General features: G+C 43.8%; 46 protein-coding genes and 1 pseudogene (1 of these 47 running past the window's edge). 25 read left to right on the forward strand and 22 right to left on the reverse strand.

Features of this window, described 5'->3' with window-relative positions:
• Positions 1–1,179: 1,179 nt before the first annotated feature.
• Complete coding sequence (locus BN161_RS07755; RefSeq protein ID WP_044264637.1) at positions 1,180–1,749, reverse strand: YdeI/OmpD-associated family protein; 570 nt, start codon at positions 1,747–1,749, stop codon at positions 1,180–1,182.
• 383 nt (positions 1,750–2,132) lie between these two features.
• Here BN161_RS07755 and BN161_RS07760 point away from each other — a divergent pair, with 383 nt between their 5' ends.
• The 9 genes from BN161_RS07760 (at position 2,133) to BN161_RS07790 (ending at position 9,456) form a co-directional block, all read left to right on the forward strand.
• Complete coding sequence (locus BN161_RS07760) at positions 2,133–2,318, forward strand: hypothetical protein (protein WP_044264640.1); 186 nt, start codon at positions 2,133–2,135, stop codon at positions 2,316–2,318.
• Positions 2,319–2,442: 124 nt separating this feature from the next.
• Entirely contained in the window at positions 2,443–2,649 is a 207-nt protein-coding gene (locus BN161_RS07765) for a hypothetical protein (protein WP_044264641.1), read from the forward strand.
• A gap of 135 nt (positions 2,650–2,784) precedes the next feature.
• Positions 2,785–4,161 carry a radical SAM/SPASM domain-containing protein gene (locus BN161_RS07770; RefSeq protein WP_044264643.1) on the forward strand — a complete coding sequence of 459 codons (1,377 nt, stop codon included), beginning with the start codon at positions 2,785–2,787 and terminating at the stop codon, positions 4,159–4,161.
• Positions 4,162–4,187: 26 nt separating this feature from the next.
• The gene (locus tag BN161_RS07775; protein WP_081743659.1) at positions 4,188–6,500 is read left to right on the forward strand and encodes an outer membrane beta-barrel family protein; all 2,313 of its coding nucleotides are present in this window, start codon (positions 4,188–4,190) and stop codon (positions 6,498–6,500) included.
• A gap of 9 nt (positions 6,501–6,509) precedes the next feature.
• Positions 6,510–6,965 (forward strand): hypothetical protein, encoded by a 456-nt coding sequence (locus tag BN161_RS28000; protein WP_052356208.1) that lies wholly within the window; start codon positions 6,510–6,512, stop codon positions 6,963–6,965.
• Positions 6,952–7,350 (forward strand): hypothetical protein, encoded by a 399-nt coding sequence (locus tag BN161_RS28005; RefSeq protein ID WP_052356209.1) that lies wholly within the window; start codon positions 6,952–6,954, stop codon positions 7,348–7,350. The genes BN161_RS28000 and BN161_RS28005 overlap by 14 nt, the downstream gene beginning before the upstream one ends.
• Positions 7,347–8,063, forward strand: a complete 717-nt coding sequence (locus BN161_RS28010) for a hypothetical protein (RefSeq protein WP_052356210.1) — start codon at positions 7,347–7,349, stop codon at positions 8,061–8,063. The genes BN161_RS28005 and BN161_RS28010 overlap by 4 nt, the downstream gene beginning before the upstream one ends.
• A 125-nt stretch (positions 8,064–8,188) precedes the next feature.
• Positions 8,189–8,722, forward strand: coding sequence for a DUF5034 domain-containing protein (locus BN161_RS07785; protein WP_044264647.1), 534 nt, complete (start codon positions 8,189–8,191; stop codon positions 8,720–8,722).
• A gap of 11 nt (positions 8,723–8,733) precedes the next feature.
• Positions 8,734–9,456, forward strand: coding sequence for a hypothetical protein (locus BN161_RS07790; protein WP_044264650.1), 723 nt, complete (start codon positions 8,734–8,736; stop codon positions 9,454–9,456).
• A 3-nt stretch (positions 9,457–9,459) separates the two neighbouring features.
• On the opposite strand, the gene BN161_RS07795 is transcribed toward BN161_RS07790, so the two are convergent.
• From BN161_RS07795 to BN161_RS07850, 12 genes and pseudogenes are all read right to left on the reverse strand, one after another.
• Positions 9,460–11,055 carry an MFS transporter gene (locus BN161_RS07795; RefSeq protein ID WP_022394340.1) on the reverse strand — a complete coding sequence of 532 codons (1,596 nt, stop codon included), beginning with the start codon at positions 11,053–11,055 and terminating at the stop codon, positions 9,460–9,462.
• A 12-nt stretch (positions 11,056–11,067) separates the two neighbouring features.
• Positions 11,068–12,135 carry an HlyD family secretion protein gene (locus tag BN161_RS07800; RefSeq protein WP_044264656.1) on the reverse strand — a complete coding sequence of 356 codons (1,068 nt, stop codon included), beginning with the start codon at positions 12,133–12,135 and terminating at the stop codon, positions 11,068–11,070.
• A gap of 37 nt (positions 12,136–12,172) precedes the next feature.
• Positions 12,173–13,498, reverse strand: a pseudogene (locus BN161_RS07805) (TolC family protein).
• Positions 13,476–13,916: a MarR family winged helix-turn-helix transcriptional regulator gene (locus BN161_RS07810; RefSeq protein ID WP_044264658.1), complete on the reverse strand. Its 441-nt coding sequence runs from the start codon at positions 13,914–13,916 to the stop codon at positions 13,476–13,478. The pseudogene BN161_RS07805 and the gene BN161_RS07810 overlap by 23 nt, the downstream one beginning before the upstream one ends.
• 185 nt (positions 13,917–14,101) lie before the next feature.
• The gene (locus tag BN161_RS07815) at positions 14,102–15,952 is read right to left on the reverse strand and encodes a glycoside hydrolase family 13 protein (RefSeq protein WP_044264660.1); all 1,851 of its coding nucleotides are present in this window, start codon (positions 15,950–15,952) and stop codon (positions 14,102–14,104) included.
• A gap of 137 nt (positions 15,953–16,089) precedes the next feature.
• Positions 16,090–17,406 (reverse strand): tetratricopeptide repeat protein, encoded by a 1,317-nt coding sequence (locus BN161_RS07820; RefSeq protein WP_044264662.1) that lies wholly within the window; start codon positions 17,404–17,406, stop codon positions 16,090–16,092.
• Positions 17,407–17,590: 184 nt separating this feature from the next.
• Complete coding sequence (locus tag BN161_RS07825) at positions 17,591–18,751, reverse strand: sodium ion-translocating decarboxylase subunit beta (RefSeq protein WP_044264663.1); 1,161 nt, start codon at positions 18,749–18,751, stop codon at positions 17,591–17,593.
• 1 nt (position 18,752) lies between these two features.
• Positions 18,753–19,181: a biotin/lipoyl-containing protein gene (locus tag BN161_RS07830; protein ID WP_044264665.1), complete on the reverse strand. Its 429-nt coding sequence runs from the start codon at positions 19,179–19,181 to the stop codon at positions 18,753–18,755.
• Positions 19,182–19,203: 22 nt separating this feature from the next.
• A complete protein-coding gene (locus BN161_RS07835) occupies positions 19,204–20,136 on the reverse strand; it encodes an OadG family transporter subunit (protein WP_044264667.1) in 933 nt (310 codons plus the stop codon).
• Positions 20,137–20,229: 93 nt separating this feature from the next.
• Complete coding sequence (locus BN161_RS07840; RefSeq protein ID WP_009128927.1) at positions 20,230–21,783, reverse strand: acyl-CoA carboxylase subunit beta; 1,554 nt, start codon at positions 21,781–21,783, stop codon at positions 20,230–20,232.
• A gap of 114 nt (positions 21,784–21,897) precedes the next feature.
• The gene (mce, locus tag BN161_RS07845) at positions 21,898–22,308 is read right to left on the reverse strand and encodes a methylmalonyl-CoA epimerase (RefSeq protein ID WP_044264671.1); all 411 of its coding nucleotides are present in this window, start codon (positions 22,306–22,308) and stop codon (positions 21,898–21,900) included.
• Between the two features lie 144 nt (positions 22,309–22,452).
• Entirely contained in the window at positions 22,453–24,864 is a 2,412-nt protein-coding gene (locus BN161_RS07850; RefSeq protein WP_044264673.1) for a TonB-dependent receptor, read from the reverse strand.
• Between the two features lie 150 nt (positions 24,865–25,014).
• Here BN161_RS07850 and BN161_RS07855 point away from each other — a divergent pair, with 150 nt between their 5' ends.
• From BN161_RS07855 to BN161_RS07905, 11 genes are all read left to right on the forward strand, one after another.
• The gene (locus BN161_RS07855) at positions 25,015–25,248 is read left to right on the forward strand and encodes a YecH family metal-binding protein (protein ID WP_044264675.1); all 234 of its coding nucleotides are present in this window, start codon (positions 25,015–25,017) and stop codon (positions 25,246–25,248) included.
• Between the two features lie 378 nt (positions 25,249–25,626).
• Positions 25,627–26,454 carry a type II pantothenate kinase gene (gene coaW, locus BN161_RS07860; protein WP_044264678.1) on the forward strand — a complete coding sequence of 276 codons (828 nt, stop codon included), beginning with the start codon at positions 25,627–25,629 and terminating at the stop codon, positions 26,452–26,454.
• Positions 26,455–27,062: 608 nt separating this feature from the next.
• Positions 27,063–28,412, forward strand: coding sequence for a PEGA domain-containing protein (locus BN161_RS07865; protein WP_044264680.1), 1,350 nt, complete (start codon positions 27,063–27,065; stop codon positions 28,410–28,412).
• A 30-nt stretch (positions 28,413–28,442) separates the two neighbouring features.
• A complete protein-coding gene (locus BN161_RS28015) occupies positions 28,443–30,065 on the forward strand; it encodes a fibronectin type III domain-containing protein (RefSeq protein ID WP_125910775.1) in 1,623 nt (540 codons plus the stop codon).
• A gap of 35 nt (positions 30,066–30,100) precedes the next feature.
• Positions 30,101–34,000: a leucine-rich repeat protein gene (locus tag BN161_RS07875; protein ID WP_044264682.1), complete on the forward strand. Its 3,900-nt coding sequence runs from the start codon at positions 30,101–30,103 to the stop codon at positions 33,998–34,000.
• An 872-nt stretch (positions 34,001–34,872) separates the two neighbouring features.
• Complete coding sequence (gene rpsA, locus BN161_RS07880) at positions 34,873–36,669, forward strand: 30S ribosomal protein S1 (protein WP_044264685.1); 1,797 nt, start codon at positions 34,873–34,875, stop codon at positions 36,667–36,669.
• Between the two features lie 159 nt (positions 36,670–36,828).
• Positions 36,829–37,743, forward strand: a complete 915-nt coding sequence (locus BN161_RS07885; RefSeq protein WP_044264688.1) for a ribonuclease Z — start codon at positions 36,829–36,831, stop codon at positions 37,741–37,743.
• Positions 37,744–38,016: 273 nt separating this feature from the next.
• Positions 38,017–38,337 carry a T9SS type A sorting domain-containing protein gene (locus BN161_RS07890; protein WP_007212918.1) on the forward strand — a complete coding sequence of 107 codons (321 nt, stop codon included), beginning with the start codon at positions 38,017–38,019 and terminating at the stop codon, positions 38,335–38,337.
• Positions 38,338–38,357: 20 nt separating this feature from the next.
• Positions 38,358–38,912: an RNA polymerase sigma factor gene (locus BN161_RS07895; protein ID WP_007212919.1), complete on the forward strand. Its 555-nt coding sequence runs from the start codon at positions 38,358–38,360 to the stop codon at positions 38,910–38,912.
• A 48-nt stretch (positions 38,913–38,960) separates the two neighbouring features.
• Positions 38,961–39,335: a hypothetical protein gene (locus BN161_RS07900; RefSeq protein WP_044264690.1), complete on the forward strand. Its 375-nt coding sequence runs from the start codon at positions 38,961–38,963 to the stop codon at positions 39,333–39,335.
• A gap of 32 nt (positions 39,336–39,367) precedes the next feature.
• Positions 39,368–39,841 carry a hypothetical protein gene (locus BN161_RS07905; RefSeq protein WP_044264692.1) on the forward strand — a complete coding sequence of 158 codons (474 nt, stop codon included), beginning with the start codon at positions 39,368–39,370 and terminating at the stop codon, positions 39,839–39,841.
• A gap of 324 nt (positions 39,842–40,165) precedes the next feature.
• Here BN161_RS07905 and mazG read toward each other — a convergent pair whose 3' ends face one another.
• Positions 40,166–40,954: a nucleoside triphosphate pyrophosphohydrolase gene (mazG, locus tag BN161_RS07910; protein ID WP_044264695.1), complete on the reverse strand. Its 789-nt coding sequence runs from the start codon at positions 40,952–40,954 to the stop codon at positions 40,166–40,168.
• A 12-nt stretch (positions 40,955–40,966) separates the two neighbouring features.
• Positions 40,967–42,016 (reverse strand): DUF3810 domain-containing protein, encoded by a 1,050-nt coding sequence (locus BN161_RS07915; protein WP_044264698.1) that lies wholly within the window; start codon positions 42,014–42,016, stop codon positions 40,967–40,969.
• Positions 42,017–42,192: 176 nt separating this feature from the next.
• On the opposite strand from BN161_RS07915, the gene BN161_RS07920 reads away from it, so the two are divergent.
• The gene (locus tag BN161_RS07920) at positions 42,193–44,823 is read left to right on the forward strand and encodes a valine--tRNA ligase (RefSeq protein WP_044264701.1); all 2,631 of its coding nucleotides are present in this window, start codon (positions 42,193–42,195) and stop codon (positions 44,821–44,823) included.
• Between the two features lie 106 nt (positions 44,824–44,929).
• Here the strand turns inward: BN161_RS07920 and BN161_RS07925 are convergent, their stop codons facing one another.
• The 7 genes from BN161_RS07925 to BN161_RS07955 all read right to left on the reverse strand — a co-directional run bounded on the left by BN161_RS07925 (position 44,930) and on the right by BN161_RS07955 (position 53,572).
• Positions 44,930–45,376 (reverse strand): hypothetical protein, encoded by a 447-nt coding sequence (locus BN161_RS07925; RefSeq protein ID WP_044264703.1) that lies wholly within the window; start codon positions 45,374–45,376, stop codon positions 44,930–44,932.
• A 66-nt stretch (positions 45,377–45,442) separates the two neighbouring features.
• Positions 45,443–46,552, reverse strand: coding sequence for a DUF6340 family protein (locus tag BN161_RS07930; protein WP_044264706.1), 1,110 nt, complete (start codon positions 46,550–46,552; stop codon positions 45,443–45,445).
• Between the two features lie 104 nt (positions 46,553–46,656).
• Entirely contained in the window at positions 46,657–49,953 is a 3,297-nt protein-coding gene (gene secA / locus BN161_RS07935; RefSeq protein WP_044264709.1) for a preprotein translocase subunit SecA, read from the reverse strand.
• Between the two features lie 224 nt (positions 49,954–50,177).
• Positions 50,178–51,746: an alkaline phosphatase family protein gene (locus BN161_RS07940; protein WP_044264712.1), complete on the reverse strand. Its 1,569-nt coding sequence runs from the start codon at positions 51,744–51,746 to the stop codon at positions 50,178–50,180.
• The gene (lnb, locus tag BN161_RS07945) at positions 51,747–52,964 is read right to left on the reverse strand and encodes a lipoprotein N-acyltransferase Lnb (RefSeq protein WP_044264713.1); all 1,218 of its coding nucleotides are present in this window, start codon (positions 52,962–52,964) and stop codon (positions 51,747–51,749) included.
• A gap of 9 nt (positions 52,965–52,973) precedes the next feature.
• Positions 52,974–53,372 carry a putative toxin-antitoxin system toxin component, PIN family gene (locus tag BN161_RS07950; RefSeq protein ID WP_044264714.1) on the reverse strand — a complete coding sequence of 133 codons (399 nt, stop codon included), beginning with the start codon at positions 53,370–53,372 and terminating at the stop codon, positions 52,974–52,976.
• Complete coding sequence (locus BN161_RS07955) at positions 53,369–53,572, reverse strand: hypothetical protein (RefSeq protein WP_044264723.1); 204 nt, start codon at positions 53,570–53,572, stop codon at positions 53,369–53,371. Before BN161_RS07955 ends, BN161_RS07950 begins: the two co-directional genes overlap by 4 nt.
• 339 nt (positions 53,573–53,911) lie before the next feature.
• On the opposite strand from BN161_RS07955, the gene BN161_RS07960 reads away from it, so the two are divergent.
• The 4 genes from BN161_RS07960 to BN161_RS07975 all read left to right on the forward strand — a co-directional run.
• Positions 53,912–55,483: a hypothetical protein gene (locus BN161_RS07960; RefSeq protein WP_044264715.1), complete on the forward strand. Its 1,572-nt coding sequence runs from the start codon at positions 53,912–53,914 to the stop codon at positions 55,481–55,483.
• Between the two features lie 674 nt (positions 55,484–56,157).
• A complete protein-coding gene (locus BN161_RS28020) occupies positions 56,158–56,505 on the forward strand; it encodes a helix-turn-helix domain-containing protein (protein WP_052356212.1) in 348 nt (115 codons plus the stop codon).
• Entirely contained in the window at positions 56,502–57,065 is a 564-nt protein-coding gene (locus BN161_RS07970) for a BT4734/BF3469 family protein (RefSeq protein ID WP_052356213.1), read from the forward strand. Before BN161_RS28020 ends, BN161_RS07970 begins: the two co-directional genes overlap by 4 nt.
• Before the next feature lie 51 nt (positions 57,066–57,116).
• Positions 57,117–57,671, forward strand: partial view of a DUF3987 domain-containing protein gene (locus BN161_RS07975; protein WP_044264716.1) — the start only. Its footprint extends 1,224 nt past the window's final position; 555 of the gene's 1,779 nt are visible here — the first part of the coding sequence; the start codon lies at positions 57,117–57,119; its stop codon lies beyond the right edge, outside the window.

Below are 57,671 nucleotides of genomic sequence, written 5' to 3' on the forward strand. Positions count from 1 at the left end.
TAGGTCGTTTTTATTTGTATCAGCCAATATAATGCTAATATACAGATAGTTGACTTTTTTAGACTTTTGCAAAAAACGTATTTCAGTAGATTTGGAATATTACAATCCGAACAAACCTTAAACAGGTAAATATTTAATACAAAAAATAAAACAATAAAGCGGAAGTGATAAAGAGTGAATAATAAATTCTTTATTCCTTAGTAGTTTAGCACTATTATAGTATGTTTTATTTACATCTATTTTAAATATCTTATTCATTTAAGCAGGATTTGGGGGTATAAGTGACCCTGAACCTATTTTGACCCTTAAATAGTACACTTTTTGTCTTTTTTTGAGGCATAACAGATTGATATACAATTATTAATCATCAGAGAATCATTTTATCCATGAGTTCACTTCATACACGCTGTTTTAGAAGAAAGTAAGAACCGACTTTCTGATTGTCAAAAGAAAAAGCGCAACATGCGTTCGCAGCTAATTTATCACTTCAGCAAAAGTTAAGAAGTTAAGTTTCGTAAGTACTGTTTTTTAGGAGTTAAAGAAGTTAGAGGTGTTAAAGAAGTTAAGCCAATAGTTCGTATTACCGTTTCAGCTGTTATAAACAGGAGTATCGGCTTAACTCCTGAATATCATAACTTGCGAAACTTTAGTTAATAACTGTAATCAGTGTTTTTAAAGAATAATAGCTACGTTTTTTAAGAATGTTCTCCGCGTTTATTAACAGCGCAAAAAACGGTAATTAAACCTGATTTGGATATATTTCAACAAAAAAGGCAGTAATCCTTGTGAGGAAATACTGCCTTTACTTCTTTTATACTCGTTGCTATTTAGGGTGGAATTCACCTGAATTAGCTATAGCCAACCTGAATAGCTTGGGAGTAAGCTATCAGTAATTATATATTTGATATCTGTTTTTTTGAAAATATTGTCAGAATTATTACTTTTATGATGCTTTGCTGTAAGGATATTGCGGTATTCTTTGGAATAGAACGTTTTGGAAAATACATTCCGGTAAGTTCCGAGAAAAGAAAAGGTAAGTTTTTCCATTTGCTAAAGTTTTAGGTTTATATTAGAGTTTTGTTTTTTAACTTTTACAAAGATACTACATCAGAAAGGTGAAGTCAAGTGTTTCAGTCCTCATTTTAAATCGTTTTTCTATTTATGATGCTAATCTTTTGATTAATAGTATTTTTCAATTCCGCCAAATCCTGCTATTGTTTTATTGTCTTTTGTTTTGCTAATGAAGTTGTTTAACCGCTTCTCAAATTCTTCAGGACGTTTTCTCGCAGCTTCGATGTACGCTATTCGGATTCGCTTATATGCTTCGGAAAAAGGCTGATAGTTTTTCCATACCGCTTTATCTTCTTTCAATTTATCAATTATATCATTGGGAAAAATGAAAGGCTCAGATAAAATACTTCGCGTTTTCTCTTTAAATTTTGGGTGTATCATTTTATTTTCCAATAGCCATTTAAGTCTTTCTTTGTTGGCTTGCGAGTAAGTGCTTTTAGGGTTTCTGGGTGTGAAACGCTGAATTTTATGATCTTTGTCAAGTGGTTTGGTTATACTGTCAATCCAATCGAAGCAAAGGGCTTCTTCAACGGCATCATTGTATAAAATGCTTTTTTTGCCGGACGACTTATGGGGAAATACGAACCATATTTCACAGGAGGTTTCAAAGTTGTCCATTAACCACTTTCTCCAATCTTCTCGATTTTCAAAATACTTTATTTTATTTTCTGTAGTCATAGCAAGTTATTCAAACTAATCATTTTACTGCTTTACTTTCGTGGTAATGAAGCATTTCGCAATTTACATTTTACCTTAACAATTTCTGTATGTAGCGCAGCTATCATTTTATACGATGCTAAAAACATGCAGGTTCCGATAGCTTAATGGCTTATTATAGCTGCCAAAAATACTAAATCTTGGAGAAACAGCCTCAATTATCTTTTAAAACCTTTGCCATGATTTGTTTGAGTATACCTTAATATATAAGAAACCGCACGGGCTTGATGCGGAAATATATTTATTTTCTCAATATTTTATCCAGTCCTGTTAAAGTGGACTAACACTACTTATATTTGCGATGTAAGGTTTATCAATATTGTTTTATTTAAAATTGTCGAATTATGAAAAATGATGAGAAGAAGATTCAGTTACCTGAAGAATTGGTTCTTGAAAATGTAGAAGAAGTCATCAGTAATGATGATGCGGAAAAACTGGAAGGCGGAATTGGTTTCACTAATAATAGTGAAGATGAAATAGCCAGACCTACTGAAGATATACATGGAATAGCTGTTTGCTGCGGGGTTTAGTATGTAAGCAAGATGAAGCAAAAGTAAATCCTCAATTTAGATTCAATTCTTTTGGAACAGATTGACTTTACTTGTGCTTTTAATGCAATAATAATCAAATTGTTTTATTTTAATTTTTAGTGTTATGAAAAATGAAGAGAAAAAGGCTAAAGCCTTGGAAGATGAAAAAAAGGTTCAATCTTCTCAAAATGTGACTCCTGAAAAGGAGGAAGACATTATCAGTAATGATGATGCGGAAAAGCTGGAAGGTGGAGTTGGTTTCTCCAATGGTGAAGATGAACTTTCAAAACCTTGTGATAGTGTATTCGGAGTAGTAGTTTGTTGTGGGTAAGGTGGGTTTAATAACTTAATCTTAGATAAAAGGTACTCGAAAGGAGTACCTTTTTAAATTAGTTATTCATACTTATTGGATATTGTGATAAAAAATATCATAAGTTTTTTTCATTCTTATATAAAATGATGTATTATGATTATAGATGATTTAAGTACCAAATATACATTAGCTAATAATTGGATATTAAGAACAGATCCATATTATAAATCAAGAGAGTATTCCGTTTATGATATTAATTCTCGGTTGACCTTGTATGTGACAAGATCATGTTACATACTTTTAAAGATATTCAGTCAACGGGCTTTGTCTTTCTCTGATTTATATAGTGCTATCGAGAAAAAGAATATTGAAGTTGATTGGGATGGTTTCGAATACCTTTGTAATAAGATAGCTCCTTTAAAATTCTTAGTACAATCGGAGGTTCCCTTATATAAAAATGACAACTTTGTATGTGGAGATGGGGGCAGTGGGTATGATGTTCCGGTTGCCTCGACTCCGTTTAGTGCGGAATTGCATTTTACGCATAGATGCAATTTGAGATGCAAACATTGTTTCCAAAATTCTTCTCCTGATAGTAGTTTGTATACTGAGCTTGGAGTATCAGAGTGGCTTGGCATCTTTGAACAATTAGAATCGTGCAAAATGCATCATATCACTCTTTCGGGTGGTGAAATTATGTTTCATCCGCATTTCTCTGATGTGTTTAATGAGATTGTTAACCGGAAAATTAGTTATAGTGTTTTGACTAATGGAACTTTGGTGAATAATCATAACGTTGAGGCTTTGTCAAGGAAGAATGTATCATCAACCATATCTTTAGATGGTCATTCAGAAGAAATACATGATAAAATACGAGGAAAAGGGGCATATAATAAGGTTATAAAGAATATAAAACTTCTGGTTGAGCATGGAGCAAAAGTTTCATTGGCATATACTATTAATTCTTATAATTATCCGTATTTAAAAGAGGCTATTGAATTGGCGCATTCTTTAGGGGTGAAAGGGTTACTTTTTTCGTTTACTGATGGGATTGGAAGAGCAAAAGAAAATTTAAGTTTGGTTTTGTCAATTTCGCAACGTGAAGCCGCAAAACAAAATTTCTCTCAACTGGAGGAAGTATATCGTGATGCATTGGAATTGTCGATGGTTGAATTTGCAGTTCCAAAACGTGTTTTGAAATTTGATGATAAAGTTTTCTGTACAGCAGGAACGACTCATATCGGAATCAGTTCAGATGGGAAGTTATACCCATGTGTATATGCTTTTGGTTATGAGGAATTGGTCGTAGGAGATCTTACGAAAGAAAATTTGAAAGATATCTGGGAAAATAGAGAAAAGTGGAAAATGTTTCGAGGTGGATTTAGCCTGGAGAAAATTGATACTTGCTCTACTTGTGCCCTGAATCGCAAATGTGCATTGCGGAATTGTAGGTTGAGGAGCTATGCAGAAGGGAGAAGTTTTTATAATAAACCTATTGAATGTGCTATCGATTATTCTGTTGCTTTATAATATTTTCAAACTAAAAACTACTGAAAATGAGAATGAAACTATCTTTATGTTTATGCCTTCTAATGGGGGCGGCATTGCAATTGTATGCACAAACAACGATGACAGGCAGAGTGGTTGATGAGCAACAACAACCTGTTCCTTATGCAAATGTAGTATTGCTCTCTTTGCCCGACTCCATGTTTGTACAGGGTATGGTAACTGATAACGATGGCCAATTCAGGCTTGAAAATGTGAAGTCGATAAAGGATAAAATAGTGCAAATATCCTATATCGGATACGAAACTGTAAGCTGTAGATGCGTAGGGGCTGACATTGGTACTATTGCTTTAGTTGCCGACGCCATTATGTTGGATGAGGCTGTGGTGACAGCAAGCCGCGTAGTTCATCAGTTAAAGAATGGAAATCTGGTGACGGATGTGGCCAACTCTCCTTTATCCAAGGAACATAATACAATGGATATTCTGAAGAAAGTTCCCGGCATGACAATGAATAGAGGAAACTTGGAAGTATTTGGTACCGGAGCACCGATAATATACGTAAATGGCAGGAAGGTGAACAGTAGTGATGAATTGTCAATACTTGATCCTAAAAATATAAAAGATGTGGAACTTATCACGAATCCAGGGTCAAAATATGATGCAGAAGGGAAGGCTGTACTGAATATCAGAACATTGGTGCGAGATGACGGGTGGAGTGCTAAAGTGGATCTTACGGCAAAACAAGGTCGTAGATTCAGCAATAATGAAGCGGCTAATTTTGTGTTTAAGAATAAAGGACTGACACTGACGGGTATTTATAGCTTTACTGATATGCGTGTGAAGTCTGAGCAGTTGTTTAAGAATGAATTACAGGATGATGAAAAGGCTACTTGGAGTTATGATGATTTATTAAATTCACGTTCTAATATCAAGCAGCACAATTACCAATTAAGTGTGGATTATTCATTGAATAAAAACCATGCACTCGGTGTACGGTATGACGGTAATGCGAATACCTGGAAAAGTAATTCGGACGACAAGAATGTAGCACTGAAGAATAGTGAGTATTATACAGAAGTGAATTCCGCCAGTCGGTATAAAACTACAGGGCATATTCATCATGGAAATGCATTCTATTACGGACAATTATCAAAGCAATTGAGACTTGAAGTGAATATGGATTATGTAGATAAAAAGAACGATCAGAACCAGCATGTTGAAGAAGTGAGTGACATGGATAGTAGAATTGTTAATATAAATACGATAACGGATAGTAAGTTGTATGGAAGCAGACTGGACTTGATTTATGATTTTAACCGTGGTGGAAAGCTTTCCATCGGAGGTGAGTTCAGCAAAGTTGATGTAGACGGTCTTTTGGATAATCGTGATGAAATAGTGCAGAATTCGAAATTCAATAACAGGGAAAAGAAGTGGGCAGGGTATGCGATGTATGATGTTGTACTGGGAAAGATATTTTTGAATGCGGGTGTACGTTATGAGAATGTGCATTCCGATATGAATAACCTGTTGGATGCTTCGGAAAATATATCGAAAACATATAAAGACTGGTTTCCCAGTCTTGCTTTAACTACGTCATTGGGAAAGGTAAGGACGAGTTTGTCGTATGCTGTCCGTACTACCCGTCCTGCCTTTGATGTTTTGAACAGTAAGGCATATTATTCAAACCGTTTTTTTCAACAATATGGTAATCCGCAGATAAAGCCTCAACAGTCTCACAATATTCAAGCTTCTTTCAATTATCGTTTTCTCAATGTCCGTTTAGGATATAGCTATATCAAAGATTTTATAGGTTCTGTGCTCAGTTCTCAGGATAATATCTTAATTTCCAGTTGGAAAAACTATAATAAAGCACAACAACTCAGTGCCAATGTCAGTGCTTCGAAAACATATAGTTTTTGGAATGTTACATTGGCTACGGGAATTGTAGCACCATTTATTACATTGGATTATAAAAGGGAAGACTATAAGAATAATACTCCGAAAATATATGTACAGTTGAATAATTATTTAACCTTACCAGCTAATTTCGGAATTACTCTGGACTTTATGTATACGAATGGTGGTAGTAAAAATATATGGAAGTTTAAACCTACTTATACGTTAGATATTGGAGTGCGTAAGTCGCTTTGGAAAAAACGCATCGATATCGGTTTACAGGCAAATGATTTGTTTCAGGGCCTAATTTACAAATATGATTCGCGTATCAATAATGTAACTTTCTATCAGCGTGAAGATCAGGATAGACGTAATATTTCTGTAAGCGTTGTCTATCGCTTTAATAATCTGAAGAGTAAATATCGTGGTAAGGGATCGGCAAATGATGAATTACGACGTTTATAGTGATAGAGATTGAGTTATTACGTCAGCTATCGTGATTATGATGACCGCTATGTAAATGAAGAACAGATTTTTGAGATACCCGGCAACAAAAAGAGAAATCGTATATTGGATGGTATTTCCACTCCCTTCAATTATGTGGATCATAGCATGGAGGCCACCTATAACCTGACAAAGCCGGATAAGTATGTATTCAACGCCATGTTTGTTACCAGTCTATTTGATTCGCCACACGCTGACTTTGGACAACGGATACACGAAAGCGGCAAAGAGGATTTGTACAGCTACACGCGTGCTATAAACAAATCATCTTCACTCTCTCTGGACTTGTATTATAAGCAGTCTTTATCGGGAAAGCAGGAACTGATGTTCAATGTGGTAGGAACGTATATCAGTTCGGACTATGAACGTGGTTACAAGGAGTATGTCGATACTCCTGAAAATCCGTTGTCTGTTGTACGATTATAGTACGGATGGTGCCCGCCACTCACTGATAGGTGAGGGCGCTTACAAAAAATCTTTTGAGAAAGTGCGTTTGTCTGCCGGCTTGAAGTATCAGCAGGCATATACGCGCAACCGCTATACAGGGTCGGTAGATGAAACTGCGGATATGCATAACTCAAATCTTTATGCTTATACACAGGTGCAGGGGCAATGGGCGAAATTGAATTATGGAGTGGGTGTGTCACGACAGACATTTGACGAGTCGGGCGAAGGTTTTACGTTTTATACCTTTCGTCCCGTAGTGCAACTTTCTTATCCGGTGTTTAAGGGAGCCTCATTGCGCTACACCTTCAATAGTTATCCGTCGTTGCCTTTGCTTTCGTCACTGAGCGATATACAGCAGCAGTGACGGATATAGAAGTGAATCGCGGCAATCGTGAGCTTGATCCTTATCGCTCTTATAATAATCGTATGCAATTCTCGTGGGGGAATAAGATAATAAGTACGCAACTTACCGGGAGTTATCTGTATAGCAAAAATCCTATTATGCAGCAGATAGAAAGGGTGCATTTTGAGGATGGAAATTATGAGTTCCAATATGGTATTGCCAATCAGAAAAGCTACTTGAAACTAAACGGGCAGTTGTATGTAGAGATAAATATAATTCCGGATATTCTTTCAGTAAGTGGTTATGGAGGTATGAATAGATTTGAAAGTAAAGGGCGTCTGTATTCGCATACTTACACTGCTTGGTATGCAGGTGGTGATATTTCACTGAATTATAAGAACTTCTCTTTCTATGGCGACATCAGCAACCGTTATGAATCTCTTTGGGGGAAGGCTGTGAATTACGGAGAGAAAAGCTGTTCGTTACAGTGTTCGTATAAATGGAAGACACTGAATTTTGGCGTTGGTATGCTCTATCCGTTTATGTCCGAGGGTTGGAGCGCAGGTTCAAAGCTGATGAATAATCTTGTAATAAAAAAAGAATGGATTTACATTAAAGACAATGGCAATATGTTTGTGTTTACCTGTTCATGGGATTTCAATAGCGGACGTCAGCATAAAGCAGGGAAAAAGACGATGAATAATGTGGATAAGGAGATGGGAATTGTACAGTAACTGTTGGATAGCAGGTGCATATGAATATTCCGATTCCAGAAAACTATTAGTATCCTTATGCAGTATTTCACAATTTCTTGCATTTCTTAAAAGGTGAGACTGCTTACATACTAAAAAACTAAAATATGAAAAACAAGTTATCCGTTTTACTGGCACTACTTTTTTTGCTTTGTACGGCAATGTGCTGCGAGGAATTTGAGGAATACATTCCCTGTCAGGTGACCTTAACCGGAATAGGTAAGGTGGAACACTTGGATAATGCCGGAAGCGTGCCTGTTGCTCCGGTGGGCGGAGTGGTGTCTCGCCAGGCATATATGTTGCGGATACCCTTGGACTTTGAATATGAGAAAGAGATTGTAGAGGGAACATATTATGAGTATATCCTGACTGATACCATCGCCAATATACAGATTATCTCACTTACCGCTTATGATGAATCCCATCTTGCCGGTACGGATGTGAACGAACTTTTCATGGACTATCCTTTGCGTCAGGAGGATCAATTGACAGATTATAAATACGGTTATATGTATGGGACTGTTTTTTATAAGATACCCCGTACACTCCCTCAAGCCGGAGTGCATCGGTTTAAAGTCGTAGTGACGACCCGCAAAGGGGAAGAGTTTATCAAAGAAACGGATGAGATCACCATGCAATAAATGAAGAAGCAATGAGAAAGCTATTTATCACTTTGCTGGCAGTGGGGCTGCTGAGCATTATGGGCGGACAGGCACAAAATAGAAATTCACGTCATCAGCTTGACTTAACCACCGGAGTATCCTGTCATTTTCAGAGTGGGGAATCCTGGATTTCTTCTTCTCCTGTTCCCGTCATGAGCTTTGCTTATACTTTCTATGTACTTCCACACTGGGGAATCTTCTCTTCCATGAGTTCAGCCCCCCTCATCAGAGAAGGAAATGGGAATAAGTTGAGAAAACCTTATGAAAATGACCATTTCGTAAAAGATGCGTATGACTTTGATGATGGAATCGGTTTATCTATGGCTTTCGGCATTGCCTACCGGCTGAATAAACCGGTATGGGATTTACAGTTGCGCTTGGGATATTACATGGTTGATGCAGAGGAACATTCTTCTCATTTTTATGTGAAAGAAAAGAATTCCAATGTAGTACGTTGGATTAATTATGATCAGTCATTCTCTACAGAAGCCGGTGGTTTGATGAGTGCTATTCAGACTTCAGCTATGTTGTCGAGGCGTATCTGGCGCAAACTCCATTTTTTGGTGGAGGCCAAATATATCTTCCTCCCTGAACGGGCTACGCAGACTTTTGAAAAGAGAAACCTGCTGACAGGAGAGATTGAGGATAGCTACTCGAAACGTGTACGTGTGCACTATCTGGAGATGGCATGCGGAATTAGCTGGCATTTATAATCTTTATACCATATCGTCTCCCGTCTTCACCACAGCCACTTTCAGAGTCTTATGGAAAGGGATGAAAGCGGAAACCACTGCGATAACCAATGCGGCAATCAGCAGATAGCCGATTACAGTCTTGATGCCCAGTAGCAGGCTCTGTTGCTGAAGCGTGGAATAAAAGTTATTGGCAGCTAACTGGCTGGCTTCATCGTATCCGTGTCCCTGCGCCAAGGCACTGTTCATGGCTTGCGCATAGCGGGAGGAAGCCAGTGGATTAGTGAGCGTCATGTGTTCAGAAAGGGTATTCATCCCCTTAATTTGTAAGTAATAGAGCAGGTTACTGAAAAAAGAAGCGGATATTGCCGGAGCCAGCACAGAGCGGAGGGATATCAGAAAGAAAGCGTTAGACAGCATGAGCTTAGGGTCCAAATCTTCTACTACATATACACCGAAGGCTATGAAAAGAGTCATCATCCCCAGTCCGCGGAGGAAAACCGGAAAGTAAAGCATCTCGTAAGTGGAGTAGGGCGTGATGCCGAAGTAGAGGATGACCAGATAGATGACGTAGCAGAACATTCCTCCGGAAATGAGATAGCGGAACCGCCATCGCTGCCATCTGAACCACCAGAAACAGATGATGGCTCCCACAATGAATCCCGGTATAAGCATCAGACTGAGCGAATTGGCATGTACGCTGTCTACGCGGATAATGCTGTTCAGGTAATTGGTAATCAGGGAACTGCTAGCACTGAAAAACATGACCAATACCATGAAAGTGTATCCGATGATGGATTTATGGTGATGGAGTGGTTTCAGGCTGACGTATGGCTTCTCCTGTGTCCGTTGCCGGTGGACGAAAAGGTAAATCAGTATGGGGATGGCAATCGTATAAATCCGTATTTTGGGAGAGGAAAACCAATCTAATGTCTTTCCATAGGTAAATATGTAAATGCTGAAAAGCAATGCAGCGGCTATGATAAACATGCTTCTTCCGTCGATTTCTTTGTAAGGGATGCGCATGGGGCGCTTGGCATACCGGAAAAACAACAGGATAAAGATAATGGCAATCAGCATCAGCAGGATTGTAAAGTAATACATGTACTGCCACTGATAGTAATAGGCCAATTGTGCCGTCAGCGCCATGGATATTTGTCCGCCGGAGAATACGATGGGGTAGAAGTAGGCGTAGAATTCACTACGCACATTCTTCGGACTGAAGAACGGGCGTACCTGAATAATAAACTCCAACATAATGAAAGCTTTCAGGAAGCCGATGAAGAAGCTGCATATAATGGTGATGTCCATATTGCCAACCTGGGCGCAGATGTAGCTGAGAAAGATTTGCAGGATCAGGTCGGTAAGCAGCATCGTCTTTGGAGTGGCGATCGCACGAATTTTAGGAATGATGGGATAAGCTACCGCCATACCTGCCGCTGCCGCATAATACCCCATTGTGATGTCTTCGCTGAGTATCCCGAGGGTACTGCTGACTTCCAGCATGCTTCCCGTATAGGTTCCGTTGAGCATAATGATAGGGAACATCACCACGAACATAGTGACGATACCCAGCCATTGCGGTACCCAGGGGCGGAGTGGAAGGTTCAGTTTTACCATCAGTGGACTTCCTTATTTTCTCAGTGCTTCGGTTTCTACCATCATGCCTGCGCGGAGGCTTTTCATCTCTTCGGGAGTGGCGTCGTCCAGCTCGATGCGAACGGGAATGCGTTGCTGCACTTTGACGAAGTTGCCGGCGGAGTTATCAGTCGGAACCAGGGCGTACTTGGAACCGGTTGCTTCGGATATGGCGGTAACTGTTCCGTGAAAGATCTGCCCGCGGAAAGCATCGACCTTGATGCGTACTTTCTGCCCGATGTAGATGTGGGAAATCTGCGTTTCTTTGTAATTGGCGGTGATCCATTTGTCGTTGCCCCGTACAAGATAGGAGATGGTTTGCCCGGCTTGTACGAATTGTCCCGGTTCGAGGGTGCGGCGCCCCATATATCCGTCGTAAGGAGCGGTGACTATCGTATAAGAGAGGTTCAATTTTGCCATATCCAGGTCTGCTTCTTTGCGGAGGATATTCGCTTCGATGCCTGTGGATTTCTTGCTCGTTTCGGAGTATTGGGATTTTGCCGCTTCCCTTTGTTGCAGCAGGGCTTGATAGCGTGCTTGGGTTGCTTCGTAGGCGGTTTTTACCTGTTCATATTGTTGCTGGCTGACGGATTCTTCAGCAAGCAGGTTGGCATAGCGGCGATAGTCTTGTTCCTGCTGCCAGAGCTTGGCCTTGGTTTCCGCAATGTTGGCTTCCTGAATGGCTACATTTACTTGCGAGGTCTGAATGCCGGAACTTAATACGTCTTTTGCACCTTTTGCATCCATCAGGGCAGCTTCCGCATCCTTTACTTTGATGAGGTATTCCCGGTTGTCAAGAATGAGAAGGGTGTCTCCGGCATTCACAGGCTGGTGTTCTGTGAAGCGGACTTCCTTGATATAACCCGAGGCGCGGATGTTGAGCGGAGCTATATACTGGTCTACTACGGCATCATTGGTGATTTCGTAATGGACGTATTTCCAGAAGTAATTGATTGTCCATGAAATTCCAGCCAATGCAAGGAGGATACATACCGTATTGAGGGTGATATTCCTTATTCTTAATCTCTTCAGTTGCTTATGTTTCTTTTGTAATTCGGACATAGATTACGATTGTAAATTAAAAATTAATAATTAAAAATTAAAGCATGCCGCAGGTTCGCTGTAATTCATAGTAAGTGTAAATGGCCTGTGTACGGGCAACGGTCAGTTGCAGCTCGGCATCCAGCCGCACGCTGCTTGCATCCAGCAGGTCGGTGAGGATGGAAAGCTGGTTCAGGTAGCGGTTTTGCACAATCCGGTAGTTTTCTTCTGCCTAGCTGACAGAGAGCTTCAGGGCTTCTATTCGGTTCAGAGCCTCTTTATGGCGGGTGTAGGCAGTCCGGATTTGAATACGGATGTTCTGCATCAGGAGTTCTTCGGCATACTTTTGAAGTTGTACCGTCTGCCGAGCTTCGTGCATCTTGTGCTTATTCTGATAAAGAGACGACAGGTTGTATGAGAGGCTGAGGCCGATGTTCCAGTTGTTGTTGTACATGTCAGCCAGCGTAGTGCTGAGTGGGCGTGCAAGGGTGTTGCCCGCGTGCAGTGATAGGCTGGGAAGGTAGTTTGCTTTAGTCAGCCGGATATCGTTTTCTGCCAGCAAGGTTTGTTGGCGGACAATCTGCATGCCCGGATAGTTGTTGTAGGCTAATTGTACATACGTATCATAATCAGACACACTGATGGCGGTATACAGTAAAGTGGTGTCCGGTGCTATCAGCTGTGATTCGTCCAGTCCCAGCAGAATATCGAGTTGCTGCGAAGCTATGGCGATGCTGTTGTCGGCTTCCTGATAGGCCAGGCGGTCGTTGGTCAGTTGCAGTTCACTGCGGATTTCATCATTGCGGGTGACTATGCCTTCTTTTTTCATCCGGCGGATATCTTTCAGTCGGTGTTCGGACTCTTCGATGTTGCGTGCCAGCACTTCCCGCTGCTTGTAGTAACTGAAAAGCGTCATGTACTGTTGCAGCAGTACCAGCTTGATTTCGGCTTCGTTGTCGGCACTGGTCAGGGCGGCTATTTGCTTTTTAAGTTCGGCCTGATGTATTTTGGCTTGTATCCTTCCTCCCTGGTAGAGGGGTTGCGTCAAGTTGATGTTATAGTTTTGTGACCAGTCCGGCGTTTCGGGGCGCACAGGATGTGAAAGTCCCCGCTGAAAGATGACAGGCTGGCCTATGATTCCGGCGCTGGCACCTACTTGGATATCAGGTAATCGGTCTGTGTATGCAGACTTCTTTTGATCATTATAGATGCCCTCTTGTAGTTTGCTCTTTTTAAGTTGAAGACTGTTTTCTGTGCCCAGACGGAAAAGATCGTCTACGGATAATAGATGAGTATTCTCCTGAGCGGTTACCCACAACGGAGCTGCAGAAAGTATGTGAATGAGTAAGAGGCGAAGAAAATTAGAATTGGTTGAATATCTCATAGAGTGTCTGTAGTTGATTGGAACATGCGTTTAGATTCTCTATTCCCATCAGTTGGCCCGTCTGGGTATAAAAATCCTTGATGAGCGGGCGTACACGGTCGGATATCTCTTCTCCTGCAGGAGTGAGGTATACAAGTCGGTTACGGCGGTCGTCAGGGTCTTCCTGGCGCATGATCCAGCCTTTCTTTTCGAGGTTTGCCATCAGATTAGTCATGCAAGCTTTGTCTTTGGCTGTCTTTTCGGCTAATGCCTGCTGGCTGATTCCTTGTTCCTGCCACAGGGAACTCAGTACTTGTAGCATTTCAAAGGTGATATCTATATTATTGCGTTTCAAAACGCGTTGCAAAGCTTGGCGGAATGCCATGCGGGTTCTTAGCATTTGCTGGATAAGCCCGCGGGATGAATTGTAATTCTCCATTGCTGTGTGTGCTTTAATGTCTCTTTCGGACGCAAAGGTAGAGCTTTTTATTGAAATTAGTAAAATGTTTGACTAATATTTGTGAGGGGAGATTTGGAAGAAAGATTAGAGAATATGCTTTTATGAATAAAGAAAGGGCATAGAAAGCTAATTTCTATGCCCTTCTGTTATAATTGAAATGAGATTTATAATTCGATAACCAATGATTCTCTCGGCCCCATCGTCAGCGATTCACCGAATGCAACTGTCTTTCCACTGAGAATATCTTTTCCCTGTTTGGAATCTTTCAGCACTTCTTTGTAGAATTTCAAAGGAACAGTAGTTTCGGCATCTGTACCATTCAACATTACGAATACGGTTTTACCTTCGTGCTGGCGGGCATATGCATAAACACCATTCTGCACCATGAATTGTACCATGCTGCCTTTGGCAATCACTTCGTTGCCTTTACGCCAGTTCAGGATGGTCTTATAGAAGTTATAGCAGTCGTTTTGCAGTTTGCTGCGGCCTTCTGCTGTGAGAGCTGTTCCTTTGTCGTCTGCCCATCCACCGGGGAAGTCTTCACGCACATAACCATCGCTCTTGCTCTTCACACCGTTCATCATAACTTCCGTACCATAATAAAGTTGAGGAATACGACGGGTGGTGAGCAGCAGGGTGGTAGCTTGTTTCAGCATCGGCAGGTTCTCGCCTTCACCCAGGAATCGGTCAGTATCGTGGTTTTCAAAGAATGCCAGTACGGAAGCTGGATTGGGATAAAGGAAATCATATACGAAGTTATTGTATACACGGTCTAAGCCCTTGAACCAAGTTTCAGTCTGCTCTGTTTTGGCAGTGTTGAGCTTATCGAAGAAGCTGAAGTCCATAACGGTTTTCAGATTGCTGTTCTTCGGGGCAGAGAGCTTGGAATCCATTTGCCACCAGGCTGTATAAGCCGGTTCGGTAACCCAGGTTTCACCTACAGTGTTGTAGTTGGGGTATTCTTCGTTCAGCTCTTTCATCCAGTTGCTCATGGCGTCATAGTCGGCATACGGATAAGTGTCCATGCGGATACCGTCGATATTGGCGTACTCAATCCACCAGAAGCTGTTCTGTACCAGGTAGCGATATACGTGCGGGTTCTTTTGGTTAAGGTCCGGCATAGCGGTAACAAACCAACCGTCGTTCATCTGGTCGAAATCGTATTGTGAAGTATAAGGATCAACGTGCGGAGTCAGTTTGAAAGAAGTCTGCACGAAGTTCTTTTCATGATCGGGATTGTTGAACCAGTCTTTAGACGGCATATCTTTAATCCATACGTGCTCTACGCCGCAGTGGTTGAAGATCATATCCATTACAATCTTGATGCCGCGGTCGTGGCATTTGGATATCAGTTGCTGATACTCTTCGTTGGTACCGAAACGCGGATCAACTTTATAGTAATCGGTAGTAGCATAGCCGTGGTACGAACCACCAGTCATGTTGTTTTCCAGTACCGGAGTGAACCAAAGGGCAGTTACACCCAGGTCGGAGAAGTAATCCAGATTTTGCTCAATACCTGCGAGGTCGCCACCATGACGGGCGTTCGGATCGTTGCGGTCTACTTTGTATTCGGCCATGCCGGGGATTTGATCATTGTCCGGATTGCCGTTTGCGAAACGGTCGGGCATCAACAGGTAGAGGGCGTCGGAAGCATCAAAACCTTTGTGCTCACAGCTTTTTTTGCTGCGTGCTTTCAGTTCATACTCTTTGACGATTTTCTTTTTGCCTTGTGTAAAAGTGAGAGCTACTTTACCGGGTTTCACATCTTTCTCCAGTCTCAGGTAGACAATCAGGTAGTTCGGGCTTTCCAGCTTGACAGTGCTGCTCAAAGAAACGCCGGGATAGTTGACAGTAACGGAAGAGTTACCGATGTCTTCACCGTAGACCATAAGTTGGAGTTCGGGATTTTGCATTCCGGTGTACCAAAACGGAGGGTCGATTTTGTTTACGTTCATAGCTGCATACGTACTAAGGGAAAGTAAAAACGTTCCCAGGATAAGGAATAATTTTTTCATGATATTAGCTTTTCGTTATTATATCCGTATTTTGGTGCTAATATAAGCAAATAGCGGAGAAAGCCACCGCTACTCCGCTATTATATACTTTATAATGTTATGCAAACGTTTTCAATGAATTAGCTACGAGCTACAAGTTACTTATTCGCTTTCCCCTGAAAGAAGTCATCCACTTTCTTTTTCTCGCGAAGATCTTTCAGCCAAGTTTCGGCTGCACCATAATAAGTACTTAATCCTAATATTACATTTCCTTTATCATCTGTTTCGGGTTGTTCACTGCTGTTTTTGGGACGCGTTTTAAGGAAAGCCTCCAGACAACGTTCTGTATTCTTTTTATCTTTCAACTGATATTGGTAAACATATGCCATGTCATACAAGAGCTTATGATTTTCTATATCATATTTATCATATCTGTCTTGCATCGTTTTGATTTGCTCTTTAGGCATTAGTGCCATTTTATAGCAGTCTGTGAGGCCGACATAGAGGCGTACCATAGCACTATCGGGTGGGGTAGCATATGCCACAGCTTCTTCCAGATATGCAACGCCTTGATCCTTCCATGACGTTTTGGAACAGGAGCGTCCTAAATAATATAGCAGATTCACATTACGCTTATCATATTGGCGAGCTACTTCCAGTATATCATGTGCTTCATAAAACTTTTCTACTGCGTAATAACTGACTCCTAAATAATAACAGGTGGTAAATGTACTGTCCCCTAGGCTTAGTAACTGTTCGTATCTCTGTATTGCGGTCTGATAATCTTTCATCAGGCAGTATGCCAATGCATTTTGTTGGTTTACAACAACGTTTGTACTGTCTATTTGGCGGTATTTTTCAGTAGCTTCTATAGCATAATTATAAAATGCTCCTTCGATGTGTAGTCTTGCTGCTTTGGCAGCAGCCAGAAAATCGTTGGGATATTTTTCCTGTATGTTTTCATAGCATCCCAATGCTGCTAAAATGTCATCTACCCCTTCAAAACTTTGAGCTTGTAGATGTAATGCGACAGCCGAGCTATCTGTTTCTGTAAGTAGACTGCTCTCTCCTAATGCTTCATCGAATTTCCGCTGGTTCAGTAATAGAGTAATGTATTGAATACGAGCATACTTATTATCCGGATTCAGGTCCACTGCCTTTTGATAATATTTTAATGCCTGTTTGTTTTTTAATAATGACTTGCAGCACTCAGCTGCTTCAATATAAGCTCGTGGATTCAGAGAATCTTGCATCACGACTTCTTCATATACCTGAAGCGCTTCCCTGTTGTTGCCAAGACTTTTCAGAGCTTTCCCTTTTTGATAGAGTAGGGGAACAGTCGGCGTCTCCTTATCAATAAGCGTCAATGCCGTCTCATAATCATAGTTTGCCATTGCTTCCTGAATAGGGTTGGTATTTTGTGCCATCAGCAATGAAGAGGCACTGAAAAAGAGTAGAATAAAGAGTTTCCGCATAGTCTTTTTATCTTTAAAGTATTGCTTAATTGGCTGCAAGTTACTAAAAAGATTTACTTTACGAAATATTCGTAGCTTCTTTTAGATAGATTAACGAATAAAAATAGCGCCCCTTCAGACGAAGAAGCGCTAAAATATACCGGATGTTTTGAATGGTAAAGATACCACTCAACGCACATGTCTTTTACATCAAGAATCCCAGCAAGATACCGGCAGCTACTGCTGAACCGATTACACCTGCAACGTTCGGACCCATGGCGTGCATCAACAGGTAGTTTGTAGAATCATATTCCAGACCTACTACCTGAGAGATACGTGCCGAATCAGGTACGGCAGATACACCTGCATTACCGATCAACGGGTTGATCTTATTCTCTTTCTTCAGGAAGAGGTTGAATATCTTCACGAAGATCACACCTGAAGCGGTAGCAATTACGAATGACAATGCACCCAGACCGAAGATCTTGATAGAGTCGAGCGTCAGGAACTCAGAAGCCTGAGTAGAGGCACCTACTGTCAAACCTAATAAGATAGTAATTGTATCAATTAGCGGACCGCGTGCTGTTTCAGCCAAACGACGGGTTACACCACTTTCTTTCAACAGGTTACCGAAGAACAGCATACCCAACAAAGGCAGACCGGACGGAACAAGGAAACAAGTCAGCAACAAACCGATAATCGGGAAGATAACTTTCTCCGTGTGAGAAACTACGCGCGGTGGTTTCATACGGATCAGACGTTCGTGCTTGTTAGTCAACAGGCGCATGATAGGCGGCTGGATTACCGGTACCAATGCCATGTAAGAATAGGCTGATACCGCAATTGCCCCCATCAGATTAGGGGCCAACTTGGATGAAAGGAAGATAGCCGTCGGACCGTCGGCACCACCAATGATACCGATTGCACCGGCTTGCATAGGATCGAAACCTATTTCCAAAGCAATCATATAAGCACCGAAGATACCAAACTGAGCAGCAGCACCGATTAGTAACAACTTAGGATTGGATATCAGAGACGAGAAGTCCGTCATAGCACCAATGCCCAAGAAGATGAGCGGTGGATACCAACCGGAGGTTACTCCCTGATATAAGATGTTGAGTACAGAACCTTCCTCATAGATACCAACTTTCAGTCCGGCTTCCATGTTGAAAGGAATATTACCGATCAGCATACCGAATCCGATAGGAATCAGCAGCATCGGTTCAAATTCCTTGGCTACCGCCAAGTATATGAAGAACAAACCTACCAGGATCATAACGACGTGGCCTACCGTTGCATTGGCAAAACCCGTGTACGTCCAGAAGTCGGCAAGGTTGTTTCCTATAAATGTGATAAATTCTCCCATATTATTCAATAATTACAAGGTCATTACCTTCGAGAACGGAATCTCCTTTACTTACGTTGATCGCAGTGATTTTACCGTCTTTGTCGGCATTGATATTGTTCTCCATCTTCATAGCCTCAAGGATAATAATGGTTTGTCCTCTCTTCACTGTATCACCCACATTGACTTTGATGTCGAGGATAACACCAGGAAGCGGTGATTTAACACCTGACTTGCCAGTAGAAGCAGTAGCCGGTTTCACTACCGGAGTTGCAGGAGCGGGGGCCGGAGTTGTAGGACGTACTACCGGTTTAACAACCACTTTCGGTGCCTTTTCCATTTCTACCTTGTAGGGGGTACCGTTCACTTCAACATGAGCGATATTTTCATCGATATCTCCAATGGTAACTTTATATGTATTACCGTTGATTTTATATTTATATTCTTTCATCGTTTTATCAATTTATAGGTGATTACTTTTTCAGAGGAGTTTCACGCAATGTGTAAATCTTCGAGCTCCATGGTGAGTAGCTGCGTTTCACACGGTTGATGGTAAGAACGGTATCTTCCACATCGTGCACGTCGCTTTGCATTTCGTGCATAGCCATGGCAATGGCGGCAAATACTTCTCCCGGAGCTTCGCCCAGTTTCTTTTCCTTGGCTTCCTGCTTGTCGGTAATACCTTTTGCCTTCATCGCATTGCGCTTGCTGAGGCTTACGGATGCTTTGCCGACAATTTTGAAAGATATGAAAAGCAAAAGCAAACCGCAGAATACTACGCTCATGGCGGAGATGGACATACCGATGCCATTGCTGTCATGCTGTTCGAACTTCTCCATTTTGGCATTACTGTCGATAGTCTTGTTGTTAGTGCTCGGAGTTACATATTTTTCTGCACTACCGTCTTTAACTTCCCATTGAGGGACAGCATCACTAACACGCCCATAAGACTGATTGGCTTTCAATGCTCCGGCAGGAATAGTCACTTCATCAATCAACTTACGACCGGAATCGAATAAGCCTATCCAGTTCTCCTTTTCCGGATCCAGCGTAAAGTTGGTATGGAACGTACCGCGTCTCGGCTCTCCATCCGCCCAGAACAATGCGTGTTGACGAGGTTTTACCAAAGTCAATATATCACCTTTGGGGATGAAGTATGGGATGGTGTCGCTACCTGGCTGAGCAACCATTAACAGGCATGCGGCGAGGTCGGCGCTACCATACGATCTGTTGAATATTTCAATCCATGCGCTGTGCAAGCCGTAGTCGTCCTGATAATTACCTTCGTTGGTAATCAGTACTTCATTCAGCACCAGCTTATTGTTCGATTTCTTCTCTCCGCAAGAAGAGCATACACCTAACACCAGCAGCAAGGTAAAGAATATTCCGATTTTTGTTTTATTCATATAACTTGATTTTTTTGAGTTGACAAGGGAACAAGGTTACGAGTTGACAAGGAGGCCTTGTATCTTGTGTCTTGTGACTTTGTCTACTGGGTTTTACAAAGGAATATTACCATGCTTCTTAGCCGGGTTAGTCAGTTTCTTAGTCTGCAACTGTTGCAAGGCGCGGATAATGCGGAAACGTGTGTTACGCGGTTCAATCACATCATCGATGTAACCATACTTGGCTGCATTGTAAGGATTAGCAAACAGCTTGGTGTATTCAGCTTCTTTTTCTGCCAGGAATTGAGCAGGATTTTCCTGTTCCTTAGCTTCGCGGGCATACAATACCTCAACGGCACCGGCACCACCCATAACGGCAATTTCAGCAGTAGGCCATGCGTAGTTCATGTCACCGCGGAGTTGCTTACAACTCATTACGATGTGTGAACCACCGTAAGATTTACGCAATGTTACTGTTACCTTAGGTACAGTAGCCTCACCGTAAGCGTACAACAACTTAGCACCGTGCAGAATTACCCCATTGTATTCCTGGCCTGTTCCCGGAAGGAATCCCGGAACGTCTACCAATGAAACGATAGGAATATTGAAAGCATCGCAGAAACGAACGAAGCGGCCACCCTTACGAGATGCGTTGCTATCGAGCACACCTGCCAGATACTTCGGCTGGTTGGCAACGATACCTACGGACTGTCCGTTGAAACGTGCGAAACCGATAATGATATTCTTTGAGTAATCTTTCTGAACTTCAAGGAACTCACCGTTGTCAACGATAGCAGCAATTACTTCGTACATGTCGTACGGCTTGTTCGGGCTATCGGGGATGATTTCATTCAGAGAATCTTCCAGACGGTCGATAGGATCGGTGCAATCTACGTAAGGAGCTTCTTCCAGGTTGTTCTGAGGAATGTAGCTCAACAGTTTACGCAACAAAGCCAAACCTTCTTCTTCAGTCTTGGCAGTGAAGTGAGTTACACCTGATTTGGTAGAGTGAACACTTGCGCCACCCAGGTTTTCCTGAGTTACATCTTCACCCGTTACAGTCTTAACCACCTTCGGACCGGTAAGGAACATATAAGAAGTACCTTCCATCATCAACGTGAAGTCAGTCAGTGCAGGAGAATAAACAGCACCACCGGCACAAGGACCGAAGATACCCGAAATCTGCGGGATAACACCTGATGCCAGGATATTGCGCTGGAAGATTTCAGCATAACCTGCCAAGGCGTTGATACCTTCCTGGATACGTGCACCACCCGAGTCGTTGATACCGATACAAGGAGCACCCATTTTCATAGCCTGATCCATAATCTTACAGATCTTCAGAGACATCGTTTCAGACAAAGAACCGGCAGAAACTGTAAAGTCCTGTGCGAACAGATAAACCAAACGACCGTCGATAGTACCACAACCGGTCACAACACCATCGCCGGGATAGTGTTTCTTTTCCATACCGAAGTTAGTACATCTGTGCTCTACAAACATATCCATTTCTTCGAAACTACCTTCGTCGAGAAGCATGGCTATGCGCTCACGAGCTGTATATTTACCTTTCTCATGCTGTTTGGCAATCGCTTTTTCACCACCACCCAGACGTGCTGCCGTGCGGCGATCTATAAGCTCTTTGATCTTTTCAAGTTGATTACTCATTTTATTAAATATAATGGGTTAATACTATTTTTTTATTGTGAATTATGAATTACAAATGACGAACTGCCTGTAAAATAAGTAATCCGTCATTCCTAATTTCGTAATTAATGCATATTATTCCGGCTTTTCGCAAAGCTCTGTCAATACGCCCAGTGTTGATTTCGGGTGTAAGAAAGCAATGTTCAGACCTTCAGCACCTTTGCGCGGAGCCTTGTCGATCAGGCGAACGCCTGCAGCTTCTATTTCAGCCAATGCGTTAGCTACACCGTCTTCAATAGCGAATGCCACGTGATGAACACCTGCGCCTTTGTTTTCGATGAACTTAGCGATAGTACTTTCGGGAGAGGTCGGTTCGAGAAGTTCGATTTTAGTGTCACCAACTTTCAGAAAAGCGGTTTTTACTTTCTGGTCTTCTACAGTTTCGATGTTGTAGCACTTCAGACCCAATACGTTCTCGTAATACGGCAGGGCTTCTTCAATGCTTTTTACGGCAATGCCCAGATGCTCAATGTGTGAAATCTTCATAACTATATTTATTAATGTTGGTATAATGTCTTAATCAAAGGCATAAAACAGCACAAAGAAAGAGATTTCTTCCTTAATAAAGAAATTTTTCGTCAATTAATTATTGGATATTTGAAGTTTGGAAAGGTTTTTTTAGACTTCGGTTCAGAAGTCGAGCAACAGTCGGACGTTAATCTGACGGGATGTCAGGTAATTGGGTACTGCAAACTGGTTATTTCGGGTATCTGTTACCCAATAATAGGAGTTGACATTGCTGATATTTAGCAAATTGAAAATATCAACCCCCAACCAAAGGCTGCGGATGCCGCGCTGATTTTCGCGTTCACTACGGTCGATGATACAGCGGGACATACCTATATCCACACGTCGGTAAGGGGATGTACGGAATACGGCAGCCTCGCGTCCGCTATGCGGGGGACCGAAGGGAAGACCTCCGGCAAGTGTACCTTTCAGGTTCATTTTCCACTTGCGGCTACCGGGAAAATAGTCCGTAAAATAGAGCGAAAGACGGTAGCGCTGGTCGGTGGGGCGGGGGAGCCATTGTCCGTTTATTTTCTCTTCGGTCTTCATCAGCGAGAAGCTCAGCCAGGAGTCTGTTCCGGGAACAAATTCACCGAACAGTTTCATGTCGATACCGGTGGCGTAACCTTTGGAAAGGTTGCGTCCGTAATAACTGATCCGTACATTATCTATATTGTAAGGGATGAGATTGCTCAACGCTTTGTAATACACTTCCATAGAGAAGCGGAACGGGCGGTCCATGGCACGGAAATTATAGTCGCCGCCTGCCACGAAGTGTAGGGAGCGCTGCGAACGGATGTCACGGTTCAGGGATACGGTAGCTATCCCGTCCACCTGGGTGGTATCCCGGAATTCTTTATAGAACGGTGCCTGGTAATAGACTCCGGCGGCTACTCTCAGGGTAAATTTCTCATTGAATGCCGGAATCAGTGCCAGGGAAGCACGTGGGCTGAAGATGAATTCTTTGTTCCAGTCCCAGTAACTGCCTCGTATGCCGGCGGTCAGGGTGAATAGTCCGGCGGTGGAGCGGAAGCGGTATGTATCTTGCAGGTAAAATCCGTATCGTTTGCTGTCCGTTTCGTTGCGTGAGCGGAGGGTGTAGAATAGTTCCGGCCCTTCGGAGGTCTGTGGCATGGAGTATCCGGCAGAGTCGCGCATTTCCCATTCGCGCATCCGGTCTTTGATGCGCTCCCGTTTGAACTCCGCACCCCATTGCAAGGAGTGGCTTTTCAGTAGGTGGCGGCCTGTGATGGAATAACTTTGTACTTCTGCGGTAAGGTAATTGCGGGCATGTTCCATGTAAGTTCCCACACCGATGGTTTCGGAAGTTTCCTCTTCGTTGGTAGTGCCGTCTACTTGTGTTCCGCTGTCCAGGGAGTTCAGCCAGTATTGTCCGGTGATGTCGTATGTCTCCTGTTCTTTCGTGTGGAAGGCGGAGGCTTGCAGGGTCAGGCTGTTCTGTTCGTTCAGCCGGTAGGTGGCATAAGCGGTTCCAAACAGGGTGCGGAATAAATCTTTCTCCTGTCCTTCAAAATAGACTTTAAACTCGCGTACATTGCTGAGAGTGCCGAAGCGGGTGTAGCGGTCTTCCGGCTGGAAGTTATAGCGGTTTTCTGAAATATTGCCGATGACGCCTACTTCCCAACGCTTCGAAGGTGTCCAGTTCAGATAGCTCTGATAGTCGATATAGCGCGGGTCGTACTCTCCTTTTGTATCCAGCGTACCCAGCAGATATTGATTGGTTTTATAACGGATGCCGTTTGTCCAGGTTAGCTTTTTGGTGGCGATTCCTACGTATGCCGAGGCTCCCAACAGGCTGACGGAGGCACTTCCTTCTAACCGTTCGGGTTTCTTGTAGGTGATGTCCAGCACGGATGACATCTTGTCCCCGTACTTGGCCTCATAGCCTCCCGTGGAGAAGCCGACGGATTGCACCATATCGGGATTGATGAAACTCAGCCCTTCCTGTTGCCCGGAACGGATCAGCAAGGGGCGGTATATTTCAATGCCGTTGACGTACACCATGTTCTCGTCGAAACTACCGCCGCGCACGTTGTATTGCGAACTGAGTTCGTTGTTGCTACTCACTCCGGCCTGTGTGGCTATCACGGCTTCTATGCTTCCGCCCGAAGCGTCAGGGGCCAGGCGGTTTTGTTTGGTTTCTATCTGTTGGATGGTTCCGGTTTGCCGGCGACGCTCTGTTACGCTCACTTCGCCCAATTCAAAATTCATCGGGGGCAAGGTTATGTTCAGACTGATATTCCCCTGTGGCCGTACTAACTTCCGTTTGCGGGTTTGGTATCCCAGCATGGAGAAGATAACTGTTACACTGTCCCGGCTTTCGAATTTCAGTGAATACCGTCCTTTCAGGTTGCTGACTGTGCCTATAGCCGTCCCTTCCAATCGTATTGTTGCCAATTCAATCGGATTGCCATTTTCATCCGTAACCGTTCCGCCTATCTTGACCGTTTTCTGGGCAAGGGCGGGAATGGAGAATAGGATTATAAGAGATGTCAGTAACCAAAAATGTCTCATACCTTTTCTATAACGGAGAAACTTCCCGAAACGTATATCAGGAGGTAAAAAAGAGCTTTTAACTTTGCTTCTTTATTTTTTATAGGTTAGTGTCACAAATGTTACAACTCCAATCCGTGCTTCGTTCTATCTTTGCAGAAAAAATAGATTATGGAACAATTACATGCTCATGAAGTCCTTCACATGATGGAAGGCAACAGTTACTCGGAATCATCATTGAAAGAAGCAATCATCCGGAAATTCGGCGAGCATCAACATTTCTATACTTGCTCGGCAGAAGATATGGATGCGGATGCGCTGATAGAGTTTCTGAAAGCGAAAAGCAAGTTTATGCCTGTTGCTGATGGATTTACGGTGGATATAACGAAGGTTTGCAACCATTGATGCTGATAACTTTAGTCCTATAGCGGTTTCTCGCTGTACCTTTCACAGTTCTGCATCCCTTTATTCATCAGTGTTAGCGGGTGGAAGCGTGCTTTTTAAGCTTCTTGGTTTATGGTAAGCCTATTTGGGGCAATGGATGGAGTTGTTGTATGTTGATGATTAGCAAAATATTACGTTGATTTGTATAGCAAAACAAATGTATGTCATATCCACATATTGCCTCTACGCTATCCCCGTTTTATACTCTTCCACCTGTTAAGGCCGATGAATAAAGGGGTATGAGTGTGTGGAAGGGTTATGTATACAACAAAAAATATTTGAATACACATCTACAATAAAACAATTCGTACCTTTGTAACCGAATGCAATATTGAAACTATGGGAATTGTAATAGGAATAGACGTTGGCGGAAGTACTACAAAAATTGTAGGAATCAACGGAGAACAGATACAGTCACCGATGTTTATCACTGCGACTGATCCGGTTACTTCTTTGTTCGGGGCTTTCGGGAAGTATATTTATGATAATGGTATTCAGCTTTCGGATATAGAGCAAGTGATGCTGACAGGTGTGGGTAGTGCATTTGTAGATAGTCCATTGTATGGTTTACCCACGGACAAAGTCGATGAGTTTATAGCCAATGGATTGGGGGCACGTCATGCCACGGATATTGATCAGCTGATTGTGGTAAGCATGGGAACGGGCACTTCTTTCGTAAGAATCAACGGAGAAAAGATAGAGCATATTGGTGGTATGGCAATTGGTGGAGGTACTTTGCAGGGACTTTCCCGCTTGTTGCTGAAGACGCATGATTTCAGGCAGATTGCAGCAATTGCCGAGAAAGGCGACGTTACTCGTGTAAACTTACAGATCGGAGATATTTGCAATCGTCCTTTGCCGGATCTTCCGGTGCATGCCACTGCTTCGCTGTTCGGAAAAGCGGATAGCAACGCTTCGCAGGAAGATATTGCAAAAGGGATTATTTATATGGTGCTGCAAACGATAGGTGGTGCAGCGGTGTTGTCTGCGCTGAATGGTCCTATCAAAGATTTTGTCTTGATTGGTAATCTTACTAAATTTCCGCAGTGCCATGAGGTTTTTCCGAATATGGAAAAGATATATGGGGTGCGCTTCCATATTCCACCCTATGCGGAATATAGAACGGCGATAGGGGCGGCGCTGGCGTATATCAGGAAGAACGCTTGATTATCCGGGTTCGTGCGTCTCCGTAGGGCCTTCATGTCATTTCCGTGCTATTTCCGTAATTCGTCCGTATCTGCTCCGTATCAACTCCGTGTCGGCTCCGTATCAGACCTCTTCTATAGGACACGGAGTAGGTACGGAGCAGATACGGTTCCGGTATAGTTTTGAAACATCGCATCTGATTACGTAAATAATAACCTTGTCACTGATTTCCGTGATAAATATTCTTCACTTGAGAAGAAATAAAACTTGAAGTGCTTTTTATTTTTAGAAAGTTCTTCCTAATAAAGAAAATTATTCTACATTTGCAGATGAAGTCAGGCCTGTTATAGCGATAAACGGCAAATATGACTTTATGTTTTAAGAAAAAACGCAAGAAGCGAAAAGTTATTGTCCCCTTCTCTCGAATCTGGAAAATTCAAATGCCGTGGGATGATAGCAACAGTTTCTTCACGTCTATGTTATATATATAGGCGTGAGGGCTGTTGTCTATTACGGCATTAGGCATTTTCCAGAGCCTGAGAGAAGAATAGACAATAACAGTCCTCACGCTTTCTTTATATAATAACCCCGTTGATAGAGGACAGACGGAAAAATAAAGAAAAACACGTATGACAAACAGTACTATTGCACGTTTGTTGCCGGTGGGATTACTATTGCTATTCCTGCTTGTTGTTCCGCACTCCGCTACGGCGCAAAACAAAATCCAAGTGACTTCTTTTCAGCGTATGGAGACAGACATTACAGCACGTATCACTGCTCCGCAGAGGGATCAGAACGGTGAAATCTGCGCTCTTATCCGTATTGTTACTACTGAAAAAGACTTTATGTTTGAACCGGATGCCCTTGGTATTGTGGCGCGAGAGAATAAGCCGGGAGAAATCTGGCTCTATGTTCCCCGCGGGGCACGGCGCATTTCTATCATGCACGAGAAGTATGGCGTACTCCGTAATTATTTCTATCCTGACCTGATTGAAAAGGCGACAGTCTATGAAATGGAACTTAGTGCGGGGGATGAGGCTAAAGAGATGGCTGTTGATACAAATATGCAACTTGTCGTTATGCGTCCCGAACCTGCCATTGCGGATATTTATATTGATGATGAAAAGATGCCGACGGAGAAAGGATTGTTTACTGCTACGATGAAGAAAGGGACGCATACTTATCGGGTGGAAGCCCCCATGTATGCTCCTGAAGCTGGAATTATTGATTTGGGTAGTGAACAAAAGATTATGAGTGTTGCTCTGAAACCTCGTTTTGGCTATCTGGAAGTTTTTTCTTTGCCGGAGCAGGATGCGAAAGTCTATATTGACAACGAACTTGCCGGAGAAACGCCTTATAAGAGTGACCGTATGCCATTGAAAGATTATCAGGTTCGTGTGGAGAAAGAGTTCTTTTTCCCTATGGATAGCACCATCGTTATCACTGCCGGAGAAACAAGTAGCCTTACCTTTAAGATGAAATCCACCATTAAACCCAAAGAACCTCGCCGTACATTAGTTATGCTTGAAGCCGGTTGGCATCCTTCGCAGACCTCTTTCGGGGCTATGGTGGGTTTTGTGGTTAAAAATGGTGCCTACGTTCGCTTCCGCAGTGACTTTGGTTCGGTTTCCGCCGATTTGGAGTGCGACGATACGGGAGCCCTGACCGGTGGAGGAAATGGTACCCCTTATTATAAAGAAGGCGTGACACAGAAAGCGCGTATGTCTGTTACCGCAGGATACATGCGCAGGATAGCCAAACCGCTTTATGCTTATATCGGTGCAGGTTATGGAAGCCGTACTCTGGCTTGGGAAACAGTTGAGGATGAATTGGTAAAGAATACCGATCATTCAGCCACCGGTGTAGCCGCAGAAATCGGTGCTATCGGGCGTTTCGGCAAATTTGCCGTTTCAGTGGGTTGTCAGACTGTGAACTTTAAATATATGGAATTAAGTGCCGGTATTGGTTTCTTCTTCTAAATTGATTATTTACCATTCATTGTTAAAGGTATGAAAAAACTACAATATTTATTATTATGCACTCTGTTGCTGTTGATGACAGCGTGCGAGAAAGATACGGAACCTTCAAATTTCGCCCCCGGCTTGAGTACGGGTGCGGTGTCGGATATTTATCGGGTAGGTGCTACACTTTCAGGTGGCGTGCAGAAGTCCGAAGGAACGTTGATAAAAGATTGCGGCATTCTTTATTCTGAATTACAAAGTATGGCAGAGTATACAGAGGTAAAGGTTGATATCGGAGAAGCGTCTTCTTTTAGTGTTCCTTTGCAAGGGTTGAGCCCGGGAAAGACGTATTACTACTGCGCGTATGCCAGTAGTGGTTACAGCATAGCGAAAGGTGAGGTGAAGAGTTTCGCTACTACTGAGAGTAATGCGCCGGTATTCGGTGATTTACAGGTTGGCGCTAAGAATGAAAAGAGTTTCACAGTGTCGGCCACGATTATTGACGAGGGTGGCAGTGACTTGATTCTTCGTGGATTCTGCTGGAAACCGGCGGATGGCAACAGTCCCACAGTGGAGGATAATGTGAGCAATGTGGCTCTGGATGCCGCAGCCTTTACTTCTAAAATCAATGACCTGACGCCGGGTAAAGAATATGTTGTATGTGCTTATGCTATCAACGCCAAGGGAGTAGGTTACGGAAAAAGTGTAACTGTTACAACTAACACTTCTACTGTGCCGGTGGTATCCAGCATCACACCGACAGATTCTACAGGTACCAGTGTACAGGTAGAGGCGCGTATATTGAGCCGGGGAGAGACAGCATTGACAGAAAAGGGGTTCTGTTGGAGTTCGGAAAGTGAGGTGCCCACTACTGCAAACTTGAAAAAGGTTGTTGAAGGAGAAAGTGATACATATAATGCGAACATTGATGAACTGAAACCTGCAACTGCTTATTATATCCGTGCTTATGCAGTGAACGGACAAGGAACGGGCTATGGGGATGTTTTCGTTTTTAGAACTCCTGCAAGTGTTATTCCAGAGCTGACCGGGACGGTAATGACAGAGGTTACGGCAACCACGGCCAAGGCTGCTTCTTCCGTAATTGTAAATAATGGTTATGAGGTAACAGAACGTGGCTTTTGTCTGAGTAAAGAGAAGATGCAGCCAGATGTAAATGATATTAAAATAAAGGTGAATGGCGTGGAAAATGCATTTGCTATCGTGTTTACACAGTTAGAACCTGAGACTACTTATTATGTCCGTTCATATGCGGCAAATATAAAAGGAATAGGATATGGTGAAGCTAATTTGTTTACTACTTTGAAGGAAATAAATGCACCGACAGTGGGCGTTACGACTGTTAGTAGTATTGGTGAAACATCCGCTTCCGCTTCCGCAGAGATTACTTCTACCGGTAATTTGGCGATTACTGAAAAGGGCTTTTATTACAGTAGTACCAATGCTGTTCCCACATCGGATGATACGAAAGTTGTTTCTGTTGCGTCCGGCACTACGATAACCTCCTCACTCAGCGGTCTGACGGCTAATACGAAATACTATATTCGTGCTTATGCGATAAACAGCAAGGGTGAGACTCTTGGAAGTGTTGCAACTTTTGCAACGAAAAGTGATGGAATTCCGAAAAAAGACGATATTGAATCTCCTGAATAAATAATGAATAGTTGAAATGATATATAAATGTGCTTATGAAAACATTCGTTAAATTGTGTATTTGCCTGGGTGGCTTTTTGATATTTGCTACTACGTTGAACGCTGAAAATGTTGTAATAAATGTAGTTGATGCTGGTAGTTTGTCCGAATTGATTGGAACAAGAAAAGATACTGTTACTCATCTGACACTTCAGGGAAAATTGAATGGGACAGATATTAAATGTATCCGCCAAATGAATAAACTCATTTGTTTGGATATGAGAGATGTTGATATTGTAGCCGGCGGAAAATCGTATGGATACGATACTCAAATGTGGTGTTATCGGGATATTTATGCTAATAATCATATTGACTACCTGATGTTTGATCAGAGCGGTATCCTTGTGACTGATGAATATAATCCTCAAGATACATGGACGGCGCCTATTCAGAAGATAATATTGCCTGAGAGTGCTACTTGTATAGATGATTATGCATTCCAGTCATGTATAACTCTAAAGGAACTGACTATATCAGATAAGGTAGAAGTTATTGGCTTTAATGCACTTGCTGGTTGCATCGCCTTAGAAACAATAAATCTTCCTGTTTCATTAAAAAAGCTGGAAGACGCAGTTTTCTATAACTGCCCATCACTTGGCGAGATAACAATTGCAAAAGATAATGATTATTATAGCTGTGTAGATGGTGTGCTTTTTACGAAAGAACTGAATAGACTTATCAAATACCCTTCTGCGAAGAAGAGTACTCATTATGCTATACCGGAGAATGTTACAGTCATAGCTAACTGTGCTTTTGATAAAGTCGCGGATTTAGTATCTGTTTCTTTTCCTGGCAAACTACATAAGATTGAAGCACGAGGTTTTTGTTATTCCGAAATTAGTTCTATTGATATTCCTGCTTCTGTTGATAGTTTATCCAATGCTTTCTACTATTGTAATAAATTATCTACGATAACAGTAGATCCTGCCTCTCCTTATTATAAAGCTGTTGATAACGTCTTGTTTACCCGAAATGGAAAAATTCTAGAGTTATATCCAAAAGAGAAGACAGGTGAAAGCTATTCAATACCAGTTGAAGTAGAACGTATAGTATCTTGGGGGCAGAATCCGTATATTGAAAAGGTGTTTTTGCCATCAAGTGTAAAAGAAATACAGAGTTGGGCTTTCTACAATTGTACTTCTCTGAAAATTGTGAATATTCCCAATGGAATGGGGACTATTGGAGAATATGCGTTTTGCAATTGTGTGAGTCTGATGGAGGTACATAATCAGAATATTATTCCTCAAGAAAGCTCTATTTATGCATTTGATAATACAGACTTGTCCCAGTGTACTCTATATGTTCCTAAAGGTACCATAGAAGATTATAAAAATGAATTTTTATGGGGGGAATTTGGTAATTATTTGGAAGAAAGTGTGCTGACAGTAAATAATAGAGGTCAAGCTTCCATATATCCATTAGAACCAGGAAGTATGTCTGAATGTATGAAACCTTATGTTACGGCAATAAAAGAATTAACTGTTAATGGAGCATTGAATCTTTCAGATATCCAATATTTGAAAGAAGTATGCCGAAGCTATTCATTGACATCGCTCTTTTTGGAACATGCCATTATCATCGGTGGTGATGATGGAGTTATAAGTGAAGGTCTGTTCTCTGGATTTGAGAAGCTGACTTATTTGTCGCTACCGCTCCATACGCATTTGATTGAACCAAATGCTTTTGCTAACTGTACTAATTTAGAAACATTGAGATGTTTGATTAATGTCCCTCCTATAGCATCAGCGAATGCATTTTCAGATGTTAATGCTTTATGTAAGTTGATAGTGCCTCAAAATGTAATGGGGAAATATGAAACAAGCATGGCGTGGGATTTCTTTGCTACACGTATTAAGGGTGGAGATTATATAGGTGATGAAGAGGGATATATATATTTAGAAGAGCCTGGTACTTTAAGGAATAAAGTTTTGGGAAAGGACGGCGCTTGGACAAAATTAACGATTAACGGTCCGCTTAACTCTACGGATATTGCTTATTTACGTAATATGTCTGCGCTAGTCTATCTAGATTTGAGCGATGCTGATATTGTGACTGGTGGGGAAGGGTATATGTGTGGTTTTGGACCACCTATTGAATATACTGTGACTACTACTGAAAACTCATTTCCGGAATGGGCGTGCTTATATTTGAATAATCTTAAAGAACTTAAGTTGCCTAAATCACTTCGTAAAATAGAAGCGTATTCCTTCTTGAATTATTCCAATGCTTTTCAAGTAGTCATTTATGAAAATGTACAGGAAATAGGCTCTGCTTGGGGAGATAATATAGGCAATATCTATTGTTATGCACAAACTCCACCAAAATTTGATTTGGACGGATATCTTGGCGAAAGAAAGATAGTATATGTACCTTATGGGTGTAAAGAAGCATATTCGACTGCACCTGGTTGGATCAATTTTGAAATAGTGGAAATGGGGTGTAGTTATGTAAATGTTCCCGGAACTTTGAAAGATGTTATTCAAACGTTGCCAACTCCCATTGAGAATCTATGCATATCCGGCAGTATTAATGGAACGGATATAAAAACGATACGTGAGATTAGTACATTACGGACTTTAAATCTAACTCATGCAACAATAGTACGAGGTGGTGAAGCTTATTATAAAGGACTTACTGTGAATGAGGATTATGCTATTCCGCATAGTATGTTATCCGAACTCTCTCAACTAAAAGAAGTCTTTTTGCCGGATAACAGTTGGGCGATCAGGGATTCTGCGTTCTATAATTGCAATCAGCTTGTTGTAATTCAGATGCCAAAAGAGCTTGCAGCTATTGGTAAATCTGCCGTAGCCAGTACGGCGATTGAAGAACTTGTTATTCCTCGATCTTTGACCCAAATAGGTGACAAGGCATTTGAAACGAACAAATCATTGTTGTCTATTATATGGATGAGCTTGACGGATATCCCGGCTGATGTTTTTTGTAATGGCGCAGGAGATAGTCAACCGAACTGTCTGTTGTATCTTTATGGGAATGTAGATGGTGATCAAGTGCATTGTACAAATATAATTCGGGATGGAATTATTGAACATTTGATATTGAAAGAAGGCGCTTATTACGCAGGGCTTGCTTTTAAAGCGAAGAAAGTGAGTTATAATCGCAATTTTTCCTTATCGACTGAGGTTGGAACTGCAGCTGGATGGACAACCATAGCTCTACCTTTTAATGTCCAGTATTACCAACATGAGGAAAAAGGCGGACTAGCACCATTTGGAAGTGAGGTAGAAGATACTAAACCTTTCTGGTTGAGGCAACTTACTAAAGATGGGTTTCAAGACGCATTATCTGTAAATGCTAATACTCCCTATATAATTGCTATGCCTAATAATGAAGATTATCATGGAGAATATAATATTGTGGGTTCGGTAACATTTGGGGCTGAAAATCCGGATGGGATAGATATTCCTCAAACTCCCTCCCTTCTAACGGAAACACATGGTAGGCTATATAAGTTGGTGCCTACGTTTAGAGAGGTATTGGCTAATGATTCTGTTTATGCATTGAATATCGCTGACTATAACAATAACCCGGCAGGAAGTGTTTTTGTTAAAAACTCAAGAATGATAACGCCTTTCGAGGCTTATGCTATCAGTAAAGAACCTGTTGCTCGTGCACCTTTGATGTATAGCATCGGCGGCGAAGGTGGTGAAATAACCGGTTTGGAAGAAATTATGAAGAAAGAAGACGAATCTCTGAAAGTCTACACGGTCGGCAATGTACTCTACATAGACAGTGCTCGTGACCGAAGTATCTCTATTTATGACGTAACAGGACGTACCGTTCGAGTGGTGGAGGTACTTGAAGGGAGCAATACGATTACTGACCTGTCAAGCGGATTCTATTTTCTGGAAGGAAAGAAGGTGGTTATAAAGTGACATCCGCTTTCCCTATTGTTTAGCTTGTTGGATAATAAGAGCGGTCTTAATTTATCCAATTCTTTGGATGAAATGAATCGCTTTTTATCCAATCGTTTGGACAAACGATACCTGAATTCTCCGTAAAAAAGCAATAAAGGGGGCTAAAACTTCATGTCCTCTTTCAAAAAAAGCACCTGAATACTTGACTTCTGCTTTTCAATGTCGTATATTTGTATTCGTAATCTTAACTCAGATTCAACTTTAAATTAGCATAAGAGGAGGGGCATTGCCTCTCCTCTATTTGTATCCTCCCTTTTCATATCATTTGAAATACCACACCTTAGCTTCCCGAATGCCACAGCTCAATAAGTGAAATGCCATAGCTCAGCAGGTGAAACATGTGGCATTTGGGGGATTGACATGTGGCATTTACTTCATTGACGTGTGGGATTTAGACCGTCTGTTTGTGGTAAACGCATCATCTGTTTGGGTGAAACGCACCATCTGTTTAGAGTAAACAGACCATCTATTTCAGAAGCATGCCAGTGATGCTATCGACTATTGCAAATAGCCAGAAGGAGTTAATAATATGTAAATCTGCTCTTGACAAGAATCCGTTTTGTTATTCACAAAGTTCTCTCTTCTCAATTATTGCTTTCAGATAAAATCCTTTGTTTTGTACACAGAACGTTTTTGCCTTGTTTTCGTTCTCTGTACAAAACAACTCAGTCGAAGTCCCCACTACTTTTATACGAGCCGGATGTAAAAATACCGAGAAATAACAGATGGAACTTTTTGCTCTTCAAGAAAATACTACTATCTTTGCGCCCGAATTTATGAGCTAATATAATGTCTCACTCAATTAATTATTAAACAACTTATTTTATTTAATGGAAAACTTAAAAAATGTAGCGCCTGTTGAAGACTTCAACTGGGATGCTTATGAAAATGGCGAAACCTTCGGTGGTGCCAGCCACGAAGAGTTGGAAAAAGCTTATGACAGTACGCTTAACAAAGTTAACGACCGTGAGGTAGTTGACGGAACTGTAATCGCGATGAACAAACGTGAAGTTGTTGTGAACATCGGTTACAAATCAGACGGTATCATTCCTTTGAATGAATTCCGCTACAATCCTGACTTGAAGATTGGTGATACTGTAGAAGTATACATCGAAAATCAGGAAGACAAAAAAGGACAGTTGGTTCTGTCTCACCGTAAAGCTCGCGCTACTCGCTCTTGGGATCGTGTGAACGCTGCTTTGGAAAACGAAGAAATTATCAAGGGTTACATCAAGTGCCGCACAAAGGGTGGTATGATCGTAGACGTATTCGGTATCGAAGCTTTCTTGCCGGGTTCTCAGATTGACGTGAAACCTATCCGCGACTACGATGTATTCGTTGGCAAAACTATGGAATTCAAGGTTGTTAAGATCAACCAGGAATTCAAGAACGTGGTTGTTTCTCACAAGGCTCTTATCGAAGCTGAACTGGAACAACAGAAGAAAGAAATTATCGGTAAGCTCGAAAAAGGACAAGTTCTTGAGGGTACCGTTAAGAATATCACATCTTATGGTGTATTCATCGACCTGGGTGGCGTAGACGGTTTGATTCACATCACCGACCTGTCTTGGGGCCGCGTTAGCGATCCGAAGGAAGTGGTTGAACTCGATCAGAAACTCAACGTTGTTATCCTTGATTTCGACGATGAGAAGAAGCGTATCGCTCTTGGTCTGAAGCAACTCACTCCGCATCCTTGGGATGCTCTTAACGCTGAACTGAAAGTAGGTGACAAGGTGAAGGGTAAAGTAGTCGTTATGGCTGACTACGGTGCATTCATCGAAATCGCTCCGGGCGTTGAAGGTTTGATCCACGTATCTGAAATGTCTTGGTCACAGCACTTGCGTTCTGCACAAGACTTCATGAAGGTAGGTGACGAAGTGGAAGCAGTAGTTCTGACTCTGGACCGCGAAGAACGTAAGATGTCTTTGGGTATCAAACAGCTGAAACAAGATCCGTGGGAAACTATCGAAGAGAAGTATCCTGTAGGTTCTAAGCACACTGCTAAAGTTCGTAACTTCACTAACTTCGGTGTATTCGTTGAAATCGAAGAAGGTGTTGACGGCTTGATCCACATCTCTGACCTGTCTTGGACTAAGAAAGTTAAACATCCGTCTGAATTCACTCAGATCGGTGCAGACATCGAAGTTCAGGTATTGGAAATCGATAAAGAAAACCGTCGCTTGAGCCTCGGCCACAAGCAACTCGAAGAAAATCCCTGGGATGTATTCGAGACAGTATTCACTGTAGGTTCTGTACACGAAGGTACTATCATCGAAATGTTGGATAAGGGTGCTGTTGTTGCTCTGCCTTATGGTGTAGAAGGTTTCGCTACTCCGAAACACCTCGTTAAGGAAGATGGCTCTCAGGCTCAGATGGACGAGAAACTGTCATTCAAGGTTATCGAGTTCAACAAAGATGCTAAACGTATCATCCTTTCTCACAGCCGTATCTTCGAAGATGCAGCAAAGGCAGAAGAAAGAGCTGAAAAGAAAGCTTCAAACAAGAAAGCAACTGGCAGCAAGAGAGAAGACGCTCCGTCTATCCAGAACCAGGCCGCTTCTACTACTTTGGGCGACATCGATGCTTTGGCTGCTTTGAAAGAGCAAATGGAAGCCGGAAAGAAGTAATCACTTCTATATATAAATAAGGTAAGGCGCTTGTGAACACAGGCGCCTTTCTTTTTTTCACCACAGAGGACACGGAGGTCACGGAGTATCTTTATCAGGAAGAAAAAACTCTGTGTTCTCGGTGTCCTCTGTGGTGAAATTCTGTATCTTTGCAACGTTATGGAGAAATTTGAACTACATATACTCGGCTGCGGTTCCGCACTGCCCACCACCCGCCACTTCGCCTCTTCACAAGTAGTGAATGTACGTGACAAACTTTATATGATAGATTGCGGTGAAGGATCGCAATTGCAATTCCGCAAGTCCCGACTGAAGTTTTCCCGTTTGAATCATATTTTTATTTCTCATCTGCATGGAGATCATTGTTTTGGTTTGCTGGGATTGATATCCACGCTCAATCTGCTGGGGCGCACGGCTGAGTTGCATATTCATTCGCCGAAAGGATTGGAAGCCTTGTTTGCTCCGATGCTAAGTTTCTTTTGCCGGCAAATGACGTATAAGGTTCTTTTTCATGAGTTTGAGACGAAAGAACCCGGAATGATCTATGAAGACCGTTCTCTGACAGTGACTACCATTCCATTGCGTCATCGTATGCCTTGTTGCGGCTTTCTGTTTGCAGAGAAGCAGCGGCCCAATCATATTATTCGGGAGATGGTCGACTTTTATGAAGTGCCGGTATATGAGTTGAATAGGATAAAGAATGGGGAAGACTATGTGACTCCGGAAGGCAAAATCATTTCCAATTCCTTACTGACACGTCCGTCTGATCCACCGCGTAGTTATGCCTACTGTTCGGACACCATCTATATGCCTGAGATTGCAGAACAGATAAAAGGAGTAGATTTGCTATTCCATGAGGCCACTTTTGCAAATGCAGACTTGCCTCGTGCCAAAGAAACTTTTCATACTACTGCTGCTCAGGCAGGAGAGATAGCCAAGGCGGCAGGAGTGAAGAAATTGGTGATCGGGCATTTTTCTGCCCGTTATGAGGATGAGAATATTTTGCTTAAAGAAGCTTCGGCTGTTTTCCCCGAGACGGTGCTGGCTAAGGAAACGCTGTGTTTGGAGGTATAATTTAGTGCTATGCACTAAATTAGTGACGGGCTACAAGTTACAAGTGCCTTTCGGTATGCTATTTATGGTTAAAACTATTTTAGTTCTCCTTCTCTTGTAAGGAAGGAAATAAAGTTATTTTCACACTGAAAAGTACTTGTTACTTGTAGCCCGTAGCTCGTAACTTAAATTAGCGGCTTTGCTGCTAATTTATCATTTAACCGTCTGTTTTTTGTTTTATCGAACCGAATGCCGTATATTTGTACGGAATAATCTGAAAACATAGGCTTATAGATGAGAAAGTTGCTCTACTGTTTTTTCTTTTTGTTGACTTTTTCGTCGCAGTCCGTGGCATGGGCGCAGGACGGTCGGAAGCAGGAAACGGCTCAGAAAGAGCAGCCGTCTTCTACTATTGTGCTGACTGTTTCGGCAGAAAACCGGGTACGTGTGCAGAATGCAGAACCTGGCTCCCAGATGGAAGTCTACAATATTGTAGGCGTGAAACTTACCACGATACGCATTGACTCTACGGATGTCACCGTTCAGGTGAATTTGCCTAAAGGTTATTACATCTTTAAGATTGGGAATGTCGTGCGGAAAGTGGTAATCAAATAAACGAAACGGAATAGATACTTATGAATCCTTCCTATAATGAACGCGAAGTGCTGGAGCTTCTACAAGATGAAAGTACACAAAAGCGAGGGTTTGAGTTGATTGTTGCGCAATATAGCGAACAATTATACTGGCAGATCCGTCGTATGGTGCTTTTGCATGAAGATGCCAATGACTTACTTCAGAACACGTTCATTAAGGCATGGACCAATATCGATTATTTCCGTGGGGATGCGAAGCTTTCTACCTGGCTCTATCGCATTGCTTTGAATGAATGTTTGACTTTCCTAAATAAACAACGCGCTGTAACTACTGTTTCTATCGATGATGAAGATGCTTCTGTACTTCAGAAGCTGGAAAGCGATCCCTATTTCTCCGGCGACCGGGCACAGAAGTCTCTACAGAAAGCATTGCTTACACTGCCGGAAAAGCAACGTATGGTATTTAACTTAAAGTATTACCAGGAAATGAAATACGAGGAGATGTCCGACATCTTCGGCACATCTGTCGGCGCTCTGAAAGCCTCTTATCATCATGCCGTGAAAAAAATCGAGAAGTTTTTGGAGGGAGAGGTTTAAACCTTTACCCCAAAACATAGTCTAACCTAACAGAGAGGAAAAAAGCTTATGAAAGAAGAAGATAACATATTGAAGAAGGTAGGGAAGGAAAATGTTTTCCGTGTTCCTGACGGATACTTTGAGAATCTTACTTCAGAGGTGATGAGCCGGCTTCCCGAAAAGGAAACACCTGCAATTATTAAGAGAGAACCTACGAAGTGGGAGAGAATTAAGCCATGGGTATATATGACTGCCATGTTTGCCGGCGCAGCATTGATTATCCGCGTTGCTTCTACTGACCGTACACCTGTTAACAACCGGATGGCGATGGACGAACCTGAAACCGAAGTTGTTTCTGATGAATATATCAGTGCAGTGCTGGATGATTCCATGCTGGATGATTATTCGCTGTATGTCTATCTCACAGACGCCGGTGCAGAGTGATGTGAGTAACAACTTAACTGTATGAGAAGAAAATGAAAAAGCTGATTGTTTTGTTTATTGTGATGTGCAGTTTCATCCCCTTGTCATGGGCTATGGACGGATGTAATCAACATTTGTCTCCTGACGAATTCCGTGCCAAGCAGAAAGCGTATATCACTGAAAAAGCCGGATTGACTAAGGAAGAAGCCGCTAAATTCTTTCCTGTTTATTTTGAATTACAGGATCGCAAAAAGCAACTGAATGATGAGGCATGGAACTTACTTCGTAAAGGAAAGGATGAAAAGACGACCGAAGCGCAATATAATGAGATTTTAGAAGGCGTATATGATGCCCGTATTGCTACCAACCGTCTGGAGAAAACTTACTATGAGAAGTTCAAGAAGATACTTTCGAACAAAAAGATATATTTAGTACAGCGTGCTGAAATGCGTTTTAACCGTGAGTTGCTGAAAGGGATGCATCATAAAGGTGGAGAACCTCAGAAACCGCAAGGAAAGAAAAGATAAATGAATTTTAGGAGCTTCGGCTCCTTTTTTCATCTATTGCCGATACATACGGCTGCGAAGAAGGTGTGTCATAATGCAGTACTATCTAAATTCTCCTCCTCCCGGGAGGAGGAGTACCCGTAGGGGGAGGTGGTAGGCGAATGCGTAAGTCTTTAGTATTTAAAGTTATATGTTTGTCTACCACCCCGCCCTTTGGGCACCCCTCCTCCCGGGAGGAGGGGAGCTTAAGTTACTTTCCAGTTTTGACACACCTTCTTCACTTGTATAAATGATGGCCTTCGCAGCCGCAAGTGTGAATCTTCGCAGTCCTATGCATTTGAGTTTTTATTTTTCCAGCTTTTTAGCTTCGTTCCAGAGGACATCCATCTCTTCCAGAGTCATATCATGCAGGTTTTTGCCTTCCTTGATGGTGTGCGCTTCCAGATAATTAAAACGGTTGATAAACTTCTGGTTGGTGCGTTCTAATGCATTATCCGGATTGATCTTGTAGAGGCGTGCGGCATTGATGAGGCTGAATAGTACATCCCCGAATTCGGCTTCTGCCTTGTCCTTATCCATATTGGCCACTTCTGCCTGAAACTCCTGGATTTCTTCTTTTACCTTATCCCACACTTGTTCCCGTTCTTCCCAGTCGAAGCCGACGTTGCGGGCTTTGTCTTGAATACGGTAAGCTTTGATGAGTGAAGGAAGGGCGGCAGGAACACCACTCAACACACTCTTGTTTCCACCTTTCTCTCTTAACTTCAGTTGTTCCCAGTTTTCGGAAACTTGTCCGGCAGTATCGGCTTTTACGTCACCGAACACATGGGGATGGCGGAAGATTAATTTCTCGCAAAGGTGGTCGCATACATCTTTCATGTCAAAATCGCCTTTCTCGGAACCTATCTTTGCGTAGAAAGCTACGTGTAGCAAGACATCTCCCAGCTCTTTGCAGATATCGTTTTTATCATCACGTATCAGGGCGTCACAAAGTTCATAAGTTTCTTCAATGGTGTTGGGACGCAAACTTTCATTAGTCTGCTTGCGATCCCAGGGACATTTCTCGCGAAGTTCGTCGAGTATGTCCAGGAAGCGTCCGAAGGCTTCCATCTGTTCTTTTCTTGTATGTAACATATCTTTATAGGGTTATTTATTGCAATGTGTATAATAGGATATAAGCAACCCGACTACTTCGGAGTAGTTCTTGCGGCCACTTTGTATCTTGTTTCCTTTCAGGTACAGGTCGTATATCCAGTCTTGTATATCTCCAATGAGTGGACTGTATTTCTCCGTCCAGTATTCCTGATTACTTTTAGCCAGTTCAATGATTTCGGGCCGTATCCGGTTGAAGAGCTCTTTGTATTCTTCTTCATCCATCAGTCGGCGGGCATTGACGAGTACGTGTCCCAGTACTGAAAAGTATCCGCAGAAACGGATACCTCGCGCTTGCGAACGGGTACAGACCTGATAAGCGTAGAAGTTGGCTTCCGCCTCGCTGGAAATGCCCAATAAATGTGCCAGTTCATGCGCATACGTGGCAGGATACTGTGAAGGGAGCAGATCTCCATTCAAGGTAAATTCGCAGAAGAAAGGTCCCATGCTACCGGTGACGCCCACCATGGAAATCAGTGGAGTGAAAAGCATTGTCTTCACCCGTGGGGATTTATGGAAAGGATGATGTACCCCCAGCGTATCACTGATCTGATTGTATCCGCGAACCGTTTCCCGGCGGATGAGGTCCTTGTTGATAGTGGTTACATCTACATACGATCCATTCAGTTTGTCAACGTAATCATCAACGAAGTTCCGGAAGTTTTCGGGAGTGTATGCAGTGTAAGGAATCTCTGTTCGCTGGTAGAAATTGGGCTGTGAATAATTAAGTCCCCAAGCCAGATAGAACCAGACGTATATCCATAACAGATATTCAATATCATTCAGTAAGATGCGTTTCCATTTTTTCTTCTGAAAGCGGCGGGCATAGACAGGGTAGAGGAGTACGCCCGCAATGCTGAGGGCTATGAATAAGTCGCCTATGGCAAAGGGAATGAGGCGGGAGAAAGACGAAAGAATATAGGCTATGACAGGATATACGCTGTGTGCATATATTTTTCCCATAGCCGGAATGAACTGTGTGGCCCAGACTACTAACAAGAGCGTGCATAGCACGATATAACGAATCTTCAGCTTATATTTCATCGCAAATTTATTTGAAAGGCAAAAATATACATTTATTAAATGTCACGTAAGAAATTTGCTTTATATTTGTCGTTCTCTGCACAGAAAGCGCCGGAGGGTGGCAAGATTTGAATTTAATTTAGTAATTTTGCGCCCGTTATTCGCGATAAAATAAATTATATACAGATTTAAAAGATATGGAATTAGCAAGTAAGTACAACCCTGCTGACGTAGAGGGAAAGTGGTACCAGTATTGGTTGGACCACAAATTATTCAGTTCAAAACCCGATGGTCGTGAGCCTTACACCATCGTCATTCCGCCCCCTAACGTCACCGGCGTGCTCCACATGGGACACATGCTTAATAATACCATTCAAGATATTCTGGTACGCCGTGCCCGTATGGAAGGTAAAAATGCCTGCTGGGTACCGGGTACTGACCACGCTTCTATCGCTACGGAAGCGAAAGTAGTAAATAAGCTGGCTGCACAAGGTATCAAGAAGACAGATCTTACCCGTGACGAATTCCTGAAGCATGCCTGGGAGTGGACAGATGAACATGGTGGCATCATCCTGAAGCAGCTGCGTAAACTCGGTGCTTCCTGTGATTGGGACCGCACCGCTTTCACTATGGACGAAAAGCGTAGTGAAAGTGTATTGAAAGTATTTGTAGACCTCTACAATAAGGGACTGATTTACCGTGGTGTACGTATGGTAAACTGGGATCCGAAGGCTTTGACTGCCCTTTCTGATGAAGAAGTTATCTACAAGGAAGAGCATGGCAAACTGTATTATCTGCGCTATAAAGTGGAAGGTGATGCGGAAGGACGTTATGCCGTGGTAGCTACCACCCGTCCTGAAACGATCATGGGTGATACCGCTATGTGTATCAATCCGAACGACCCGAAGAACGAATGGCTGAAAGGTAAGAAAGTGATCGTTCCTTTAGTAAATCGTGTTATTCCGGTAATCGAAGATGATTATGTAGATATTGAGTTCGGTACAGGTTGCCTGAAAGTAACTCCTGCGCATGATGTGAACGACTATATGCTGGGTGAAAAGTATAACTTGCCAAGCATCGATATCTTCAATGATAATGGTACATTGAGCGAGGCTGCCGGTCTTTATATCGGTATGGACCGTTTTGATGTTCGTAAACAGATTGAGAAAGACCTGGATGCTGCCGGCCTGTTGGATAAGGTGGAAGCCTATACCAATAAGGTAGGTTATTCCGAGCGTACCAACGTAGTTATAGAGCCGAAGCTTTCTATGCAGTGGTTCCTTAAGATGCAGCATTTTGCAGATATGGCATTGCCTCCTGTAATGAATGACGATCTGAAATTCTACCCTGCCAAGTATAAGAATACCTATCGCTACTGGATGGAGAACATCAAGGACTGGTGTATCAGCCGTCAGTTGTGGTGGGGACATCGCATTCCGGCATACTTCCTTCCGGAAGGTGGATATGTGGTAGCAGCTACTGAAGAAGAAGCTCTGAAGCTGGCAAAAGAGAAGACCGGCAATCCGGCCCTGACTTTGGAAGATCTTCGTCAGGATGAAGATTGTCTGGATACTTGGTTCTCTTCCTGGTTGTGGCCCATCTCTTTGTTTGATGGTATCAACAATCCGGGTAATGAGGAAATCGATTATTACTATCCGACAAGTGACCTGGTAACCGGTCCGGATATCATTTTCTTCTGGGTAGCCCGCATGATTATGGCAGGTTATGAATATGAAGGAAAGATGCCGTTCAAGAATGTGTACTTTACGGGTATCGTTCGTGATAAGTTGGGACGTAAGATGTCCAAGTCCCTCGGTAATTCTCCCGACCCGTTGGAACTGATTGAGAAGTTTGGTGCCGATGGTGTGCGTATGGGTATGATGCTTGCAGCTCCTGCCGGAAATGACATCTTGTTCGATGACGCTCTTTGTGAACAGGGACGTAACTTCTGTAACAAGATATGGAATGCTTACCGCTTGGTAAGTGGCTGGACTATTGATGACAGTCAGCCTGTGCCGGAAGCTGCAAGACTGGCATCGTTCTGGTTTGAATCCAAACAAAATGAGGTTGCTGCTGAGGTAGCTGATTTGTTTAGTAAATACCGTTTGAGCGAAGCTCTTATGGCTGTTTATAAATTATTCTGGGATGAATTCTCTTCCTGGTACCTCGAAATGATAAAGCCGGCTTATGGACAAGGTATCCACAGTTCAATTCATAGTGCTGCGATTTCTTATTTCGATAATCTGCTTCATTTGCTTCATCCGTTCATGCCGTTCATTACCGAAGAACTTTGGCAACAGATGTATGAGCGCGAAGAAGGTGAAAGTCTTATGGTATGTCCTTTGACAATAAATACCTATGTGGACGGTGAGACAGTTCGGCAATTCGAAGTAGTGAAGGAGGTGATCAGTAATGTTCGTTCTATCCGTTTGCAGAAAAACATAGCTCAAAAGGAAACGTTGGAATTGCAGGTTGTAGGCGAAAATCCGATTGCAGAATTCAATCCGGTTATCATGAAGATGTGTAATCTCTCGGCAATTGATGTGGTAGATACTAAAACCGAAGGTGCTGCTTCATTCATGGTAGGAACTACGGAATATGCCGTACCTCTGGGGAATATGATTGATGTAGAAGCAGAAATAGCCCGTATGGAAGCAGAATTGAAGCACAAAGAAGGTTTTCTGCAAGGCGTCATGAAGAAGCTGAGCAATGAGAAGTTTGTGAATAATGCTCCTGCCGCTGTCCTTGAACTGGAACGTAAGAAACAGGCGGATGCGGAAAGTATTATCAACTCTCTGAAAGAGAGTATTGCTGCGCTGAAGAAATAAGCCTTTTGGTCCGGGAGTTCTCCCGGACCTTTTACTATAAACGAATTAGCCCTTGCAATATCCGATTACTGCAAGGGCTAATTTATTTTTTATAAATCAAATGCTACTACTTTTCAAGCAGTTCTTTCAGAAAAGAATCCAACTCTTCATCCAGACCTTTCAGCAATTCTTCGTTTACAAGCAACGTGTCATCATCCATCAGCAGTAACTCTGCAATTGTTTCTTTTTCATCATCCACTAATACGAAAGAGTAAGGTTTCAGAATAGCCAGTTTGTCAAAGTCACCTCCGTTCTTCATGTTGTGGAGTAAGGTAGAAAGAATACGTTCTGCATTTTCGTAGAAATCATCTCCGTCATAAGTCATCCATTCTTCGATAGAGACACAAGCCAGATATTCGTCTTCGTCATCAAAGATGGATAATTCGCCGGAATTCTGGTTGGCTTGCAGATGGATGTCGGTCACAATGGTTTGCTCACAGCCACAAGTGTATTTGGCAACTGCCTGTTTAATGGTCTTTTCCAGGAGTGATAATGATGCTTGGCTCAGTTTCATAATAGATATTCTTTCTTAATGGACGTTCAAAGGTATAAAAAAAATAATTACCTCTGCATCATTTCTCTAAAAATCATTTTTAAATCTTTCCATTTGGGCGTTCAGCCGGGTCATTCCCTCCTTTCGCTCCTGCAATTCGTTCAGGTAGCGGGTTATTGCGAAGTAATTGGGGATATCCATGAGGTCCACGCCTTCCTGAGTTTTCTTCTCGTCTATTTTGTCTACATCGTATGCTACTTTCTGCGCTTTCAAGGCCCATTCTTCTGCTGTATGAATGCTGTCCTGCATTTCGTATCCTAAGGCAATGTTATAGGCGGCATACATTTTCTGCTTTCCTTTTTTCTTTTTCTCATAGGTTTGCTTCCAGAGTTCAATAGCCTTGTCCCAGTTCTCTTCGCGGACAAAGACTGCGGCATCACGCATATTTACGGAACCACCTGTAAAGAGATAGCGGGAAGCTGTTTTCCAATGTGGCAGTATATGGCTCACGGGGATAGTGCCGGCAAATTCGGAAGCCTCTCTCAGCATCTCTTTTTCACTGATGAGTCCTGCACCTGCCTGTGCCATACTGGGAGCTGCATGATCCCAGAAGATGCTGTCGCTGGCATTGACTGTCACCATTGGACCGTTGCGTTGGGGCAGATACACCTTTACGGTAGGATATACTTTCAGGTCAAGCGTACCTGCATATACTCCCCATTCCGGTAAATATTCGATTTTACGGATGGAGCGCATCTGTACGTTCTCCAAGGCTATCAGTAAGTCCGCACCCAGACTTTGGGTGAGCTTTTCCACTTCGTCTTTGCTAAGGGTGCTTTCGCGGGGAATCATATCATGGGCGCGCAAGGCAGAGTCGCAAATAATCACTTCATCGAAATAATTCTCGTTGGCAAGTGCCTCCGCCAGTGATTCCGTGGCGATTTTGCCATCCCCATTGAAATACTTTGTCTTGCGTGCTATTTCTGTCTCATCTTTTTTCTTCTCATCGTTTTCCTCCAGAATTAGCTTGTTATCCGGGATAGGAGGCATATTATTTACCACAGCTACGCGCCTGAGGGCGGACGGAAAGCTGACTTCCGCCGGCAACATATAGTCGATGGAGAGTTGCTCTATGCTTTGGCAACCGCTAAACAGCAGAACACAGCACACCAATAGTGAGTACGAATATTTAGTCATAAGCTTATTCTTTATCTAGGAATAACAAAAATACACTTTTGTATGGATATAGAAAAGCCTCCAACAGTTTTTAACCGTTGAAGGCTTTTATTAGTGATCACTTATTACATATTCTTCCCGTGGCAATTCTTGTACTTCTTACCACTTCCGCAAGGACAAGGATCATTACGTCCTACCGTCTTTTCCGCACGAATCGGTTCACGCTTCACTTGTTCGCGTGTGTCCTGTTGGGCGGCGGCCTGTTGGTTCGGATCGTTCAGATCTTGTTTCTGTTCGCGGTATTTGCTCATATCCTGCTTCTGTTCGGGAGCGGCCTGCTGAATTTCCTGCGGTTCCTGTACCGGGATTTGTCCGCGCATCAGGATAGAAACAGTCTGGTTATTGATCTTATCCACCATTGTATCGAACAGGTTTACAGACTCCAGCTTATAAATCAATAACGGGTCTTTCTGTTCGTAGCTTGCGTTCTGTACAGAGTGCTTCAGTTCATCCAGTTCACGGAGGTTCTCTTTCCATGCCTCGTCGATAACGTGCAGCAGGATAGACTTTTCAAACGCTTTTACCACTTCCTTACACTCGCTGTCGTAAGCGGCTTTCAGGCTGCAAGAGATGTTGTACATGCGCTTACCGTCCGTGATGGGGATAAGGATATTCTCGTACATGTGTCCCTGGGTTTCGTATACCTGCTTGATTACCGGATAAGCAACCTGTGCCATGCGGTCCGTCTTGCGCTTGAACTGTTCCATTGCTACATTGAAGGCTTCTTCAGCAAGCTTTTCCTTCTTTTCGTTACGGAACTGTTCTTCGTTGAAAGGCACTTCCATGGCAAGAGTCTGCAAGAAGTCCATTTTGCAGTTTTCGTAATCGGGAGCTTCAACGGCTGCGGCAACACGGTCCCAGATCATATTTACGATATCCATTCCGATACGTTCACCCATCAAGGCGTGGCGACGCTTGGTATAGACAACTGTACGTTGCTTATTCATCACGTCATCATATTCCAGCAAACGCTTACGGATACCGAAGTTGTTTTCTTCCACCTTCTTCTGTGCACGCTCAATGGAGTTGGAGATCATCTTGTGCTCAATCATTTCACCTTCCTTGAAGCCGAGACGGTCCATTACACCGGCGATGCGGTCGGAAGAGAACAGACGCATCAGGTCGTCTTCCAGTGACACGAAGAATACGGAAGAACCCGGGTCACCCTGACGTCCGGCACGTCCGCGCAACTGGCGGTCTACACGACGGGATTCATGGCGTTCGGTACCGATGATGGCCAAACCGCCCGCTGCTTTTACTTCCGGGCTCAGCTTGATGTCCGTACCACGACCGGCCATGTTGGTAGCGATGGTTACTGTTCCGCTCAAACCGGCTTTGGCTACGATGTCCGCTTCCTTCTGGTGCAACTTGGCATTCAATACGCTGTGCTCGATCTTGCGCATGGTCAACATCTTGCTCAGCATTTCGGAGATTTCTACGGATGTGGTACCCACCAGGACAGGGCGTCCGGCTTGTACCAGCTGTTCGATTTCTTCGATGACTGCTTTATATTTCTCGCGTTTCGTCTTGTAAACGCGGTCGTTCATGTCTTTACGGGAAATGGGGCGGTTGGTGGGGATCACCACTACATCCAGTTTGTAGATGTCCCAAAGTTCGCCTGCTTCCGTTTCGGCGGTACCGGTCATACCCGAGAGTTTGTGGTACATACGGAAGTAATTCTGCAACGTAATGGTGGCGAATGTCTGTGTGGCAGCTTCCACTTTTACGTTTTCCTTGGCTTCGATGGCCTGGTGCAGACCGTCGGAGTAGCGGCGGCCTTCCATGATACGGCCTGTCTGCTCATCCACAATCTTCACTTGACCGTCGATCACAACGTATTCGTCATCTTTCTCGAACATGGTGTAAGCCTTCAGCAACTGGTTGATGGTGTGTACACGTTCGGACTTGATGGCATAGTTGGTCATCAGTTCATCTTTCTTCGCCAGACGTTGTTCGTCTGTCAGGCTGGTTTCGTTTTCCAGTTCGGAAAGCTGTGCGGCGATGTCGGGCAATACGAAGAGGGTAGGGTCTTCCGAGTTACCGGTGATCAGGTCCACACCTTTATCTGTCAGGTCTACACTGTTCAGCTTTTCTTCGATGACGAAGTACAACGGGTCGGTAGCTTCGTGCATACGTTTGTTGTTCTGCTCCATGTAGATCTCTTCGGTCTTCAGCATACCTGCCTTGATACCTTGCTCACTCAGATATTTAATCAATGCCTTGTTTTTGGGCAGTGCCTTGTGGCTGCGGAACAAAGCAAGGAAACCTTCTTCCTGATCTTTCTTGTCGCCGGAAGCAATCAGGCGCTTGGCATCGGCAAGATACTGGGTAGCCAGTTTCTTCTGTGCTTCCACCAGACGTTCTACGAGCGGACGCAATTGCTCGAACAACTGGTCCTCACCTTTGGGGACGGGACCGGAAATAATCAACGGAGTACGGGCATCGTCAATCAATACAGAGTCCACCTCATCGACGATGGCGTAGTTGTGCTGGCGCTGTACGAGGTCTTTGGGGCTGATGGCCATATTATCACGCAAGTAGTCGAAACCGAATTCGTTGTTCGTACCGAAGGTGATGTCTGCCAGATAAGCCTGACGGCGTGCGTCGGAGTTGGGCTGATGTCTGTCGATGCAGTCTACACTTAAACCGTGGAACATATAGAGCGGGCCCATCCATTCGGAGTCACGTTTGGCCAGATAGTCATTTACGGTCACCACATGTACACCGTTTCCGGTCAGTGCGTTGAGGAATACGGGGAGGGTAGCCACCAATGTCTTACCTTCACCCGTTGCCATTTCGGCAATCTTACCTTTATGCAATACGACGCCACCGAACAACTGTACATCGTAGTGTACCATGTTCCAGACAATTTCCGTACCGCCTGCTTGCCAGTGGTTTTGCCAGATGGCTTTGTCGCCTTCAATGCGTACGAAGTCTTTCGTGGCAGCCAGGTGACGGTCGAAGTCGGTAGCCGTGACTACGATTTCTTCATTTTCAGATAAACGTTTGGCAGTTTCTTTCACAATGGAGAAAGCTACCGGCAGTACTTCTTCAAGAGCTTTTTCGTAAGTTTCCAGTATGTCCTTTTCTATCTTATCTATCTGCGCGAAAACTTCTTCACGGTTTTCCAGTTCGATTTCTTCGATACCAGCTTTGAGTTCTTCCACCTTGGCGCGTTGGTCGGCGGCAGAATTGCGGATATATTCTTTCAGTTCTTCTGTCTTGGCGCGTAAGGCGTCGTTATCGAGTTTGGCAACTTCCGGGTAAGCGGCTTTGATTTTGTCCACCCACGGCTGAATTTCTTTCATGTCGCGTGTGGATTTGTTGCCGAAAATCGAGCTTAAAAATTCATTAAATCCCATTTTATATCTATTTTTATTATTATTTACTAAGTTGATTGAGTGCGCAAAGTTACTGATTTTTATACAGATTACACATTTTTGCGCTGTTTATTTGATGCGGACTTTCACCACAGAGGGCATAGAGTTTCACTGAGTTTTCTTTCTTCAATTAATGAAGGAAGTCTATTGGTCATTAGAGGTATAAAAACTCTGTGAAACTCTGTGTGCTCTGTGGTGAATAAACCTCAGAAATTCAGTGGAGTCTCTGTGCAAGCATTCGGAGCGCGGATGCGCATCACACTTGACAGGGTGGGGGCAACGCGGGTAATATTGACGGGAACCCGGATTGTTTCGGGCTTCACTCCACCGCCCAGGAAGATGAGCGGGGCAGGAATATTGGCATGACGTACCACGCGGTTATCGGTGGCATTTTCTTCCACGATAGTCCAGCCGGGCAATACGTCTATCAGTAAGTCGCCCGAACGTTTGCGATGAAAGCTGTTCCGGGCAAGTTCTATCTGGGGCGACCAGGGACCCAGCAGCAGGCGGTGGGCTGAATACGCCTCGTTCACTCCGCTGAATTGTATCAGGAAGTCAGCGGACTTGTCTTGAATTTCCGCCAGATTCAGCTGCTTGTTCTCTATTAATTTATGGTTGAGGTAAATTTGCTGGTTGTGATAAGTCTCTACGTACTGTCCTTCGCCATACGTGGCCATGAGATACATGTTCAGCAGGGTGGCGCAGCGATTCAGGTAGAATTCCCCGCCGGGGATGCGGTACAGGCCGAGATCGGGAGCTTCCGGATCGGCATAGCCCGTAGAGGTGATGCAGAAGAGGACGTTGTGCAGACCTACTTTGCGGTCGATGAGGTCGAGCAGTGCGGCAATGCTGCGGTCGAGGCGTACATACGTGTCCTGCATTTCCATGGCACATTCCTGTGTACTCTTGTGGTTGTAGTTTCCGGCGTAATAGGTCAGTGCCAGCAGGTCGGGTATCTCATCTTTGGCGATGGTGCTCTTTTCCAGAAGTTCTTCTGTCAGCAAGTTCACTTCGTCGTTGATGAACGGGCTGGTGAGCAGTCGGCGGAATTTATTGCGTCGTTCGCTGTCGAACTTATATTTGAAGGGCTGGTCCCGCCATTCGGGAAGGAATGTATATTTGTTAATGGGGTATGTCGGTTCCCATACCATGTCGCGGATGCGGAAGTCGGGTGATTTCCGTTCGTTGTATTGGCTTACCCACCACGGGAACTCGCTGTAATATGTAGTGCTGCACCATTTGCCTGTATTCTCGTTCAGCCAGAAAGCACCGTTTCCGGTATGTCCGGCAGCCAGTACGGCCGCGTCGCGCGAGGGGGCGATGGCATACACCAGGCCTTTGTTGCGGGTGGCTACTTTCAGTTCGTCGGCGATGGTAGAGGTCAGTAATTGGGAGGGAGAAGAGTTTTCGTCGGTGAAGTTGCCCATAAATGCGCCATCGTCCACGCAATTCACGGGGCGCAGGGTGCTTGCATCCATCCAGTACTGGGATATGATGCCGTTCATCGAAGGTGTCGTGCCGCTGTAGATGGCAGCGATGGCAGAAGCGCGGTCTGTTCCGTTGAAAGGGAATTCGGTCTGGTAGAACACTTTCCCTTCGCGCATCAGTCTTTTGAAACCTTTCTCTCCGTAGAGGGTTGAGAATGCTTCCATATAGTCGGTGCGCAGTTGGTCAATCGTCAGCGTAACCACTAATTTTGGTGTGGCAGGCAGCGGTTGTGCTTGCAGACCGGTGAAAGTAAGTGCGAGTATGGAAGTAATCAGTCCCTTTTTCATTTATCTCTTTTTCAATGTCAAAATAAGATTGCTTGCTGAACGTACCAGCAAACAAAGTGCCAAAGGTAATACAGCTAAGTCAATTCTTTGCGGTATTATCGCCCAAAGCAGTATAAAAAGTGTTAAAACAACGCAATTCGTCCTCATGTACCGGCTTTTCTGCCGTTTTCTCACCTTATTTATCATCCACGGGAGGCAAAATAAGTGCAGGGGATGGAATACGAACAGCAGGTAATTGGGGCTTACTGCGGGGTGTTGGGAGATCAGGGTGAGGAAGGCGAGGATGCACCCGGCTATTCCGGCACAGAAGAACAGGATTAGGTCGAGTCCCCAGAGAGTTTTCCCTCGGCGGATGCCGTAGATGGTAGCGGCTGCCACCAGCACAAACAGCAGCAGGGCCGATTGCATCGGGGTGATTCCTCCGGAGCGGTGGTCGGCATCAGTCAGTCCGGTTGCCACTATTTTTTCTTCGGAGGATACGAGGGGACGTGCCTGACCTTCGTTGTCTACGATCCGGGCTGTGCGGAAGAAGTCCTGCACATAGAAGGGGACGAACATCATCAGTCTTCGGTTGATGGGTTGGTCGGCTTTGCTGCCCATGCATAGGTCCATGCCGAAGCGTGACCACGGATGACCTTCACTATATTTATGCAGCAAATCGCGGAAAGTGACTCCCGTGTCGGTATCGGTCATATTGTCAGCATACTGCAAGGTACCGTCGATGGCGGCCTCTATCTGGTCGCGCGGACGGGTGGCGCAGTTGTCGTAGAAGAAGTTATAGCGATATATGCGGTTTTCGGGCCGGTAGTTTTCCTGAAGCAGGTTGAAGAGGTGTTCTTTTTCTGCTTGGGTGAGGTTCAGGGTCTGTTGCCAGACGTCCCGTCCCAGATAGTTGTACTCGGAGGCGAAGTGCTCGTAATTGGTTACGCCCAGTTGATAGTCCGTCTCTCCCAGGGCGAAGCGGAAGATGAAGTTGGGGGCGTTGAAATTGAACATACCGTAGTTGAAGACAGCGTCAATGCCCCGGGTGAAGTTTTCGTAACGGATGGCGGTGTGGCCGAACAGGGAATAGATTTCCCCACCCGAGGCGCAGGTCAGCAGGCTGATGCGGATAGAGTCGGGGGTAGCCTCTTGCGGCGTTTGCGGCTGGGCGGAGGCCGTGGACGGGCAGAGGAGGCAGAGGAGGAAATATATGAGAATGAGTAAGTTTCTTTTCATGCTGCAAAGTTATAAACTTGAAAATTCTGAATAGGTGAGAATACGAGTCTGTAAATGAGTCTCTAAGACTAATAAGTCTTTGTCTCCGGTCAGAATATAGTCAGCGTGTACTGTTTCGGCTAAAGATAGTAGGTATAAATCTTTTGCATCTCTGATAGGTGATTGGGCTTTGGTCTTTATCGATACAAAATGGCAATATACATCCATTATTTTTAAAGTGTCCCAAATGTCTTGTTCGAATATGTATTTACGTATTTTCCCTCGCTGAGATACATCTTTAAATTCTTGTATCAATTCATCACACACATATACTGTAATATCAGGATTAGTCAGTAACTTTTTTAATAAGGATGACCTTTTGCCTATTAAAAAAGAAATCCAAAGATTGGTGTCGACAATTATTTTCATTTACGGTATCTTACAGCATTTATCTCTTCCATAATATCTTCATCAGACAATTGAACTTTAGTGGGACGTTTTGATATGTAGTTTTTCAATAAACTTTCTTTGGTTTCAATAGACCATCCCATTTTTTTTGCCAATTCCTTAAAGAATTTCATGTCTGCTTTCGGAATGTTAAGATAAACACTTTGTATTGTAGTTTCCATATCCTTCTGCTTTTTAGTTTTCACAAAAGTACATGTTTTTAAGTTAGAACGCAATGAAAAGATAGTTAATTCTTAGCGTAATCTATCTCTCTACACGGCTTTCTTTAGTAAAGATCAACCACTCACACTGAAAATCCTACAAAATATCGTCATTTAAAAATGATTAACGTAAGGAAATTGCATATTTATTAACAGTTGGCTACATTTGCAACACTCTCTTCTCATGCAAGCTATAAGAACGATTGGGGGCACCCCTATGCTGATGAGTATTTGGAGAAAGGCAGAACTATTGATTATTAACCTGTTAAAACAAAATGAAGAGCCTCAAAATCGTATCTTATGTTTACTCCTTTGACCATCGCCATCTTCAGTGGTGCATTGTCCCCTTCCAGTCTGGAGGGGCAGCATTACATTTCTGCACGGCTTCAGCAAGCCACGTGGAAACTGAAAGATGTGTCGGGGGAGTCGGGCGAGTTGACGGGGCGATTGAGGGAAATATTATCCGATTGGCACGTTGACCTGCCTTACCCTTCTTTTGATTTCCTACCGTCGGCATCCCATTTCCCGGATTTCAATGCCACTGCTGCCCTCTGCCGCTTGAGGGTGGAAGAGATGGAGTATACCCTGAATGTACTTTATTGCGAGGAGCAATCTACTGTCCGCTATCTTTTTTACAGTACCCTTCTTCGTGTCGAGGCCCAGTGGTTGAAATTGTTGCTGAAAGAGAAAATCAGCCAGTTGCGTTCCGACACTGATGCACGTCTGCTGCTGTGCGAAGTGCTCGAAGAGGTGTATAACACCGGGGTGTTGGTGGACGAAGCCTCTCGCAGAGGGTTTTCGGCTGAGTTGTGCGGACAGTTGAAGGGGGCATTGGCTTCACTATATCTGGAACTGACTATAAATTTCGGGCATTTGTTGCAGCGTGCTGATTATATGGGTTATCGGTATCTGTTCAACGATGCCCGTTACTTTCATCCTGTCCACGAGTGCGAGGTACTGAAGTATGATATTCTGCAAGCCGGAAATCAGGTGAAGCGTTTGGTCAGTATGGATATCACCGAAAGGTGTGAGTCAGATGCTATGCAACTTTATGACGATTTGGTGACACTGCTTGCCAGGATCAAGTTATATTCGTATACCGAAGCCTGTCTGTGGCAGGGTGTTGTAGCGCTTGAGAATTTCCTTTTCCTTCTTCTCAGCCGTTGCCGGTCCGATGATAAGATTCCTTACAGTCAGCTTGTTGACGAGCAATGGATGAGGACTCGCCTGAACGACCTGTGCAACGATCAGTATGCCGGTCATTTGCATTACAACGAAGGCCGGGGTGCCTCGCAGTGGACCCTCAGAAAGCTGAATGAACCCTGCCTGGGATTCCTGAGTCCGCTTGTTGCGTATGAGGCGAGCCTTCCCCGCATGCTGCGCGGCTATCTGCAGAGCAGACGGGAGCTTTACGATCAGAACTATTCGCGTCCTTTCATTTCCATTTTGCCCGATGAGAAGCTTTCCATCCCGCTTTCGCGTCCGCTGGCGGTCCAGTTGCCCGATATGGGTGAAGTACATACGCTTCTGGCATTTCTGCACAAAGCGCCAGGCACCAGAGGGGTATGCCTGATGAGTCCCGAACATGTTCAGTGGCTGGAAGATGATTTCCTGTCTTTTTTGCAGAGCGGTCAGATTTCGCTGGCTCACAAGAACAGGGTGAAAATCCTGAAAGGGTATGTAGAGGTGCTTTACGGCCTTTTCTTTTATTACCAAAAGCACAGGGGTGGCGATAAGAAGAATTATGCGATTTTCCTTGTCTCAATGCTGGATGTGGATGCACAGCCCGAAAATCTGGTGAGTAACTATAAAAGGTATATAGAAGCCTACGAAGCATTTGTCAGTAAAGAGAATCTTCGCCTCATTTCCTGACGAGTCGTTGACGAAATCAGATCGTCAACGATTTTTTTTTATCACAAAGTAACACGGGGGGAGTTCATTCAAAACCGGAAAGTAATAAGTTAAATGCTAATTTAATGTACTTTCTTTTGCCTTGATGCAAAAGAAAGATACCAAATAAAAAATCAAGGCTGCACTTCCGGAGCTACTCCGGTAGTATTTTCAGCTAAAGGGCAGGAACTGGCTACGCTCAAACAGACTGCCCTTCTTAACGCTGAAAACACTACCTTCGCTTAATGCCCCTACAGTGAGGCCGGGAGACCATGTGGGTGAGAGTGCCGGATGTAATAATGCGCAGCCGCTTCCACAGCGCAGCTCTCGGGCATAGGCGTAGGTGGGTAAGCGGAGGTGCTGTCAGTCACAGGTAAGGGGCGATTGTCTGAGCGTAGCGAGTTCGAGCCCCGGCTGTGCATGGCAGTATCGGAGTAGCACCGAAGACTCAGCCCGGGTCCTTTCTTTTTGATACTTTTTCTTTCGGACAAGCGAAAGAAAAAGTATAAGATAAATTCCCATTTAACTCATAACCCGACAGTTTTGAATGAATTTCCCGACAGCTTACTCTATTCTTAACTCTGACGATCTATCTCGTCAAGCTCACGTCATTTCAAACTCTTTTTCCTTTGCCACCGAATCAAAGGAAAAAGAATATGATACAGAATCTACTATTTTCAGAGCAACTGGAGCAGATGCGCGATCATCTGCTCAGCTTGGCGCGTTTGCTGGAGCGTGCCGGAGTGAAAGCCCGTCCAGAGATTGCCCGGGGGTGGGTGGACGGACAAGAGGTGATGGATGCGTTGCACATCAGCCAGCGTACCCTGCAAAACCTGCGCGACAACGGGACACTGGGGTACACCATTTTGGGTAAGAAATACTTCTATCGCATTCAGGAGATTGATGACCTGTTGCGAAACAACTATGTGATGTACAAACTCAGTGCATGGGGCAAGGAAGACGAGAATACTGCAACCGATGATAGGGAAGGGGGTGACAGATGAAACGCTTCAGCTTTTTTCTGGCTCCCGTCAGTAACGTCGTACCCCATAAGACGGTGGGGATGGAGCAAATCTACAATGTGATCCGGGGCGATTATTACCGTGCAGCTACCGAAGAGCTGCGCCGCCTGATGCAGGAGGAACGAATCACGCAGCGTGATGTGCAACGTTTCAAGGCGAGAAACTTTGACTATGCCACCTTCAGCGGAGAGTTCAGCCGTCGACGCGAAGATGCCCTGTTGGCGCATAGCGGACTGCTCTGCCTTGACTTCGATCATGTCACTCAGTGGCAGGGTGGCGGGCATTTGCAAGGTGTCTATGGGTTGCGCTATGCTTTGATGCACGATACTTCGGTAGACACTGCCCTGCTTTTCCGAAGTCCGGGTGGTGACGGGCTGAAGTGGGTGGTTCCCGTCGACCTGGAACAGGGTACGCATGCCGATTGGTTCGAGGTTTTGTCCTATTACGTGTCGCGCAATTATGGGGTAGAACCCGACCCTTCAGGGCGCGATATCGCACGTGCCTGCTATCTGCCTTGGGATCCGGAAGTGGTGATGTTTTAAGTAAGAAGGGAGGAGGAGTTAAATCATAAATTATAAATTATAAATCTTCACATGTCAAAACAGAAATTTAATCTAGGTGAGTGGCGTCGTGACACCACTCTTGCTCCTCGTGACGAGGTGGAAATCGTTATTTCACGCATTGAGACTGCAAATCTTGATATAACTTCGGCCTATGGTGACTGGCGCGACCTGGGGTTTGCGTTGTCTCAGGGGCTAGGCGAGGAGGGGCGTGCCTTCTATCATCGCCTGAGCCGTTTCTATAGTGGATATCAGCATGCAGAAACCGACAAGCAGTATACGGCTTGCCTGCACTCGCGTGGACACGGCATCACATTGAACACCTTCTTCCACCGGGCAAAGCTGGCGGGAGTGGATATCAATACCCGTCCGTTGCCAAATTGCCATGTTGCCAAATTGCCAAAGGCGAAGGACGTGGCAATATCCCCCGCTGCCGGAGCGGATCAGACGCCTCCGGGCGATGATTTCCCCACTTTCCCCGACGAAATCTATGCCTCCATGCCCCGCCTGCTTTCCGATGTCTGCTCTTACGGCATTTCGGCCGAAGACACGGATATGCTGTTGCTGGGTGCCCTTACGGTGCTTTCC

This window comes from Bacteroides timonensis (assembly GCF_000513195.1).
GTDB lineage: Bacteria > Bacteroidota > Bacteroidia > Bacteroidales > Bacteroidaceae > Bacteroides > Bacteroides timonensis.

Bases quoted from the DNA above. Each gene is read 5' to 3' on its own strand.
- BN161_RS07755 (WP_044264637.1), bottom strand. From the start codon at position 1,749: ATGACTACAGAAAATAAAATAAAGTATTTTGAAAATCGAGAAGATTGG.
- BN161_RS07760 (WP_044264640.1), top strand. From the start codon at position 2,133: ATGAAAAATGATGAGAAGAAGATTCAGTTACCTGAAGAATTGGTTCTT.
- BN161_RS07765 (WP_044264641.1), top strand. From the start codon at position 2,443: ATGAAAAATGAAGAGAAAAAGGCTAAAGCCTTGGAAGATGAAAAAAAG.
- BN161_RS07770 (WP_044264643.1), top strand. From the start codon at position 2,785: ATGATTATAGATGATTTAAGTACCAAATATACATTAGCTAATAATTGG.
- BN161_RS07775 (WP_081743659.1), top strand. From the start codon at position 4,188: ATGAGAATGAAACTATCTTTATGTTTATGCCTTCTAATGGGGGCGGCA.
- BN161_RS07785 (WP_044264647.1), top strand. From the start codon at position 8,189: ATGAAAAACAAGTTATCCGTTTTACTGGCACTACTTTTTTTGCTTTGT.
- BN161_RS07790 (WP_044264650.1), top strand. From the start codon at position 8,734: ATGAGAAAGCTATTTATCACTTTGCTGGCAGTGGGGCTGCTGAGCATT.
- BN161_RS07795 (WP_022394340.1), bottom strand. From the start codon at position 11,055: ATGGTAAAACTGAACCTTCCACTCCGCCCCTGGGTACCGCAATGGCTG.
- BN161_RS07800 (WP_044264656.1), bottom strand. From the start codon at position 12,135: ATGTCCGAATTACAAAAGAAACATAAGCAACTGAAGAGATTAAGAATA.
- BN161_RS07810 (WP_044264658.1), bottom strand. From the start codon at position 13,916: ATGGAGAATTACAATTCATCCCGCGGGCTTATCCAGCAAATGCTAAGA.
- BN161_RS07815 (WP_044264660.1), bottom strand. From the start codon at position 15,952: ATGAAAAAATTATTCCTTATCCTGGGAACGTTTTTACTTTCCCTTAGT.
- BN161_RS07820 (WP_044264662.1), bottom strand. From the start codon at position 17,406: ATGCGGAAACTCTTTATTCTACTCTTTTTCAGTGCCTCTTCATTGCTG.
- BN161_RS07825 (WP_044264663.1), bottom strand. From the start codon at position 18,751: ATGGGAGAATTTATCACATTTATAGGAAACAACCTTGCCGACTTCTGG.
- BN161_RS07830 (WP_044264665.1), bottom strand. From the start codon at position 19,181: ATGAAAGAATATAAATATAAAATCAACGGTAATACATATAAAGTTACC.
- BN161_RS07835 (WP_044264667.1), bottom strand. From the start codon at position 20,136: ATGAATAAAACAAAAATCGGAATATTCTTTACCTTGCTGCTGGTGTTA.
- BN161_RS07840 (WP_009128927.1), bottom strand. From the start codon at position 21,783: ATGAGTAATCAACTTGAAAAGATCAAAGAGCTTATAGATCGCCGCACG.
- mce (WP_044264671.1), bottom strand. From the start codon at position 22,308: ATGAAGATTTCACACATTGAGCATCTGGGCATTGCCGTAAAAAGCATT.
- BN161_RS07850 (WP_044264673.1), bottom strand. From the start codon at position 24,864: ATGAGACATTTTTGGTTACTGACATCTCTTATAATCCTATTCTCCATT.
- BN161_RS07855 (WP_044264675.1), top strand. From the start codon at position 25,015: ATGGAACAATTACATGCTCATGAAGTCCTTCACATGATGGAAGGCAAC.
- coaW (WP_044264678.1), top strand. From the start codon at position 25,627: ATGGGAATTGTAATAGGAATAGACGTTGGCGGAAGTACTACAAAAATT.
- BN161_RS07865 (WP_044264680.1), top strand. From the start codon at position 27,063: ATGACAAACAGTACTATTGCACGTTTGTTGCCGGTGGGATTACTATTG.
- BN161_RS28015 (WP_125910775.1), top strand. From the start codon at position 28,443: ATGAAAAAACTACAATATTTATTATTATGCACTCTGTTGCTGTTGATG.
- BN161_RS07875 (WP_044264682.1), top strand. From the start codon at position 30,101: ATGAAAACATTCGTTAAATTGTGTATTTGCCTGGGTGGCTTTTTGATA.
- rpsA (WP_044264685.1), top strand. From the start codon at position 34,873: ATGGAAAACTTAAAAAATGTAGCGCCTGTTGAAGACTTCAACTGGGAT.
- BN161_RS07885 (WP_044264688.1), top strand. From the start codon at position 36,829: ATGGAGAAATTTGAACTACATATACTCGGCTGCGGTTCCGCACTGCCC.
- BN161_RS07890 (WP_007212918.1), top strand. From the start codon at position 38,017: ATGAGAAAGTTGCTCTACTGTTTTTTCTTTTTGTTGACTTTTTCGTCG.
- BN161_RS07895 (WP_007212919.1), top strand. From the start codon at position 38,358: ATGAATCCTTCCTATAATGAACGCGAAGTGCTGGAGCTTCTACAAGAT.
- BN161_RS07900 (WP_044264690.1), top strand. From the start codon at position 38,961: ATGAAAGAAGAAGATAACATATTGAAGAAGGTAGGGAAGGAAAATGTT.
- BN161_RS07905 (WP_044264692.1), top strand. From the start codon at position 39,368: ATGAAAAAGCTGATTGTTTTGTTTATTGTGATGTGCAGTTTCATCCCC.
- mazG (WP_044264695.1), bottom strand. From the start codon at position 40,954: ATGTTACATACAAGAAAAGAACAGATGGAAGCCTTCGGACGCTTCCTG.
- BN161_RS07915 (WP_044264698.1), bottom strand. From the start codon at position 42,016: ATGAAATATAAGCTGAAGATTCGTTATATCGTGCTATGCACGCTCTTG.
- BN161_RS07920 (WP_044264701.1), top strand. From the start codon at position 42,193: ATGGAATTAGCAAGTAAGTACAACCCTGCTGACGTAGAGGGAAAGTGG.
- BN161_RS07925 (WP_044264703.1), bottom strand. From the start codon at position 45,376: ATGAAACTGAGCCAAGCATCATTATCACTCCTGGAAAAGACCATTAAA.
- BN161_RS07930 (WP_044264706.1), bottom strand. From the start codon at position 46,552: ATGACTAAATATTCGTACTCACTATTGGTGTGCTGTGTTCTGCTGTTT.
- secA (WP_044264709.1), bottom strand. From the start codon at position 49,953: ATGGGATTTAATGAATTTTTAAGCTCGATTTTCGGCAACAAATCCACA.
- BN161_RS07940 (WP_044264712.1), bottom strand. From the start codon at position 51,746: ATGAAAAAGGGACTGATTACTTCCATACTCGCACTTACTTTCACCGGT.
- lnb (WP_044264713.1), bottom strand. From the start codon at position 52,964: ATGAAAAGAAACTTACTCATTCTCATATATTTCCTCCTCTGCCTCCTC.
- BN161_RS07950 (WP_044264714.1), bottom strand. From the start codon at position 53,372: ATGAAAATAATTGTCGACACCAATCTTTGGATTTCTTTTTTAATAGGC.
- BN161_RS07955 (WP_044264723.1), bottom strand. From the start codon at position 53,572: ATGGAAACTACAATACAAAGTGTTTATCTTAACATTCCGAAAGCAGAC.
- BN161_RS07960 (WP_044264715.1), top strand. From the start codon at position 53,912: ATGTTTACTCCTTTGACCATCGCCATCTTCAGTGGTGCATTGTCCCCT.
- BN161_RS28020 (WP_052356212.1), top strand. From the start codon at position 56,158: ATGATACAGAATCTACTATTTTCAGAGCAACTGGAGCAGATGCGCGAT.
- BN161_RS07970 (WP_052356213.1), top strand. From the start codon at position 56,502: ATGAAACGCTTCAGCTTTTTTCTGGCTCCCGTCAGTAACGTCGTACCC.